This is a genomic window from Thalassoroseus sp., assembly GCF_984380535.1.
In genome coordinates this window covers 267912-325582 of sequence record NZ_CFHRBF010000005.1, presented here as the reverse complement: position 1 = coordinate 325582, position 57671 = coordinate 267912, and the positions used below count along the sequence as shown (strand labels likewise).

General features: G+C 54.2%; 46 protein-coding genes and 1 pseudogene (2 of these 47 cut by a window edge). 24 read left to right on the top strand and 23 right to left on the bottom strand.

The window, feature by feature from the left end:
* The 4 genes from cls to AC5DDB_RS08935 all read right to left on the bottom strand — a co-directional run.
* A protein-coding gene (cls, locus tag AC5DDB_RS08950; protein WP_491739368.1) for a cardiolipin synthase crosses the window boundary here: on the bottom strand, positions 1-1381 show its 5' portion. 71 nt of this gene lie to the left of the window's left edge; only the first 1381 of its 1452 coding nucleotides appear in the window; it begins with the start codon at positions 1379-1381; the stop codon falls past the left edge of the window.
* 72 nt (positions 1382-1453) lie between these two features.
* Positions 1454-2023 carry an REP-associated tyrosine transposase gene (locus AC5DDB_RS08945; protein WP_491739367.1) on the bottom strand — a complete coding sequence of 190 codons (570 nt, stop codon included), beginning with the start codon at positions 2021-2023 and terminating at the stop codon, positions 1454-1456.
* 93 nt (positions 2024-2116) lie between these two features.
* Complete coding sequence (locus AC5DDB_RS08940) at positions 2117-3031, bottom strand: DUF6807 domain-containing protein (RefSeq protein ID WP_491739366.1); 915 nt, start codon at positions 3029-3031, stop codon at positions 2117-2119.
* A gap of 114 nt (positions 3032-3145) precedes the next feature.
* Positions 3146-4474: an MFS transporter gene (locus AC5DDB_RS08935; protein ID WP_491739365.1), complete on the bottom strand. Its 1329-nt coding sequence runs from the start codon at positions 4472-4474 to the stop codon at positions 3146-3148.
* A gap of 225 nt (positions 4475-4699) precedes the next feature.
* On the opposite strand from AC5DDB_RS08935, the gene AC5DDB_RS08930 reads away from it, so the two are divergent.
* From AC5DDB_RS08930 to AC5DDB_RS08920, 3 genes are all read left to right on the top strand, one after another.
* Positions 4700-4915 (top strand): DNA gyrase inhibitor YacG, encoded by a 216-nt coding sequence (locus AC5DDB_RS08930; protein WP_491739364.1) that lies wholly within the window; start codon positions 4700-4702, stop codon positions 4913-4915.
* Between the two features lie 85 nt (positions 4916-5000).
* Entirely contained in the window at positions 5001-6482 is a 1482-nt protein-coding gene (locus tag AC5DDB_RS08925; protein WP_491739363.1) for a DUF1570 domain-containing protein, read from the top strand.
* Positions 6483-6780: 298 nt separating this feature from the next.
* On the top strand, positions 6781-7284 hold the full coding sequence (locus tag AC5DDB_RS08920) for a hypothetical protein (RefSeq protein WP_491739362.1): 504 nt from the start codon (positions 6781-6783) through the stop codon (positions 7282-7284).
* Positions 7285-7291: 7 nt separating this feature from the next.
* On the opposite strand, the gene AC5DDB_RS08915 is transcribed toward AC5DDB_RS08920, so the two are convergent.
* Positions 7292-8239 (bottom strand): cation diffusion facilitator family transporter, encoded by a 948-nt coding sequence (locus tag AC5DDB_RS08915; protein ID WP_491739361.1) that lies wholly within the window; start codon positions 8237-8239, stop codon positions 7292-7294.
* A gap of 97 nt (positions 8240-8336) precedes the next feature.
* Here AC5DDB_RS08915 and AC5DDB_RS08910 point away from each other — a divergent pair, with 97 nt between their 5' ends.
* From AC5DDB_RS08910 to ribD, 3 genes are all read left to right on the top strand, one after another.
* Entirely contained in the window at positions 8337-8741 is a 405-nt protein-coding gene (locus tag AC5DDB_RS08910) for a hypothetical protein (protein ID WP_491739360.1), read from the top strand.
* Positions 8742-8933: 192 nt separating this feature from the next.
* Positions 8934-11084 carry an SEC-C domain-containing protein gene (locus AC5DDB_RS08905; RefSeq protein ID WP_491739359.1) on the top strand — a complete coding sequence of 717 codons (2151 nt, stop codon included), beginning with the start codon at positions 8934-8936 and terminating at the stop codon, positions 11082-11084.
* A gap of 226 nt (positions 11085-11310) precedes the next feature.
* A complete protein-coding gene (ribD, locus tag AC5DDB_RS08900) occupies positions 11311-12438 on the top strand; it encodes a bifunctional diaminohydroxyphosphoribosylaminopyrimidine deaminase/5-amino-6-(5-phosphoribosylamino)uracil reductase RibD (RefSeq protein WP_491739358.1) in 1128 nt (375 codons plus the stop codon).
* Positions 12439-12451: 13 nt separating this feature from the next.
* Here ribD and AC5DDB_RS08895 read toward each other — a convergent pair whose 3' ends face one another.
* Together AC5DDB_RS08895 and AC5DDB_RS08890 are read right to left on the bottom strand one after the other, a co-directional pair.
* Positions 12452-13450, bottom strand: coding sequence for a sialidase family protein (locus tag AC5DDB_RS08895; RefSeq protein ID WP_491739357.1), 999 nt, complete (start codon positions 13448-13450; stop codon positions 12452-12454).
* A 59-nt stretch (positions 13451-13509) separates the two neighbouring features.
* Entirely contained in the window at positions 13510-14601 is a 1092-nt protein-coding gene (locus AC5DDB_RS08890) for a glycoside hydrolase family 5 protein (RefSeq protein ID WP_491739356.1), read from the bottom strand.
* 132 nt (positions 14602-14733) lie between these two features.
* On the opposite strand from AC5DDB_RS08890, the gene AC5DDB_RS08885 reads away from it, so the two are divergent.
* The 6 genes from AC5DDB_RS08885 to AC5DDB_RS08860 all read left to right on the top strand — a co-directional run bounded on the left by AC5DDB_RS08885 (position 14734) and on the right by AC5DDB_RS08860 (position 28203).
* Positions 14734-15690, top strand: a complete 957-nt coding sequence (locus AC5DDB_RS08885) for an amidohydrolase family protein (RefSeq protein WP_491739355.1) — start codon at positions 14734-14736, stop codon at positions 15688-15690.
* Between the two features lie 344 nt (positions 15691-16034).
* Positions 16035-18551: a DUF1549 domain-containing protein gene (locus AC5DDB_RS08880; RefSeq protein WP_491739354.1), complete on the top strand. Its 2517-nt coding sequence runs from the start codon at positions 16035-16037 to the stop codon at positions 18549-18551.
* Positions 18552-18677: 126 nt separating this feature from the next.
* Entirely contained in the window at positions 18678-21911 is a 3234-nt protein-coding gene (locus tag AC5DDB_RS08875) for a hypothetical protein (RefSeq protein ID WP_491739353.1), read from the top strand.
* A 75-nt stretch (positions 21912-21986) separates the two neighbouring features.
* Complete coding sequence (locus tag AC5DDB_RS08870) at positions 21987-24878, top strand: WD40 domain-containing protein (RefSeq protein WP_491739352.1); 2892 nt, start codon at positions 21987-21989, stop codon at positions 24876-24878.
* A gap of 136 nt (positions 24879-25014) precedes the next feature.
* Positions 25015-26295 (top strand): glucuronate isomerase, encoded by a 1281-nt coding sequence (locus AC5DDB_RS08865; RefSeq protein WP_491739351.1) that lies wholly within the window; start codon positions 25015-25017, stop codon positions 26293-26295.
* 210 nt (positions 26296-26505) lie between these two features.
* A complete protein-coding gene (locus AC5DDB_RS08860) occupies positions 26506-28203 on the top strand; it encodes a SpoIIE family protein phosphatase (RefSeq protein WP_491739350.1) in 1698 nt (565 codons plus the stop codon).
* A 163-nt stretch (positions 28204-28366) separates the two neighbouring features.
* Here the strand turns inward: AC5DDB_RS08860 and AC5DDB_RS08855 are convergent, their stop codons facing one another.
* Positions 28367-28702, bottom strand: coding sequence for a hypothetical protein (locus AC5DDB_RS08855; RefSeq protein ID WP_491739349.1), 336 nt, complete (start codon positions 28700-28702; stop codon positions 28367-28369).
* A gap of 70 nt (positions 28703-28772) precedes the next feature.
* Here AC5DDB_RS08855 and AC5DDB_RS08850 point away from each other — a divergent pair, with 70 nt between their 5' ends.
* Positions 28773-29015 carry a hypothetical protein gene (locus AC5DDB_RS08850; RefSeq protein WP_491739348.1) on the top strand — a complete coding sequence of 81 codons (243 nt, stop codon included), beginning with the start codon at positions 28773-28775 and terminating at the stop codon, positions 29013-29015.
* On the opposite strand, the gene AC5DDB_RS08845 is transcribed toward AC5DDB_RS08850, so the two are convergent.
* Positions 29012-29221, bottom strand: a complete 210-nt coding sequence (locus tag AC5DDB_RS08845; protein ID WP_491739347.1) for a hypothetical protein — start codon at positions 29219-29221, stop codon at positions 29012-29014. The two genes, AC5DDB_RS08850 and AC5DDB_RS08845, sit on opposite strands and share 4 nt — an antisense overlap.
* A gap of 412 nt (positions 29222-29633) precedes the next feature.
* Here AC5DDB_RS08845 and AC5DDB_RS08840 point away from each other — a divergent pair, with 412 nt between their 5' ends.
* Positions 29634-30434, top strand: a complete 801-nt coding sequence (locus AC5DDB_RS08840) for an SDR family NAD(P)-dependent oxidoreductase (protein ID WP_491739346.1) — start codon at positions 29634-29636, stop codon at positions 30432-30434.
* Positions 30435-30511: 77 nt separating this feature from the next.
* Positions 30512-31114, top strand: a complete 603-nt coding sequence (locus AC5DDB_RS08835; protein WP_491739345.1) for a Uma2 family endonuclease — start codon at positions 30512-30514, stop codon at positions 31112-31114.
* Between the two features lie 8 nt (positions 31115-31122).
* Here AC5DDB_RS08835 and AC5DDB_RS08830 read toward each other — a convergent pair whose 3' ends face one another.
* The 8 genes from AC5DDB_RS08830 to rbp all read right to left on the bottom strand — a co-directional run bounded on the left by AC5DDB_RS08830 (position 31123) and on the right by rbp (position 39533).
* Positions 31123-32025 carry a hypothetical protein gene (locus tag AC5DDB_RS08830; protein WP_491739344.1) on the bottom strand — a complete coding sequence of 301 codons (903 nt, stop codon included), beginning with the start codon at positions 32023-32025 and terminating at the stop codon, positions 31123-31125.
* A 182-nt stretch (positions 32026-32207) separates the two neighbouring features.
* Complete coding sequence (locus AC5DDB_RS08825; protein ID WP_491739343.1) at positions 32208-32984, bottom strand: FliA/WhiG family RNA polymerase sigma factor; 777 nt, start codon at positions 32982-32984, stop codon at positions 32208-32210.
* A gap of 137 nt (positions 32985-33121) precedes the next feature.
* Positions 33122-33388 (bottom strand): hypothetical protein, encoded by a 267-nt coding sequence (locus AC5DDB_RS08820; RefSeq protein WP_491739342.1) that lies wholly within the window; start codon positions 33386-33388, stop codon positions 33122-33124.
* 388 nt (positions 33389-33776) lie between these two features.
* Positions 33777-34685 (bottom strand): P-loop NTPase, encoded by a 909-nt coding sequence (locus AC5DDB_RS08815; RefSeq protein WP_491739341.1) that lies wholly within the window; start codon positions 34683-34685, stop codon positions 33777-33779.
* 42 nt (positions 34686-34727) lie between these two features.
* A complete protein-coding gene (gene flhF, locus AC5DDB_RS08810; protein WP_491739340.1) occupies positions 34728-36092 on the bottom strand; it encodes a flagellar biosynthesis GTPase FlhF in 1365 nt (454 codons plus the stop codon).
* 64 nt (positions 36093-36156) lie between these two features.
* On the bottom strand, positions 36157-38268 hold the full coding sequence (flhA, locus tag AC5DDB_RS08805; protein WP_491739339.1) for a flagellar biosynthesis protein FlhA: 2112 nt from the start codon (positions 38266-38268) through the stop codon (positions 36157-36159).
* A gap of 471 nt (positions 38269-38739) precedes the next feature.
* Entirely contained in the window at positions 38740-38910 is a 171-nt protein-coding gene (locus AC5DDB_RS08800; RefSeq protein WP_491739338.1) for a DUF1328 domain-containing protein, read from the bottom strand.
* 350 nt (positions 38911-39260) lie between these two features.
* Positions 39261-39533 (bottom strand): RNA-binding regulator, encoded by a 273-nt coding sequence (gene rbp / locus AC5DDB_RS08795; RefSeq protein ID WP_491739337.1) that lies wholly within the window; start codon positions 39531-39533, stop codon positions 39261-39263.
* Positions 39534-40078: 545 nt separating this feature from the next.
* On the opposite strand from rbp, the gene AC5DDB_RS08790 reads away from it, so the two are divergent.
* The gene (locus AC5DDB_RS08790; RefSeq protein ID WP_491739336.1) at positions 40079-40945 is read left to right on the top strand and encodes a right-handed parallel beta-helix repeat-containing protein; all 867 of its coding nucleotides are present in this window, start codon (positions 40079-40081) and stop codon (positions 40943-40945) included.
* An 8-nt stretch (positions 40946-40953) separates the two neighbouring features.
* Here AC5DDB_RS08790 and AC5DDB_RS08785 read toward each other — a convergent pair whose 3' ends face one another.
* Complete coding sequence (locus AC5DDB_RS08785; RefSeq protein WP_491739335.1) at positions 40954-42918, bottom strand: P-loop NTPase family protein; 1965 nt, start codon at positions 42916-42918, stop codon at positions 40954-40956.
* Between the two features lie 329 nt (positions 42919-43247).
* Here AC5DDB_RS08785 and AC5DDB_RS08780 point away from each other — a divergent pair, with 329 nt between their 5' ends.
* The gene (locus AC5DDB_RS08780) at positions 43248-43484 is read left to right on the top strand and encodes a (2Fe-2S)-binding protein (protein ID WP_491739334.1); all 237 of its coding nucleotides are present in this window, start codon (positions 43248-43250) and stop codon (positions 43482-43484) included.
* Here the strand turns inward: AC5DDB_RS08780 and bfr are convergent.
* Positions 43448-43927 carry a bacterioferritin gene (gene bfr, locus AC5DDB_RS08775; RefSeq protein WP_491739333.1) on the bottom strand — a complete coding sequence of 160 codons (480 nt, stop codon included), beginning with the start codon at positions 43925-43927 and terminating at the stop codon, positions 43448-43450. The genes AC5DDB_RS08780 and bfr overlap by 37 nt on opposite strands.
* Before the next feature lie 331 nt (positions 43928-44258).
* On the opposite strand from bfr, the pseudogene AC5DDB_RS08770 reads away from it, so the two are divergent.
* The 3 genes and pseudogenes from AC5DDB_RS08770 to AC5DDB_RS08760 form a co-directional block, all read left to right on the top strand.
* Positions 44259-44972 (top strand): annotated as a pseudogene (locus tag AC5DDB_RS08770) (manganese catalase family protein); the annotation flags it as partial.
* 235 nt (positions 44973-45207) lie between these two features.
* Entirely contained in the window at positions 45208-46338 is a 1131-nt protein-coding gene (locus tag AC5DDB_RS08765; RefSeq protein ID WP_491739332.1) for a M20 family metallopeptidase, read from the top strand.
* Positions 46339-46442: 104 nt separating this feature from the next.
* The gene (locus AC5DDB_RS08760) at positions 46443-48998 is read left to right on the top strand and encodes a protein kinase domain-containing protein (RefSeq protein WP_491739331.1); all 2556 of its coding nucleotides are present in this window, start codon (positions 46443-46445) and stop codon (positions 48996-48998) included.
* 13 nt (positions 48999-49011) lie between these two features.
* On the opposite strand, the gene AC5DDB_RS08755 is transcribed toward AC5DDB_RS08760, so the two are convergent.
* Positions 49012-50496 (bottom strand): sulfatase, encoded by a 1485-nt coding sequence (locus AC5DDB_RS08755; protein ID WP_491739330.1) that lies wholly within the window; start codon positions 50494-50496, stop codon positions 49012-49014.
* A 324-nt stretch (positions 50497-50820) separates the two neighbouring features.
* On the opposite strand from AC5DDB_RS08755, the gene AC5DDB_RS08750 reads away from it, so the two are divergent.
* The 4 genes from AC5DDB_RS08750 (at position 50821) to AC5DDB_RS08735 (ending at position 54596) form a co-directional block, all read left to right on the top strand.
* The gene (locus tag AC5DDB_RS08750; protein WP_491739329.1) at positions 50821-52221 is read left to right on the top strand and encodes a sigma-54-dependent transcriptional regulator; all 1401 of its coding nucleotides are present in this window, start codon (positions 50821-50823) and stop codon (positions 52219-52221) included.
* Positions 52222-52520: 299 nt separating this feature from the next.
* Positions 52521-53546 carry a glutaminyl-peptide cyclotransferase gene (locus AC5DDB_RS08745; protein WP_491739328.1) on the top strand — a complete coding sequence of 342 codons (1026 nt, stop codon included), beginning with the start codon at positions 52521-52523 and terminating at the stop codon, positions 53544-53546.
* On the top strand, positions 53547-54005 hold the full coding sequence (locus tag AC5DDB_RS08740; protein WP_491739327.1) for a hypothetical protein: 459 nt from the start codon (positions 53547-53549) through the stop codon (positions 54003-54005). It begins immediately after the preceding gene.
* Positions 54006-54068: 63 nt separating this feature from the next.
* Positions 54069-54596: a GNAT family N-acetyltransferase gene (locus AC5DDB_RS08735; protein ID WP_491739326.1), complete on the top strand. Its 528-nt coding sequence runs from the start codon at positions 54069-54071 to the stop codon at positions 54594-54596.
* 9 nt (positions 54597-54605) lie between these two features.
* Here the strand turns inward: AC5DDB_RS08735 and AC5DDB_RS08730 are convergent, their stop codons facing one another.
* From AC5DDB_RS08730 to AC5DDB_RS08720, 3 genes are all read right to left on the bottom strand, one after another.
* A complete protein-coding gene (locus AC5DDB_RS08730) occupies positions 54606-56144 on the bottom strand; it encodes a glycosyltransferase family protein (protein ID WP_491739325.1) in 1539 nt (512 codons plus the stop codon).
* A gap of 11 nt (positions 56145-56155) precedes the next feature.
* Positions 56156-57148, bottom strand: coding sequence for a glucosyl-3-phosphoglycerate synthase (locus tag AC5DDB_RS08725; protein ID WP_491739324.1), 993 nt, complete (start codon positions 57146-57148; stop codon positions 56156-56158).
* Positions 57149-57247: 99 nt separating this feature from the next.
* Positions 57248-57671, bottom strand: the 3' end of a protein-coding gene (locus AC5DDB_RS08720) for a zinc-binding metallopeptidase family protein (RefSeq protein ID WP_491739323.1). Its footprint extends 752 nt past the window's final position; the window shows 424 of its 1176 coding nt (coding positions 753-1176); its start codon lies off the right edge, out of view — the gene reads right to left on this strand; the stop codon is at positions 57248-57250.

Here is a 57671-nt window from a genome sequence, read left to right as displayed (position 1 = left end):
CTTCGTATTCGAGTTTCCGGGCATCGTGCAGATCGCGTTCGAAATCTTCCTCGAGTTGCTGAGCCACCCGAGTGTCGTAAAACGCCAGACCGATCTCGAAGTTCAGCAGCAGACTACGTGCATCGAAATTCGGCGAACCGACAAGACTCCAATGACCGTCAATTGTCAGCGTTTTCGAATGCAGTAATCCTTTCTCGTATTCGTAGATTTCGACGCCCGCTCGCAGTAGCGAATCGTAATACGACTGAGCGGCGTACACGGTCGCCATGTGAGCGCTTTGGGCACACAACAGCAATCGCACTTTAACTCCCCGATACGCCGCCGACTCCAACGCCATCGCCAGCGCTGGTGTCGGAACGAAGTAGGAAGTCACCAAGGTCAGTCGATGTTCCGCCTCGTTGATCGCTGTAAACATCAACTGATGAAAGACTTCCGCTTCACCGGCCGGTTCACCTGCCAGCACTTGGGCCGCTGTATGTCCGACTTCCACGGGAGTCGGGTAGTAACGTGGCTCGGTCAATTCTTCGCCAGTCGCGTGGTACCAATCCTCTGCGAAGACCTGCTGCAATTGCAGGACCGAGGGGCCTTGAATCCGCATGTGCGTGTCCCGCCAGTAACCCAGCTTGGGATCCAATCCCAGGTATTCATCACCGATGTTCATGCCTCCGGTGAATCCGGTTTTTCCGTCGACCACGACAATCTTACGGTGCGACCGCAAGTTGATCAGCAGTCGGTTTCGCCAGTGTTGTCCCGTGAGAAACGTCGCGAACTGAATGCCCGCGTCTTTCATGGGTTGAACAAACCGGTGATTTCGCCGCATGGCCCACGAGCCGATTCCGTCGACCAACACCCGCACTTCCACGCCGGACCGCGCCCGTTCCACGAGCCAGTCCCGGAGCTTCAACCCCGTGGAATCGGGTTGCCAAATATAGTATTCGAGGTGAATCGATTGCTTCGCGTCACGGATGGCTTGTTCAATCAGCCCGAACGTCCGATTTGTGTCGGCGACGATTTCGACCTTGTTGTTCTTTGTCGGAACCGTCTCTGCGACCCGCGTGGCTAAACGCATGAGTCGCTGTTGGTGAACCGTGAAGCTGTCGCTGGGGATGAGCTGATACTGGGTGAGTTCCGGAAGGTTGCGGGTGATGGCTCGACTGGCAACCGCTCGCCGGGCTGCTTTGCGTTCGACCCGGTTAATGCCGAACACAATAAACAGCAGGCCGCCGACAATCGGCACCGTCACCAGTAACATGAGCCAAGCCACAGTGGACTCGGGATGTTTCTTCTTATTTAGCAACAGCATCGGTAGCAGGCACAACTGCATGAGAAACCCGATGGCTGTCGCGAGTGCCGTCCAATGCCAACTCAGTAGCCAATCCATGAGATTCCCATTAACGCGACCTGATGAAACAAAACCTAGGGTGCCACTGGCTTTGCCAGTGCCGATGCGTGGTCAATCGAAGAAACCTGGTGGAGGGCCGTGGATCAACGGTCGGTCGGAATCTGTCGTCTCACTCAGGTAATCTTGAGCCGAGGACCACTTCCACTCAATCGCCCGTTGGCAGAGCCCCCGACGTGCAGGATTCTCGTGAATGTAGTCGATCGAATGCAAGATCGCTTCACTGGAAAACAAATTACGATCGTAACTAGCTCCCTCTTGCCTAAAGCGGAAACACGACTGACCGGGACGCTCACGTACCGTCAATCGTTTGAGAAGTCCGGAACGCTGCGTGTGCAAAATGGCCTTAACTTGTTTTGAGAAAGGTTGTTTGATTCGAGCGAGGTACTTTCCAAACTCCGGGTTTTGACGAAGTGGATACGTCAGAAGATGTACGTGTTCCGGCATAAAGACAAACGCCACAAGTCGAAACTGAAATTCTTCGTTCGCCGCATCCAACGAACGAGCTAACATCCGACACCAATCGTCGTTGGTCAGAAGTGGCTTTCGCTGATAAGTTGAGAACGTGAATTCATGCCAATGTCCCGGCTCGTGATAATGTCGAATTGTCTTCCGGTGGGACATGGCCAGTCCTGAGAATACGCTTCGAAAATTTTATCTGGCCGCCAGCCGGAAACCACTGGCAAAGCCAGTGGCACCCAGCGGTTTGGTCTGCCCTTACCAGGTAGTTTTGAGCCAGTTTTCGTAGGTGTCTGCAACTTTGGCGGACTTTGTGTCTCCGGCGTGGATGTACATGGCGTAACGGAGCATCAGTGAAGCTCCTTTTTCGAGTTCCGTCGGGGGAACTTCCTGTCCTGCGTAGGCTTTTTCGCCGAACGGGTTGATCGAGAACAGTCCGTAGTTTCGCACATGATACCGCGAGGGGCGGAAGTTCTTCGGGTGATCGAAAATCGTCACACCGTAGGTTTCCCCTTCGACTTCGCCGTAGTAATCGATCCACTTCGCGGGTTTGCCCCAGGCGTCTTTCGTCCCTTTCACGCCTTCGGAGGTCACCACATGGCCGCCTTCGTTTTCTCGCATCGAATCCACCATGCGGAACCCGAACAAACCTTCTTTGGTGTCCTCGAAAGACACCGGGCCGTGCTCGGCGACAAACGTGATTGCATACTCGACGACATAATTCGAGAAGATGCGAACGGTCGATTTCTCGGTCACGACCGGTTTGCCCGCTTGGTTGAGCCAGTGGTTCGTCACGGTCATCACCGCGGGATCGCCTTTGGCTTTGTCGATCTTGACGGACACATTTTTGATTTGCCCGTCTTCCTTCCAGAACTTCACTTTATTGACTTCATCGACTGCAACCCAAATGCCTTTGTGGTGCGGGTGATCGGGGCCTTTTTCGCCCGGTTCAACGATCTCCCGAGTCAACACGGTACCGTCCGGTCCGCGAACCGGCGAGAAGAACGGCTTCGGCAGATCCGAACCGTAATTGAATGTTGCGAATGGCTTGCCGCCGACAGTCACGTCGATGGTTTTGCCGTCGCCTTTGGTCAGTTGAACCGCGTCGGCCGCCAGCAACGATGATCCGCCCAGCAACATCGCGGACAGACAGCACGCACGTAGAAAACTCATCCTCGATCCCCTCGGTTGGAAAGTGTTGTTCACCACCCGAAGAATTGCCGATCGACGGGTGGATTCTGGCTTTCCATCGTATCGACGAAAACTCACACGTCGAGTCTGGACCGTTTATCCATTCCGATCCGCTGGGGGCTTCACCCAGTTCGCGGCGATGACGAGCGGAATCGGCAAAACGGCGAACAACCACAAGGCCGGGTCGAATGAGCCCAACAAATCGCGAGCACCGCCGGCAATGAACGGACCTAAACTAGAACTCGCCACTGTGCCGGTCGTGACCACACCGCGAATTCGCCCGAGGTGTCGTCGACCGAAATACCGAGCCCACAGCGGATGCGTGCTGCCAAAGAATGTTCCCTGCGATGCACCGAGCAGAATCCCGACGGCCACACACATCGCCGTGCTGTTCACGTTGATCAGCAAGACTGAGGACAACGCCAGACCACCCAACCCCGCCGCACACAACCAGCGTGCCGGTAAGAAGTCGGACAATGTGCCACCGCTGAATTGGAAGGTCGCCCAGAAAATCGCGAAGAACGACATCGTCAGTTCGTAGTCGTCGACAGTCAGTCCACGGTCTTGCAGAATCGGAATGAAGTGAAAGACGATGGCCGTCAGAATCATCGAAAACATTCCCACACCCGACGACACCACCCAGAACGCAGGTGTGCGAACCGCTTCGGAGAGCGTGAGGTCCGAAACAATCCGACGGGCATGCGGATGCGAATCGGGCAGACCTTTGCCGTTGTCGATTTGTTGACCAATGTCTTCCGGCCGGTTCCGTACGATCAAAAAGAACGCGGGAAACAACACACCGAAGATCACGCCACCTTGAATCAGATAGGCCGTCCGCCACCCGCAAGCGTCGATCAACCAGGAATTGACTCTCGGCATGATTGCCATCGCGGAAGCAATGGACAATGTGCGGATACCTTCGACGAGTCCGAGTCGACGTTCAAACCAGAATGGCAACGTATTGCCACTGAGGAACGCCATCGCACCGGGACCGACAAGTCGCAACATCGCAAATGCGAGCAAGAGTGCAAACCAGTTCCCTGCCATCGCCAACGTCACACATGCGGTGAGTAACACGGTGAGGATGACAAGCAACGTGCGACGCAAACCATGTCGGTCCATGAACATCCCGACATACGTCAAAGGCATCGCGCCCAAAATCGTACCCAGCATGTAGGCCATTGCCAATTGACTGTGAGACAGTCCAAGGCTGGTACGGATCGGTTCGTTGTAGACGGAAATCCCGAACGTTTGCCCGGGTGAACTCGCGAACGCCGTGACCATCGCCACGCCGAGCATCACCCACCCGTAATAAAACGGTGCGGATGTCGGGACTGGTTCCAGGGAGACAGGTTGCGAAACACTCGGGGATGAGGACACGGACAGCGAATTCGGCGAGACGGTTTCCGTCGATTGCAAAGTCACGGAATAACCAACTTTCAGGCGGGAAGACAAGGCGGGAACGCGCCGGAATTTTCGCCTCGTGCCCTGGTTCTGTCAATCCCCTCCGTCAAACGCGACACGCTATTCATCAATCTTTCGCACACCACTGACTTCCCAAGAAACGATGATTGTCGGACACGCCGAATTAGTTAGGATAACACCGGAAGCCTACAAAAGCTGATCCTGTTCCATATCTCCGAGATGCCCATGATTCGTTCGCAGACTTGTCCGATATGTGATGCGGAACTTCCGCCGGAACTGACGGCCGATTCTCCGTATTTTCCGTTTTGCAGCAAGCGGTGTCAGTTGATCGATCTCGGCCGCTGGGCGGACGGACGGTATGCAATCGTCGACGAAATGACTCCCGAACAGATGGCCGAGGAATTCGACAAACAGAACGAAAGCGGATACTTCGAGGGCTGAGAGCTTTTTGCAATTTTGATGGCCGACTGATAGGCTGATTGCATCACAGTTACATTTGTCGACTCTCGAACCCGGACGTGTTTGCATGCGTGGTTTGTCAGTTTACTCTTGCCTCACCGGGGTCATGTTCGCGACGACATTGATGTCGGTCCAGGCGGACGAGATTACCTACATCCAAGACGATGGGCAGCAAGTCACCGTCGAGGCCCAGATCTACGGATCAGACCGTGGCGCGGTGGCGCTCGAGTTGGCAGACGGTTCGCTGGAAGTCATTCCGGAAGCCCGCATCGTCAAACGAGAACCGACGGACGGACCGGAACCGCTCGACGAAGACGCAATGATCGCGCAGCTTACCAGACGGTTCGGAGCAGAGAAATTCCGTGCGACCTCGAAACGGCCGTTCGTTGTGGGTTTGGTGTTGGCCAACCCATTGAGCACACGAATTGAAGAAACGCGAGCCCAATCGTTCCTGCGGGAAGCGGTCGGGTTTATGAAGCGAGTGGAAAACGAGTTTAAAAACTACGCCCGCCAAGCACGGATTTCGATCGACAACCCGAAGCACACCCTTGTGGCGTTGATCTTCGAGACCGACGACGACTTCGAAGCCTATGTGGAAGAATCACGTGGCGGCGGTCAAAGTCTGTCGGCCGGGAACATCGCGGGGTTTTACTCGGGGATGTCGAATTTTCTCGTGTTACGGCTTGGTGAGTGTTACGACTTTGCCACCCCACTTCACGAAGCGATGCATCAGCAGGTTTACAATCGCGGTGTGTTTCGGCGACTGGCCCCGCTACCGGTGTGGTTCAACGAAGGAATTGCAACATCGTTCGAAGGCAATGGCGATCGGATTCGCAATGGTCCGAATCGGCTCAATTCCCAATACGCTCGCAAAGCCCTCGCAGGTGGCGGGTTATCTTGGACCGAAACCGTCCAGCACAACGCTGCATTCCGAGGCGACATTTTCGCCGGCGATGCCTACCGCAACGCCTGGAGCATGCATTGGTTCTTGCTCAACAATTACCCCGACGGTTACAAAAACTACGTCGAGCGACTTGGTGAGAAGGACTCGCTCGCGGAAATGAGTCCGGAACAACAACTTGCCGAATTCGAGGAAATCTTCGGCAAACCGCCCGCGGAATTGGAAACGGAGTTTCGTCGGAAGTTGCCGATCGAGATGCAACGTCAACGACTCTCCGCAACGGAGCGACGTCAAGCGGGCATTAGCGAAACGCAGTCTCATTTGGGCGAAGTCGTGTTGACCGCGGTTCGTCAGCCGAACGGTTTTTTACAGGTGCAAGGACAACTCACGAACATCTCGCCACTGCGGGATATGGCGTATTACGTGACCGTTGTCACAGGCACCGGCGAATTCGCGGACTGGTTCATCCCGGATCTGAAAATTCGCAAGTCGCAACGATTGCCATTGCAATTTGTGCAAAAACGAATCGTGGGTGTGAACCTGGGACCGGCTGGCACATTTCGCGTGAAAATCCAGTCCGCCATCGCCAACGGCGACACCGCCAACGCCTGGAAGCAAGGCCAACTCCCCTCCCCACTGGGCGAGTGATGCGACTGCAGGTGATTACAGAACAACTTGCGGTCAAGATCGGCGTCGCTATCACTCTCCTATTGGGAGGGTCGAGCGCAGCGAGGGGAGGGCGAGCACAGTTAAGCCCAACCACAATTGCCCCTCCCCGGACGCTTTCGCGTCCGATCTCCCAAAGGGAGAGTAAAGTCGAACCCTGTTCTCTCCGCAGGCGTGGTAAAAACTTGAGGATTTTTTTGAAGTCGCGGGGGAAAACTGCCGATTGAGGGAAAGACGTCGACACAATCCGTCTTTTCATTTCAGTTTGCGGGGCCAACCCATGCGAATCCTCTTAGGCATGATGCTGATCTTCAGCGGTTGTGCGTCGGCTCGGTACGTCACGAAGGGCGAGATGGAAGGCGTTGTGGCGATGCCGTCCGACACCGCGCGAAATCGGGAGAAAGCTGAGGAACTGATGGCTCAGCATTTCCCGGAAGGTTATGAAATCGTCTTCGAGGAAGAAGCCGCCATCGGCAGTGTGACGCACGTTCACAAGAACAGCCACGGTGACGACATTCAATTAGCCGGCGGACTGCAAAACTTCGACAACGAAGATTTCGGCCGGGTCACGCCGCGATTACCGGGGCTGACGCATCGGACGTCTCACAGCGACATCACGATGACGACCCAAGACAAAACCGAATGGCGAATCCGCTACCGCAAGAAACGCCCCAATTTGCTCACGCCACCTGGAACACTGCCTAGCGAATCCTTGCAACAGCACTTTGACGTGTTGGATGCCGCGGAGACTGCACCAGTTCTGACCGAAACGGCAGCGAACTGAATCGCGGTTACTGCGGCCCCGATTTGCCGCGACGCTCTTTGCCGGACGAGATGGAATCAGCTTCCAGGTAAATGTGTTTGATCTGCGGATGCCGACCGCGAATCGTTTCTTCGAGTCGATCGACAGCCACTTCGACGTCGTCGGCTGAGAGTTCGTCCCGGAACTGGACGTCGAGCGCCAGCAGGACTGTGTCGGGGCCGAAGTGTAACGTCATCGGTCTGCGAACTCGTTGAACAGCCGGGTCCGTGGTAGCGATCTCACGAACGCTGAGCACGGTTTCCGGGTCTGCACTTTCGCCGATGAGCAGTCCACGCGTCTCCCGAATGAGCAGCAACGCGACACCCATCAGGATCAACCCGATGACAATCGACGCCACACCGTCGAGCACTGGCATTTCCAACAAATGCCCAAAATAGATTCCGAGGAAAGCCACCACCAAACCGAGCATCGCCGCGGAGTCTTCGAACAAGACGGCAAACGTGGTCGGGTCTTTACTGTGACGAATCGCCTGCCAAACGCCTTGGTCTTCGTGCTTGGATTGCAGGAACCCCTTCAATGCCAACCACCAGGCGGCACCTTCGAAAATGATCGCCAAACCCAATACGATGTAGTTCGCCGTTGGGTCTTGAAGTTCCCCCGGATGTTGAACGTGCCGTACGCCTTCATAGAAGGAAACGCCGCCCCCGATGCCGAAAATCAGCACCGCGACGATCAACGTCCAGAAGTACAGATCGAGACCGTAGCCAAACGGGTGCTCCTCGTCGGCGGGACGTTGAGACAGACGAATCCCCAGCAGCAATAACGCTCCGTTCCCGGTATCGACGACCGAGTGAATCCCTTCGGAGAGCATTGCCGAACTGCCGGTGATCGCGGCCGCAATGAACTTCGTCACCGAGATGGCAAAGTTCCCGGCGATTGCTCCATAAATTGCGATTTTCGATCCACTCGCTGCCACGATACAATTCCTTCCCGGTCAACGATTTAGTCCACTACCTAGATCTCTGAGCGAATTGTACTTGATCCCTCGTGGATCGCAATCGGTGGGTGTATCCATGGGTCGAATACAGCGGGAGACCAATGTCCGCTTTGTTCCCAGTGCGGTTGGCGTGGGATGGGATAATGTCACCGAAATCGTGGTGCGGCCGGATCGGTTAATCCTACACGCGGGGAGTGAAGTTTCTACGATTCAATTCGTGGAGATCGCCCGCTGGTATCGGCATGGGTGGATTTATCGCTCGCTTGCGAGACTCGGCGGACCCGTGTGGGGAGCGGCATTCGTGGCAGACCGGGATTGGTTTCACGCTCCGTCCGGTCGGTTTTTCCGTTTTTACACCGATCCGCCACTGAAGGTCTTTATGCCCGATGAACCCGTCGGCACCCCCTATCACGAATCTCTGTTTCTTCAAATCCAGCAAGTAATTGCAGCCGGAGGCTTTGCTACACTGGATTTGGGGTAAACTGAACCTTGTGAAAATTCGTCGACTGCCCCGTCAATCCCACTGAGTACGCTGTGAATTGGCGACGGATTTGCTACCATCGTGAGTTCCGTAGTTTACCACCTGCGGCGAACAGCTTATTAAGCGGCACCGACCTGCCTCAATTACGTTGCGGTAGCGTCACGGAGGCCCATCGGACGACAGGATGACCCCATGGCTTATGATGCTTACGACCCATGCCCGTGTGGCAGCGGGAAGAAGTTTAAATTTTGTTGCCTTCCCGTAGCGGAAGAAATGGACAAAGTTGCCGGTCTGCAAGAGAACCACCAAACGCAGGCAACTTTGCAAGTTCTCGATCGCCTTCAAAAAACCAAGCCCGAAATTCCGTGGATTTACGTCACCCGCGCTGGCGTGCTTTTGAATGAAGGCCGTGCTGCGGAAGCTCAGCAAACGTTGACGGCGTTGCTCGATCAACAACCCGAGCACCCGTTTGGGCTCGCGTTGCTGGCGACGGCTTCGGTCGGTGCGGTCGGATTCGAAGACGCAAAATCGACGGTCTACAAAGCTTTCCGACATTGCGCCCAGCACTTCCCGGATGTCGTCGGTTCGCTCGCGATGGGTATTGCCGGCTTGATGTACGGCGAACGAAAGTACCTGGCGGTCCGTCAACACTTGGCACTCGCTATGCGATTGGTGCCGGAAGAAGACAAGCAACAAGTCTTCCTGCGATTGATCGACTTCGACGGTGACGAACGACTGCCCTACCCGCTGCGTGGACCGCATCCGTTGCGTCCGGTCGAAATGACCGACGATGGCGAGAACGCCGAAGACCGGGCGAAATGGCTCAAACGGGCCGAGCGTTCCGTCGTGATGGGTTGTTACGAGACCGCTGCGAACTTGTACGAACGATTGGCCGAGGATGACGCGGAGAATCCCGTCCTGTGGTCGAATGCGGGATTGTGTTGGGCATGGGACGGTGACGAAGAAGAAGCCGCCGAAGCGCTCCATCGCGCCGCACGGTTGGAATCTGATTTCGAAACCGCCGTCGAGTACGAGACACTCGCTCAATTGCTCGACCAAAACGCGCCGGATGCCCAAGCGGATGTGCTCGCCGTGGGTTATCGTGTGAAGTCGGTCAGCAAGTTGTTGTCGATGATCGACGATCATCCGCAACTCGAACGTCTCCCAGACACCCCCGATGAAGACGGCCGGAAACAACCGCCGGTGGTCAACATTCTCGATCGTGAACCGATTTCCGAAGACGAGGAAATCTCGCGGGAGAATGTCTCGCGTGTCGTCGGACGCTTGATCTTCGCCGAGGCGGTCGTCGAAGACGCTCCGCAAGTTTGGCTCACACGGTTGGCCACCGAATACAGCGAATCCGCTCGCGAGATTTTCGAATCCATCGCCGAGGCGGAAATCGAAGACACCCAAGAAGACCCAGATGGCGGCATGCGAGCGTTTACGCCGCGGGAGTATTTGCCGCTGCAGTTCCAATGGCATTTTCCGAAATCAGTGCCAGCCGTTCGGCAACTGGAACTCGAAAAAGAGCAATGGCAAGAGCACGTCGACGAGACATGGCTCAATCTCTCGCAAGCGGCTCTCGGTGATCGCACACCGCTCGACGTCGTTGGCGATGAATCCGCTCGTGTCGCGTTAGCCGCTTCGGTTTATGTGTTCGATGCCTTCTGCGATCGCAACGCATTCATTCTCAATCTGCCGGCGCTGCTCGAAAAGTTGGAACTGCCCACGCCGGAACCGATCGAAGTCACCGACGACTTGCCTTTGGGTTCGTTCTCGGTCATGAAAATGCATCGCTTGCCGATCGAGAAACTCGACGACACGCAACTCAACTACGTGCTCAATCGGGCGTTGTTATTGCGTCATAACGAGTTCCTCGAAAGGACACTCCGAGAGGCGTTGTCGCGGGAGAGTTGTCGGTCGTCCTTGGACTTGGATCGGGCCTTGTACACGCTGTGCGAATTGGCCCGCGATCGCAACGACCGCGAAGCCGCTTTCGATTGGATTCGTCAGGGCAAAGAACACGCCGCCACCACAGACGACGCGTTCGCGCAGACGGTGCGGTGGGAAATTCGTGAGTTGTCGCTGCGAGTCGAAGACCCGACGGACGCGGAACTCATGCCGTTCGCACGAAAGCTGCTCGATCGGTACGCGAAGAAGATTCCCCAGTTGGCTGAACACGTTCAAATGGTCTTTGAAGCTTACGGCCTCCAGGTTCCCGAGCGAGTGGAAGTTGGTGGCGTGAGCGGTCAGGTTTCCAGCGGCGGTTTATGGACCCCGGACTCCGCAGGGGGATCCACCGAAAACGCCACTCAGAAACTCTGGGTTCCCGGCGAAGACTAACACAGGAATTTCGTCAACTTGACGATCAACACGTCTCATGATTCGACACTCACATCACTTCGATTTTGACGGTTGAAGATGGAGGATCGAGGATGGCCAAGTTCGCCTGCAATGGTACGCTGTCCTCGATTCTCGATCCGCTTAAGAACACTAACACTGTTCTTGAAGCATTAGATGACATACGACATCCCTTCTCAATGACGCCTCTGCACATCACGGTTCAGTAATGGTCGCACGGTTGGACACGCACGAAGACGCAATGCGCTGGGCTTTGGAGCTGGCTGTTCGTGGCTTTGGTATGGTCGAGCCGAACCCGGCCGTTGGTGCGGTGCTGGTCAATGCGGATGGTGATGTCGTCGGCGAAGGTTGGCACGAGCAATTCGGGCATGCTCACGCTGAAGTCAATGCGATCGAACACGCCGGTGCGAAAGCCAACGGCACAACGCTGTACGTCACACTCGAACCGTGCAATCATCAAGGAAAAACTCCCCCCTGCACGTCAGCCGTGATCAAAGCGGGTATTCGGCGAGTTTTCATCGGCACCCGCGACCCGGCTTCGCATACTGCGGGGAACGGGATCGAAGCCCTCGAAGCGGCGGGCATCGAAGTGACCGTTGGGTTATTGGAAAACGACGCCAAAGCCCTGATTGCTCCGTTCACCAAATTGATGACCACAAGTTTGCCGTGGGTCCATGCCAAGTGGGCGATGACGCTCGATGGCAAAATCGCCTCACGAACCGGGAAGTCGCAATGGATTTCGAACGAACTTTCTCGGCGAACCGTGCATCATCTGCGGGGCCGAATGGATGCAATCATGGTCGGCATCGGCACTGCGATCGCGGATGATCCCCTACTCACGGCTCGCCCTTCGGGACCACGATCGGCGATCCGCATTGTCGTCGATGCGCTCGCACGTTTGCCGCTGGAAAGCCAACTCGTGCAAACCGCCGGCGAGCATCCGGTGTTAGTTGCCACTTCGGAACAGGCCCCGAAAGAGAATATCACGAAACTCGAAGCCGCGGGTGTCGAAGTGTTGGTTCTGCCGACCACGTCAGATACCGAGGACGGTTCCGCGAAGATCTCTCTGCCCGACTTGTTCAGCGAACTCGGTCGAAGGCGGATGACGAACGTGCTGGTCGAAGGCGGTGGAGAGTTACTCGGACAGTGTTTCGATGACGATATGATTGACGAATGCCATGTGTTCGTCGCCCCGAAACTTCTCGGCGGAACCGACGCTATCACACCACTCGCCGGTTTGGGATTGGACACCGTCTCCCAAACGCCACAACTCGAAGACTCCATCATCCGCCCGCTTGGTAGTGACGTCTACATTCGCGGACGGGTGATGCACTGAGTCGTTGGTTGTGTTACTTGGGATCGACTTCGACCTTCGCCAGATAAATCGCGGTCTTGCCTTCGTGGGATGAATAGTAACTGACCCACAATTGATCGTCGTGCCATACCAAGCCCGCGTAGCTCGTGTCTCCGCCGGAGGGTAGTTTCAGGGCTTCGGTGATTTTTGCATTCTCCGGGTCGAGCCAACATAGCGACGTCCGCACCTTCCCATCATACAAACGCACGGCGGCAATAAACCGACCGTCGGGCAGGCGAATCATGTGCGGCCCGCCAATTCGTCGGTCGAGTGGTTTCCAATCCCATTCAGTGTATGGGGGGTGTGACTTGCCGATGTAACCGACCTTCGGTTGGCCGTCTTGTCGCAATAAACAATAGCCGGTGCCATCCGGTGTGAACACGACAGATGTCTCGTTGGGGTACGTTCCTTCGACTGCCACTTTCGAAATGAGCGTATCGAATTCTTTGCCATCGGTGCTGCGGAAGAAACGAAGACCTTGTCGGTCCTTTCCCGTGTCGTAGCCGAAACCGTACGCCGCATCTTTCTGCCAAGTAACTCTCCACAGCCAGTTATTGCGGTCACCAACTTCGTAGCCTCGACTCCAATTCTTGCCGTCTTCGGAGAACCAAACCAACGATTGATGTTTGTAGCTTTTCGGATTGTTCATAGCTTCGGCACCGGAGAGCATCAACCGCCCGTCCGGTGTGACGACGATCTTGGCATCTCGCAGGTCCGAGTCTTCCGACGAAAGTAACGCCGCCGATGTCCACTTTTCGCCGTCTTCCGAGGTCAGCACTCGCAGCGAACCGTTGGCCGACACATGACCGTCGCCTTCACGAAACACGCAGTACCAACGGTCTTGGAAACGAATCAAATCGGTGAATGCCGAGTGTGGGGCCTTGTCCCAAATTCGTTGCGACTCGATCAGCCGCATTCCGCCCGCATCCTCGGCTTGCAAGCTCACTGCAAAAAGACAACTGAGAATGAGCGAAAGTGAAAACTGCTTGATCACGAACTGGTCTCCTATCTGAATAGAACTGTCATCGGTTTTTGAGTGCTAAGTTTGTGGGTTCATCGTTGCATGTCGGCAGCGTTCTTTTCGAAGAATTCCAGCCAACTGCGGGTGATAGCCGCCGCGAAGGTTTTGGTTTGTTCGAGTTCATCGGGTGTCGATCCCCAATAGAACCCGATCCAACCGGAGGCGTGTTTCTTCGAACGCTCGATGAACTCGGCGAAGTCGTCCATGTTGCATTTGAGCGGGAAGATTTCCTCGATAATCACCGGTTTGCCGACGGCTGCGAAACCGGCGAGTGTTTCCATCGCTTCGTCGACTTTGTCACTTTCGGGGTAGATGTGCATTGCGATGAAGTCGAGGTCGTCGGCGATCGCGCTCGGTACAAATCCGCTGGTGAGACCAGGGCGATCGAGACTCCAAGGCACCAACCCAACCGTGATGAGGTGATGCTCGTCGTGTTCTCGGATGGCTTTGACGAGCGTTTTCACCCATTGCTTGGCGATGTCGGGGCGTGACCGGCCGGCTTGATCGAGCGTGATGAACTGCACGAAATGTTTGCCGCCAAAACCGGGACCGAGCCAATCCCGATCGTTGCGTTTTCCCCCTGGGACAACGGGTTCGTTCATCAAGTCGTAAAAGAAGACTGCCGGGCTGTCGGCACACGTTTTTGCCACCGCCGACCAAAACACAGCTTGCGTTTCCCAGCGTTTCTGTTCGCTCAGTTCATCGTACCACGCGGGCACGTCTTGTTTGTGGTAACAACCGAGCCCAGTGATATCGAGATACAACCCCGTGCGTTCCGCAAGTTTCAGAAGCTGCGACAGACGATCGAGCGCGGCTGGCTTCGGTTCCGTCGGGCTTTTGAGAAATGCTTCGACTTGCAAGTGAATCCGCACGACGTTCGCGCCGAGTTTCTTCATCTCCGCGAAATCACTTTCGACGTCGGCCCACTGCTCTTCCCAGTATTCCTCGAGCAGTCGGCCGTCACGGTCGTGATCGTAATTGAACCCCCAAGGCACGAACGGTTTACCGGACTCTGCCAAGACGAACCCCTTTTGGTCGTCGGAGACACGGATGCGTTCCATGTCGGTCGCCAACACTGGGGAACCCGTCATCACCACCAACATGAGTAGAGCGCTCGTTCGCATTGCGTGTTCCCTTCTGGTTATCTCGTTGACGATCCGGAACTTCTCCCGGTATCGTATGAGAGAATGTTGAAATGAGCGAGTCTCAGCCTCCGACTCGCACCTGGCCGAAGATCACCAACAAAGGATTCCCCTGTGAATCAACTGACTTTGTCTCGTCGTGGAATGTTGCAAACATCAGCCGCAGTTGCCGCCGGAGTTATGACGGGGTCCCTTTTGAACGCCACCGAAAAAACGTCCTCACCGCAGAGCGGTTGGATCGACGCACACTCGCACATTTGGACTCGGGACGTCAAACGGTTTCCATTGGCCGAGGGGCAAACCGTAGCGGATTTGGCTCCGCCGAGCTTCACCGCCGAGGAATTGCTGGAAGTCGCCGGGAAAGAGAACGTCACGCGGGTCGTGTTGATTCAACACCATATTTATCACGGCTGGGACAACTCGTATCTCATCTGGGCCGCGAAGGAATACCCGGAGAAATTCCGCGTCGTGGGAATGGTCGACGACACGCAGCCGCATCCTGATCTCAAGATGAAAGAATTGTTGCCGCAGCGGGTGACGGCGTTTCGGATCACATCGGGAATTCGCGGTGCCAAAGATTGGCTGAGCGGTCCCGGTATGGACGCGATGTGGAAGTGTGCCGCCGAAACCGGGCAAGCGATGTGCTGCCTGATCAATCCTGAAGACCTGCCCGCTGTCAACGCGATGTGCAAAAAACACCCCGACACACCGGTGGTCATCGATCACTTTGCCCGTGTCGGGATCGACGGCAAAATGCGGGATCGCGACTTGAAGCAACTCTGTGCGTTGGCGAAGTACCCGAAGACGTCGCTCAAAATCTCCGCGTATTACGCTCTCGGCAAGAAGAAGCCGCCGCACAGGGAATTGGTGCCGATGATCCGTCGTGTGCTGGATGCCTTCGGCACCGAACGATGCATGTGGGCCAGTGATAGTCCGTATCAAATCGTGGCCCCGAACACTTACCACGATTCCATCGCGCTCATCCGCGATCGTATCGACTTCCTCTCCGACACCGATCGCGAGAACCTGCTACGGAAGACGGCCGAGCGTGTGTACTTCTACGATACATGAGGTGTTTTCGTCAGGATGATGAAAAAAGGCAATTCGCCCGTAACCTCGGTCTCGGGAACGCTCAATCTTTCTATACGAGACGGATCTCGTTACGTCGGAAGGTTGACACGACAGTATTCGTTGATATGTTAGAGGATGCTGAATACCAACCTCCAGGGGATGGCTAACTGATTGCGGAAGACCCAGGACGGGGATCCACAGTTGACTTCGCCTCCCTCCACAATACCGACGGCCCCGACAATGCGAGCGTCACGCTGACGACTGCGTCAATGTGATCAGTTGCGGTTCGTTGCAGTCCGAAACCTCCAAATCCGTTTTGTGTTGCTCACAAATAGGAGTTCTCGATGAGCCGATTGACACGTTTCTGGCTGGCGAGTATTGCCATTCTGTCGATGTGGGTTTCGACCACAACGGCTGCCGATTCTCAGCCGAAACCAACCGGTCTGGGTGACCCGGGAACCCTGCAAAAGGTCGAAATTGGACCGGCGATCGGCGAGAATTCGGTCACAATCCGCGGACGTGACGCCCGTCAACAACTTTTCGTGACCGGTGTGTACTCTAGCGGGCAAATGCACGACCTGACCCACTCAGTGACTTTCACCACTCAACCCGAAGGTGTCGTCGCGGTGGATGAAACCGGGTTGGTGACACCGCTCAAAGACGGCCAAGCCACAGTCACCGCGAAAACCGAAAACGGTCCGGCCGGTCAATTGGCTTTGACTGTGACCGGGGTTGCCAATCAACACCCGATCAACTTCAAAAACCAAATCACGCCGATCTTCACCAAACTCGGCTGCAACAGTGGCGGATGTCACGGGAAAGCCAGTGGGCAAAACGGCTTCAAACTGTCGCTGTTGGGTTTCTATCCGGAAGACGATTACGAGTTCCTCGTCAAAGAGGCTCGGGGACGCCGAATTTTCCCCGGTTCGCCAGGTGAAAGCCTGCTGCTGCAGAAAGCCATCGGGCGGATGCCACACGGTGGTGGGAAGCGGATGGATGTCGATAGCTACGAATACCGCATGGTCTACCGTTGGATCGAGCAAGGCATGCCCTATGGCAAACCCAATGATCCATATGTGACCAAGATCGCCTGTTTGCCAGAAGGTCGCGTGATGGATCGCGGTGCCGATCAGCAAATCACCGTGATGGCCACCTATAGCGATGGCAGCACCGAAGACGTCACTCAAATGGCCCTCTTCGAAGCCAACGACACCGAAATGGCCGAGTCTACGAAAACCGGTCTGGTCAAAACACTCGATTTGGCCGGTGAAGTCGCGATCATGGCTCGTTATCAAGGTCAAGTCGCCACGTTCCGAGCGACGATCCCGCTGGGTGTCGATGTCAAAACCGAAGACTTGCCGCCGGCGTCCAACTTCATCGACGATGCCGTGCTCGCGAAACTGAAACTCCTGGGCATTCCACCGTCCCCGCTGACCGATGACGGCACATTCCTGCGTCGGGTCTATGTGGACATCACCGGCACCCTGCCCACCGCCGAGGAAACGTCCGCGTTCCTGGATGATCCATCACCCGACAAACGCGATCAGGTGATCGACAAACTGCTCGATTCCCCCGAGTACGCCGACTACTTCGCGAACAAGTGGAACCTTGTTCTACGAAACAAAAAACGTCGTAACGAAGACATCGCCGGGACGTTCGCGTTCCACCGGTGGATTTGGGAAAGTCTCTACGAGAACAAGCCTTACGACGAGTTCGTGCGACAAATCGTCGCTGCCTCGGGGGATCAAAATATCAACCCGGCGGTGATCTGGTATCGGGAAGTCGATGAAGTCAACGAGCAGGTTGAAGACACCGCTCAACTCTTCCTCGGTTTGCGAATTCAGTGTGCCCGGTGTCACCACCACCCGTTCGAAAAGTGGAGCCAAAACGATTACTACAGTTTCGCTGCATTCTTCAGCCGCGTCGGGAAGAAGAACTTGGCGTTCGTGCCGAATCGACAAATGCGGGAACGACGTATCTTCCACAACGAAGGATCGGCGTCGGCTCGGAATCCACGCAACGGACAGAACCTGAAACCGGCCGGTTTGGGCAGCGAACCGCTGGAACTCGATCCGCAAGAAGACCCGCGTCAGTACCTCGTCGATTGGATGGCCGCTCCGGACAATCCGTTCTTCGCGAAGGCGTTGGTCAATCGGTATTGGAAGCACTTCTTCAGTCGCGGCATCGTCGAACCCGAAGACGACATGCGGGCGACCAATCCACCATCGAACCCCGAATTGCTCGACGCGTTGGCGAAGCACTTCATCGACAGCGGCTTTGACCTGAAGGAATTGATTCGCACGATCTGCAAATCGAAAACCTATCAGTTCACATCTCTGCCGAACGAGTACAACCTCAAAGACAAACAGAACTTCTCGCGGTATTACCCGAAACGGTTAACCGCCGAAGTCCTCTACGATGCGTTCCATCAAGTCACCGGCACCACACAAGGCTACAGCGGACAACCGGCTGGCACGCGGGCCACGCAACTGCCGGACCCCACCATTGGACCGTACTTCCTCAAAGTCTTCGGCCAACCGCAAGGCGATACCGCGTGTGAGTGCGAACGGTCCCAAGAAGCAAACTTGGCTCAAAGTCTGCACTTGCTCAACAGCCAAGAAGTCCAAAGCAAGATCGGCAGCGGCAGCGGTCGAGCCGTGCTTTTCGCTCGGGACAAAGAACGTGAACACGAGGACAAAGTTCGTGAACTCTACCGTTGGGTGTACTCGCGAGAACCCGAGGCTGACGAACTTCAAGTGGCGCTTAACCACATCGCCAAGCACAAAGAGAATGTGCAACCGGCATACGAAGACATCGTGTGGGCTCTGATCAACACCAAAGAGTTTTTGTTCAACCATTGATCGGGTGGAAACTGACCGACCAATCACGCCCAGGAGCTTCGGTTCCTGGGCGTTGTCGAATATCCTGTTTGCAACGAAGCCGTCGAGCCAAACTCCACGGCACGGATTTTGATCCAAGGGAATGTCATGTCGCTTAAGACGGCTGCTGACTCTCGGCGTTTGTTTGCTGTGACCGTCTGCATCGGTTTGGTTGTTGGGTGTGTCTTCTCGACGACTGCTTCGGCTCAGTTGCCGCAATGTCGCTTGCATGCCGTCTTCCCGCCGGGTGCCCAAGCCGGAACGGAGGTCGACGTCACCGTGACCGCCGGCCAAGACCTCGACGACTTGACCACGCTTCAGTTCAATCATCCGGGTCTAACCGCCGTCCAGAAGACAAAAGACGTCGCCGGGCAAACGAAACCCATCAACACAGCGTTTACCGTCAAAGTCGCCCCTGACGTTCCCGCCGGCTATTACGAAGTTCGCGCGTTGGGCCTGTACGGACTGAGCAATCCCCGCACGTTCGTGGTCAGCAACCATCCCGAACAACTGGAAACCGATCCAAATAACGACTTCGATTCCGCCCAAGAAATCGAACTCAACCAAGTCATCAATGCGAAATCGGAACGAGCAACCGATGTGGACTACTACAAGTTCACCGCGAAGAAAGGCCAACGTTTACTCGCCATTTGCAACTCCGCTCGCATCGATTCCAAGTTGGATGGCAGCGTCGAAATTTACGATGCGAGTGAACGGCGAATCGCTTTTGCCAGTCGGTCTCGCATCTGGATGCACGGTGACCCGGTCGCGGATTTCGTCGCACCGGCTGATGGTGTGTATTATGCGAAAGTCGCCGACTTCACCTATCAGGGCGGCAATGAGTATTTCTATCGGTTCACAGTGACGACAGCTCCGTGGATCGATTTTGTCTTACCGCCAGCCGGTCTGCCCGGTTCGAAGTCCAAGTACACGCTTTACGGTCGGAATCTTCCGGGTGGCAAACCTTCCGATGTCGTCGCCGGTGGCAAACCTCTCGAACAGCTCGAGATGGAAATCGCGTTGCCGAATGAACCGACAAAGCTCGACGTCGAAACCAGCCTCGATCCGGTCCAAGCCGGCATTGACGGTATTCAGTACGTGTTGCCTTCACCAAATGGTCGTTCGAATGCCGTCTTCATCGGATTCGCGACCGCACCACTCACGGCCGAAACTGAACCGAACAACCAAGCCGGCGAACTGCAAAAAGTGAGTGTGCCGGCGGAGGTCTACGGGCAATTTCAAGAACGCCGCGACGTCGATGGTATCGAGTTTGAAGCCAAAGCGGGAACGGTTTACTACGTCGAAGTCTTCGCCCAGCGAACCGGGACAACGGCCGATCCGTATTTCTGGGTCGATCAAGTGACCAAGAAAGACGACGGCACCGAAACGATCAAACGTATCACCAGCCAAGACGATAACGCCACAAACCTGGCTCAGTACGCATTCGACACCAACACCGACGACCCGGTATGGAAGTTCCAAGTGCCCGCTGACGGTACATACCGCGTGTACGTGAAGGATCGTTACGCCGGCAATCGCCGAGATCCGCGTTTGGTCTACCGGTTAGCGGTGCGACCGGAGAATCCCGATTTCCGCCTCGTCGCCGTTCCGCAGCGATCGCTGAACAACACCTACACAAACTCGCCCATCGCGGTTCGCAAAGGCGATAACGTTTTTGTGCCCGTCTTTGCATTCCGACAAGACGGCTACGACGGCCCGATCAATATCACGGCGAATGGTCTGCCTGAAGGTGTAACGTGTCCGCCGGTTGTCATCAGTTCCGAGCAAACGACAACAGAACTCATCTTTAGCGCCGCCGCCGATGCCAAGCCGTGGGCGGGTCGGGTGACGATCTCGGGCAAAGCCGTCATCGATGACCCTGCGAAAACGCAGGCATTGACTGCGGCAGAGGCGGCCATCAAACCGGCGCGGGATGCTGTCGAAAATTTAAAAAAACCGGTCGAACAAGCCGAGGCACAGTTTCAACCCGCGGAGAAGAAACTCGCCGAATTGAAAGAGCAACTCTCGAAGAAGCCCGATGATGAGGGCCTCAAGAAACAAGTCGAGGCCGCTCAGAAAGACTTCGACACCAAAAAACAAGCCGTCGATAACGCGAAGAAGCAACTCGCCGACGCCGAACAGAAAATGCAGAATGCGTTGACTGCCGTCGACACTGCGAAGAAAGAGAAAGCCGCCGCTGCCAAAGAAGTTGAGCGAATCGCCCGTACGGGAACAATTCTGTGGGATGGCACGAACAACAACGCGGCCGACTCCCGTGTTTCCCGGTCGCTGGGGTTGTCAGTCATCGACGAAGCGGCAGCATTTCAAGTCACGACAACGCCGCAAGATGTCACTGCTAACCAAAGTCGGCAAATCCTGGTGCCGCTCAAACTCGACAAGCGAAACGGCTTCGATGCGGACGTCAAACTTGCTGTTGCCGGTGTTCCGAAGAACGCGAATATCGATGTTCCCGCAGTCACGATTAAGAAGGGTGAAGCGGAATCGTTGTTGCGAGTCTTCGTGAAAGACAACGCGAAGGTCGGCGACTATACCGTGTATCTGAATGGGCAAGCTCAGGTCAGCTATGCCCGTAATCCTGAAGCCGTCACGCGGGCCAAGGAAGATCAGGCCCATATCGATGGCAAGATCAAAGAAGCCCAGGCGAAGGTGGACCAAGCCAAGGAAGCGGTCAAGAAAGCCACCGAAAGCGAAAAGACCAATCAAGATCTTGTCAAACAAGCCAAGCAAGCGCTTGCTGAGGCTAAGAAACAAACGCAGCCCGAAGAGGCCATCCAGAAGGCTGAGCAAGCGGTGAAAGATGCTGAAGCAGCACTTCAAGCCGCCACTAATGACAAGAACACCTCGACTGCAGCAGTGAAAACGGCTGAAGATGAGGTGAAGAACCTGCAGAACATCAAGAAGCAAATTGACGCCGATCTCAAAAAGGTCGAAGCGGATGCGAAGCCGAAGAATATCAATGTGACGAATCCGTCCACGCCAATCATCATTCGGGTTCGCCCAAGTCCCGTGAAACTGAAAGCGGACGTCCCTGGCGGCGGTGCATTGAAACGCGGCTCGAAAATCGACATCAAAGTGACGGTCACTCGGCAGAATGAATTCCAAGGACCGGTAAAATTGTCACTGCCATTGCCGCCGAATGTCACCGGGCTGTCGGCCCCAGAAGTCACAATTCCGGCCGATCAAAACGAAGGCGTGTTGGTTGTGCAAGCGGACGGCAACGCAACTGAAGGTGACCTCGCAAATCTCGTCATTCGGGCAGCCATGGACTTCGACGGACAAGCAGCCGTCGACGCCCCGGTCACAATCAAAGTCTCCAAGTAATCAACGAGCGCACGGTCAAGCTTGAAAACCCGTCAAATCCGAACGGCTGGGCCACAAGCGATGAGGACAAATCGAATGCGGAACATTTTTAGAATTTCGGCGATCGTTGTCGGCCTGAGCATGACAACATTCGCGTTTGCAGCCGACGAGAAAAAAGACGCCGAAACGGGGCCGATCAAACCGGCTGCCGTCAACTTGGGACGCCCGGTCGATTACGAACGCGACGTGTACCCGGTGCTCGAAGCGAACTGCATCGCGTGTCATAACGTGGCCATCGACGAGGGCAAACTCAATCTCGAAGAAGTCGAGTTGATGCTCAAAGGCGGCAAGACGGGAGCCGCGTTAGTGCCGAAAGAGCCAGACAAAAGTTTAATCTACAAACTTGCCGCTCGCGGACAAAAACCGGCCATGCCCCCATTGCCGAACGAGATGGACGCCCACGCCCTGACGCCAAACGAACTCGGGATTCTCCGTCAATGGATTATCGAAGGAGCCGCTGGCGGGGCGGGAAGCGACGTGAAAATGGTCAACTGGCAGCCGCTGCCCTCGGAAGTGCAGTCGATTTATGCCATCGCACTTTCCCCCTGGGCACGATTCACCGCCGCCGGACGTGCGAATCAAATCACCATGTACGACATGGGCACCGGGCGGGAAGTCGCTTCCCTCAAGGATCCCCACCTCCAGTCTCTACAGTTTAACGGTCAGCCGATGTACCCGAGCGGCGCCGCTCATCGAGACTTCGTGCATTCCTTGGCGTTCAGTCCGGATGGTCGCACGCTGGCTTCAGGCGGTTACCGAGTCGTCAAACTTTGGCAGCGTCCGGAAGACTTGACGATTTCAAAGATCGAAGGTTTGGGTTCAATTGTGGCGACTGCTGTCACTTCGAATGGCCAACTAGCGGCTGTTGCGAGTGCGGATAATTCCGTGAAACTTGTGAACCTGGCTGACGGAAAAACCACGCACACTTTGACCGGTGCGACGGCTCCCGTGACCGGTTTGAGCTTTTCAACCGACGGCTCACTGTTGGTGGGTGGTTCGCAAGACAAAATCGTGCGAGCTTGGAAAACCGCCGACGGTTCCTTGGCTTGGCAACGCGAGACACCCGCAGCGATTCACGACGTTTTGCTGACTGCCGATGGCGGGCAAGTCCTCACTGCTCATGCGGATAACCTAGTTCGTCTCTGGCCTGCGGGACCGGTCGCGACCGGCGATGACGTGAAACCGGAAGAAGCCAACAAACCCGTCCGGGAATTCCCCGGACATGGCAAACCTGTCACATCATTGGCTTGGGTGCCGAATGCCACTCAGTTTGTGTCCGGCAGCGAAGACAACACGTTCCGCCAATGGGATCTCAACAACGGACGCCAAATTCGTTCGTTCAATCATGGCTCGCCCGTGCGAGATGTCGCCGTACGACCCGACGGCAAATTCTTCGCAGCGGTCGGCCAGAATAGCCAAGCGAAACTGTACGATGCGAACGGCAAAGCCATCGCAACGATGGAAGGCAACGTGTTGGCACAGCGGGCCGTCACCGAAGCCACCGAAGCGAAAGCCGTCATCGACAGCCAAGTCAAATTCGCAGATGCCGCGTTGAAAGCTGCGGAGAAAAATCTGACCGATCGGGAAGCCGCCGTCAAATCTGCTAAAGAAGCCCAGACGAAGGCGGTCGAGGCGATCAAAGACCCACAGAAGAAATTCACGGATGCCGAGACGAAGTTGAAAGCGGCCAAAGACGAGTTGGCTAAGAAGACCGACGATGCAGGTTTGCAGAAGAAAGTCGCAGACGCTCAGAAAGAATTCGACAAACAAGAAGCGGAATTGAAAAAAGCGAACGACGCCAAAACGGCGGCCGATCGTTCCGTCGAACTGGCGGAAAAAGCGATTCCGAAGGCGACCGAACGCGTTGCCGCTGAAAAAGCGGAACTGGAAGCCAAGAAGCAACAGCAAACGGCCGCTACAACGGCAGAAGCAGAGGCAAAGAAAGCCGAGCAAGAATCTCGCAAACCGTTCCAAAGCGTCGCGTTTTCCGCCGACGGCAAGTTACTCGCCACCGCGGGGGAAGACCAAGCGATTCATCTGTGGAACGCCGAGACCGGGCAAGCATTGGAACGTCTCTCCGGTCACTCGGGGGCAGTTGCTTCGTTGGTCTTCCTAGATGCAGATCGATTGCTGTCGGTCTCCGCCGACCAGACCGCACGAGTTTGGGATACCACTCCCGATTGGAAACTCATCGGCACACTTGGTAGCAACGCGGACGACCCAGCCGATGTCACGATGTCGCCACTTTCCGATCGCGTATTGAGCTTGGATTTCAGCCGCGACGGCAAGAAACTGGCGGCCGGTTCCGGTGAGCCGTCCCGAAGTGGTGAACTCGTGATCTTCGATATCGAAAAACAGAGCGTCGCGAAAACAATTGAGGATGCCCATAGCGACACGATTCTTGGGGTGGAATTCAATCGCGATGGTAGCCAAATCGTTTCCGGTGGAGCCGACAAATTCGTGAAGGTCTTCAAAGTCGAGAGCGGCGAATTCGTGCGGTCGTTCGAAGGCCATACGCATCATGTGATGGACGTGAGTTGGCGAGCCGACGGTCAACGATTGGCCTCCGCCGGTGCAGATAACGTCATCAAAGTTTGGAACGTGGAAACCGGCGAGCAAGTCACCACAATCACCGGGCACGGTAAGCAAGTCACCTCGTTGCAGTTCATCGGGACGAGTGACGATGTCATTACCGGTGGCGGCGACAAAACCGTACGGCAATACACCGCCTCGAACCGACGTCAAGTTCGCACGTTTGGCGGCGCGACCGATTACGTGTATTCGGTGGCAGCCTCTCGGGATGGGAAACTCTTTGTCGCCGGTGGTGAAGATGGTGTGCTACGGGTTTGGAATGACAAAGGTCAGGCTGTATTCACGTTTGCAGCGCCGGAACCGGTTGCGGATCCGAACACGCAAGCTGCGAAGTAGCTGTTCCGCCATCGCCTGCTAGTCGACGCTTGATGTTCCGTCGGTCGGTCGCCAAACTGCACGTTTGGTGGTCGACCGGTTTTGTTTTTCCCGGTTCGCCATTCCGAGAACTTTCAACCTTCGGATACGGTCTTTCATGTCGGTTCAGCCTGCCCAAAACATCCTGACGGAACTCGAATCTCTCGTTCTGATTGATCCGCACACGCATATCAACCCTCATTCGCCCGCGTCGGAAACGTTGGCGGATATCATGGGGTACCACTATTACACCGAGCTTGCCCACTCCGCCGGTTTGCCGAAGTCGCAAATCGAAGAACCCGGCATCTCCCCGAAGGAAAAAGTGGGCCGGTTGGTCGAGAAACTTGCCGACTTGGACAACACCATCCAAGTGAGTTGGCTCATCGAAATCTGCCAAGAGTTTTTCGGCTTCGAAGCCGACCGGATCACGCCGGACAACTGGGAAAAACTCTACGATAACGCCCTGGCGAAGATGGGGCAGTCCGATTGGGAAGACCAAGTTCTCAAGCACAGCAAGTTGGAGCAGGTCTATCTCACCAACGAGTTTGACGACCCACTTGAAGGGTTCGATTCGAACCGTTATGTGCCCTGCTTGCGGACAGACGACTTGGTGTTTCACCTGGCGAAACCTAGCGTTCGCGAACGACTTACTAAGGCGAGCGGTGTCGAACTTAGTGACTGCGGTGCATTGGTGAAGGCCATTGGTCAGCTGTTCGAGCACTTCACCTCGCGTGGTGCCCGAGCATGTGCGATTTCGATTCCGCCGACCTTCTCACCTGCGAACGTCGATTCCGCCACCATGGAACCGATTCTGCAAGCCATGCAAGCTGGTCGTGAACTGACAGCCGACGAACAAGCGATCTCCAGCCAATTCGTGTTCTGGACGCTCGCTCAATTTTGCTCGGAACACAAACTGCCGTTCGATTTGATGATTGGTGTGAATCGCCGGGTCTACGAAGACGGCGTGTTCCAAGGACAAGACTTGTACGATTCCCGCGTTTCGCTGATTCAATATCGCGAGTTGTTCAACGCCTTCCCCGATGTGACCTTCCCGATTTCGGTGTTGGCCCCGACGAGCAATCAGGAACTCGTCAGCTATGCCTGGATTTTCCCGAATGTCGTAACGAACGGGCATTGGTGGTACTCGAACATTCCGGTTCACATCGAGCAAGACACGAAAGCCCGATTGCAAGCGGTTCCGCAGACCAAGCAAATCGGCTACTACAGCGATATGTACAAACTCGAATTTGCGTTGCCGAAATTTGCGATGTACCGGCGAGTTTTGGCAAAGGTGTTGGCGGATGATTTTGTCATCGCTCGAGGTTGGAGTGAAGAGAGAGCGGTTGCCCTCGGGAAACTCGTTTTGCGAGGAAACCCGGAACGGATTTTCGCTCGCTAGTCGGTCTTGATATAATCAGCACTCCAAACGCAAACTCGCGATTTGATTCCGATTGTGGTTCACATCTCGACTCACAATCTGACAGAACCGATAATGCAGTTGATTTTTGATCAGAGCGGTTTCTGTCCCGTGGCGGCCGAAACAGCAGAGGTTCCTCCGCATCCACCATGGACATAGGCGTTCGTTAGACGTAATCGATGAGGGCTGACAATGGCAACTCTGGTCGTTCTTCAAAGTGGAGAGGCCAAGCCGTACCGCTTGTTGGACGGTGAGACAACACTCGGCCGTTTGCCGACGTGTACGATTCAATTGCAGTCCAATATGGTCTCTCGGCTGCATGCGAAAGTCTCGTTGGCCGATGGGAAAGCGTATATTGAAGACAACGGCAGCGGCAATGGCACGTTTCTCAACGGTCAACGAGTGGAAGCCCGCACCGAGCTGAAACACGATGACCGTATTAAACTCGGGCCGATTCTCGTCCGTTACGAAGCCGAAGTGTCTGCGGGCTCTGATTGGAAGAAACCGGGAAGTCCGGGAGAACGACCGCTCGCCCGGACTCCCGAATTCTCCGACGACTTTCTGACCGAAGACGATGATCCGACCAACACAAACATTGTCGATTCTGTCGTAACGGGTAGCGGCTTCGGTGTGCTCAATGTGCAACCGGAGAAAAAACTCAAAGGCGTTATCGACATTACGCTGAGTTTGGCGGGTACGGTCGATCCGAAGCAGATGCTGCCGAAGATGGTCGATACGCTTTTCGAGATATTTCCTCACGCCGACCGGGCCAGTATCCTCGTCAAAAACCCCCACAACGGGAAAATGTTGCCGGCCCATCAGCGACACCGTCGCGAAGGTGAAGACTCGACAGTCAAACTGAGCCGAACAATTCTGAACAAGGTGATCGAAGAAAAATCTGGTGTGCTGTCCGCCGATGCGGCCAGTGACGATCAGTTCCAAGCTAGCGAGTCGATCGCCAATTTGAGCATTCGTTCGCTGATGTGCGTTCCGATGCTGGACCTCAATCAAGAGGTCCTCGGCGTGATCAACATCGATACGCTCAATCCTTTTCAGAAATTCACACGAGACGACCTCGACTTGCTCCAGGCAGTTGCCGGTCAGGCGGCGATCACGTTCGAGAACGCCCGGCTGTTGCAGTCGTATCTTGAAAAAATGAAGCAAGACAGCGAGATGGAAATCGCTCGCAAAGTGCAACGGGCACTCTTGCCGGAGTTCTTGCCGGCCGTCGATGGTTGGCAATTTTTCGCCTCGTACGATTCGGCTCAAGCAGTCGGCGGCGACTACTACGACGCATTCATGCTTGGCGAAGACAAGATTTGCCTATCGTTTGGCGACGTGGCCGGGAAAGGTGTGCCGGGCGCGTTGATCATGTCACGAATCGCAAGTTGCGTGCAGAACATCGTGCCGTTCTTGAACGATGCCGGTGATGCCATCCATGCGATCAACAAGCATATGTGCTCGAACATGGTGGAAGGTCGGTTCGTCACTTACGTGCTGGTCATCATCGACCTGACGACGAACGAAATGACACTCGCGAATGCAGGGCATATGTCGCCGATCATCCGTCATGCCGACGGTAAAACCGAAGAGTTCCCCGATGAAACCATCGGGATTCCGATCGGAATTATGGAAGACTACCCCTACGATGTCGTCTCGCATTCAATCAAACCCGGAGACACAGTCGTTATTGTGACCGATGGCGTCGATGAAGCCATGAACCCCAACGGTGATCTCTACGGCAAAGATCGCGTGGTGAAATTCGTCAGCGAGGGCAGCCCCGATGCGAGAGAACTCGGCGAGGCGTTACTTGCGGATGTGCGACTGCACGCCGACGGACGGCCGCAAAACGACGATATCACGATCATGACCTTCGGCCGCGATGCTTAGGCCGTATCACGGTCTTTCGTGTCCGCATTTCACGAGATGAAACCCGCCCCGAGAACACGGAAACTATTCGAGATCCCACCTGTTCTCAACGCAAAAAAACCGCCACGGCAAATGGCGGTTTTCTTGTGAAGTTTGGTCGATGACGAGCGGCAAATTCGTCGACTTATGATTTGGAATCCGGCAAGATTTCCGTCGGTTCGGCAACCTTACGATAGCCGACGCTTCGCAAGACTTCGAGAACTTCGCTCCAAGTCGGGAATTGTCGACCACTTTTCCGTTTGTATTCGTCCATGGCTCGCATGAACTCGATTTCGTCGTCGGAGTAGTCCCGTTCGCAGGTCGTGGGATCGATCTGGCGACGACGTTCCACTTTTTGACGACGTTCCGTTGGCGGTGCGGAAGCGTCTTGTTTGAGTCGAGAGACGCGGTCTTTCGATCGGCGATCTTGGCCGGCTCGCCGGTCGACGACAAGTTCGGTGGCCTGAAAATCATCTGGCATGAGAGCTACAACCTTTCCAGTGGGTCGGCTCGAATCTAACTCGGGCAGTCCGTGCTTGGAAAGCTCCCTTGTGACGGTTGGGGAAAACCGACAGGGTAATTTGCCATCATTTCAGCGGTTGGGCAAACTCGAACGCTTCGTTCAAAACTTGAAACACGAAGTTTCGGCCAACCTTTCCGATTACAACGATCATGCCGTCAATCGAGACCTTGGTCTTCCACGTCTTGTGAAGGTCGCGAAAAAGCGTTTGCTTTCCGGCCTTCACAAGACGGAAACCGCTACATTCCAAAGCGGAAGTTTGCCCACGCGTTAAGAGGCAGGTCGTGGCGATCGGGTGGTTGGAAGTTGACTGCGAGCAGTCTTATAGGGTTGGCGTGTTCTCTGGTGATGTAAGAACCGCAACTGGCCCGAGGGGCGTTTCAGGAATCGGCTGAACCCGGAAAACGCAGCTTCGCCTGTCGTTTCGAACGCGGGTTGCCAATCGGATTTCCACAGCGTTAGCCAGTGCGTCAGTTTCATACGCCTTTACTCCTCGTTCCAAATTTTTGAGTGTTCCTCAAGTTACGTTTGGCCCGCGAGTCCAGGTTTTAAGAGTCAACATACAACTCCGACCGGACTCTTCTGAACAGTTCTATTAGAACCGCGATACTCGTGGTGTCAAAATTTTTTGACCCTCGCGAACCTCACGCCCTACCCTTCCGATCAAAAATGGGCCAAGATGGTTCGCGGAAAAATCAATCAAGAGGCGGGAAGCAGAAGTCAGCGATCGGGAGTTTGGACGGAAAAGTGAAACCTGATAGAGCTGGCGAATTGTCGAGTTCCGTTCGGAAATCTCGCGTTGATCTCTGAGACCAGACCGACGAGTGTGCTAATCTCGAACCCCTAATCTCTAACCCCCGTCTCCTGTCCCCAATTTCGTGGAAAGCCATTCATGTCCGATTCATTGTTTTCAGTCTCCGATCGCGTGGTTTTGGTCTCCGGCGGGAGTCGTGGAATCGGGTTTGCGTTGGCGGAAGGGTTCGCCCAACGGGGCGCGAAAGTCATCATCACCGGACGAAACGCCGAGACGTTGGAATCGGCTACCCAGGCGATGTCGACTTCAGAACACCCGGTCCGCGCGATCGCTTGTGACGTGTCCAATTCCACGCAAATCGCGGAACTCGTTGCCACAACACTCAGCGACTTCGGACAAATCGATGTGCTGGTCAACGTCGCAGGAGTCAATCAACGCAAACGGGTCGAGAGTTTCTCCGAAGCGGAGTACGATTTCATTCTCGACATCAATCTCAAGGGAGCTTTTCTCCTCTCGCAAGCGGTCGGGAAAGCAATGTTGAACCATGGCCAAGGCGTGCAAATCAACATCGATTCCCTCAACACCTACGCACCCCTCAAGGGGGTTGCTCCGTATGCAATGAGTAAAGCCGGGTTGTCGATGATGACCCGCTCGTTGGCGTTGGAATGGGGACCGCGGGGCGTTCGTGTGAACGGGTTGGCTCCCGGTTTCATCCTCACCGACCTGACGAATAAACTCTGGTCCGACGAAACCATTCGAGGATGGGGTGAACGCAATACCCCACTTGGACGATTGGGTGAGGTGGAAGATCTCGTCGGAGCGACGATTTTCTTGGCGTCGGATGCGTCCCGGTTCATGACCGGACAAACGATTTACGTCGATGGCGGAATGTCCGCCGGGATCAACTGGCCGATTCCCGAGGAAAGCCTGGGCAGTTGAAGTCCAATCGGGAGACTGGCGTCAGTCGAGTCGGTATAATGTCTTAGCAATTCGCGACTGTCGAGGAGATTAGGCCGATGCCTCAAACAACGATGACCGCTGAAGAATTTGCCGCCAACCGGTTCGATCTTCCCGATGGTGGCCGCTGGATCGAACTCATCGCTGGCGACACCGTCCGCTTGGAACCGCCGGACGATCGTCATGGAACCACGGTGCTGAACCTGTCAAAAGCCTTCGCGAAGGCCAGTCAACAGGCGGATGGACCGCATGGGTATGCCTGTTTCGATCATCTGATCGTTGTTCAACGTCGCCCGGACACCGTACTCAGCCCTGCAGTGAGTTACTTCCGCGGGGGCACTTGGTTCAGCGAACTCGACGAATTGATCTCCGAAACCGTCCCGGTCTTAGTGGTCGAAATCGCTTCCACCAACGATCGCCGAGTAGCGATGGGAGCCCGCGTCAAACGGTATCTCAAGCGTGGTGTCGAACAAATCTGGGTGATTGATACCGAAGAATCCCAAGTCCATCGCTACTACCAGAACCGCCCCTCGAAGCGACTTCGCGATCACGAAATATTGTTTGGCGACTCTGTGGTTCCGTCGTTTCAGATTCCTGTTGCGAACTTGTTCAAAGAACCGGAATGGTGGAGCCACCGTCGTGATCGTACACAGCCCGAGTGAGACGAGCGTCAATTGGTTTTGCGTTGACCGGCGTACTGCATGCCGACAGCGGCGATAGCAGCTATCGTGAGAATGATGGCCACGATCTGGATGAAGCTCAATCCACCACCGGCAGCGGCGTAACTCACTACAGCGCCGGCAGCGGCCCCTTCTGCTTGGCCGAAGGCCGTCACATTGTTGGAGGGGGGCACGTAAAACGGTCGCTGGGAGGCCACCGACGCCATCGCTTTCCGTCGTGATTGTTCTCGAGCCGTTCGATTCGAAGCTTGGTCGGTCGATGCCGCATTGACTGGGGTTGAATTCCCGTCATTGTTGGTGTTCTCGGGACGCGAGTTCCCATCGTCGGTTGGTTCAGTATTCGAGGGACTAAAGAAATCGGTCGAGCTTGGCTTGTTCTCGTTCTCGGGTTCTTTGGGAGGTTCGGTACTCTCTGGTTCCGGCGTTGTGCTTCCACTTCCAAGACTAGGAACACCACTGGCAGCCGGGTCTCGAAGAACCCGTTCGGCATACTCGACATCAGAGCGACTGAGTTTCGACTTCTCGACCGCCTGCACGTTTCCGTTCGCTAAAATGTAGATGTAGCTTTGGTCGGCCCCGGCAAATCGACCAGCGAACGTGTCTCCGTTGTTCTGGGTCCAGTTGCGTTCTTCGCCAGCCTTTGGCAACGAATCCAAGTCGTCCTTCCGCCGAAGTTGTTCTCGGATGAAGGCTTGGTTCTGCGACGACTGAAGGAAGTAAGAGAGTTTCTGCTGCTCACCCTGAGAATTCACGATGATCACACTGATGCCATCAACACCGATATACTGCCCACGTACGGAGCCATCGCCGCTTTTCCACTCACGGATTTGGGCGGAAGCGGAGGCGGTGAAACTCAACAGGACAAGAAGAAGCAACGAAATTTGGCGAAACATCGAGCACGATCCTTTGTAGGAACAGTCTTTTCTCACGCTCCATTCTATCAGATCGACAACCGACCGCTACCGGGATTGCGACGCCAGCGCAAAAAGAAAACCCCGCTTGAAAGCGGGGTTAATAGACAACCACGGGAGATCACTGGTAGTAGCCTGACATTCGGCGAGCGAAACCGAACCGCTCAACCGAATTCGGGACGCCGACGACCTAACTGATCTTTCAATCGGGCCACGATGCTCGAGTGCATCTGACTGACGCGGCTTTCGGACAACCCCAAGGTTGTACCGATTTCCTTCATGGTCAGTTCTTCATAGTAGTACAGAATGATGATGAGCCGTTCGTTGCGGTTCAGGCCCTTCGTTACCAGCTTCATCAGATCGCGTTTTTGCAGACCGAGCGTCGGATCCTCGCCTTTTTGATCTTCGAGAATATCAATTTCCCGAACATCTTTGTACGAGTCGGTCTCATACCATTTCTTGTTGAGACTGACGAGGTTGACCGCACTCGCCTCGCTTTTGAGCTTCTCAAACTCAGGGAGTGGAAGCTGCATCTTGGTAGCGATCTCTTGATCTGTCGGCGGGCGACCGGCTTCAGCTTCGGCCTCTTTCCGAGCCGCTTCAAGTTTGCTCGCCTTGCTTCGCACAAGTCGCGGAACCCAGTCCATCGTGCGAAGCTCGTCGAGCATTGCCCCACGAATACGCGGAACGCAGTACGTTTCAAACTTGACACCGCGATCCATGTCGAATGCATCGATCGCGTCCATCAAGCCGAAGACCCCTGCAGACATCAGGTCGTTGAGATCGACACCTTCAGGGAGCTTTGACCAAACCTTCTCCGCATTATAGCGGACCAACGGCAGATACCGTTCGATCAAACGGTTCCGCAACGCTTTATCGGTCTGATCGGCTTTGTAAGAGTGCCAAACTTCCGTGACGTCCTCGGTGACCTTGGTCGCCATTCTCGCCTCCGTGGTGATCAATTTATCGACAATCCGACAACTGAGGATTGCGATGAGCTTAGGCATCTTGCCCAAGCCTTCGGTTAAGTAAGCCGAGTGGTTAAGCTCGGTGATAGATCTAACGCGAGCAATCACGTTCAGGATTCAGATTCGCTCGTCTGTCCCTGAACCTGGGAAAGCTCACTCAAGTGATTCGATTTCCATGCTTCAAACTCCGTTTGAACTTGTTCTTCGACGATTCGACGAGCAAGCTCGCCAGTGATCAATCCCAACCCGCCGAATGCGACGCCGGTAATCAATGCGGAAGTCAACGATCCTTCAAGATCCGCTCGATTCACAACAGCTTTCAACGTGACTGTCGCAAACGCGATCAACGCCAATTGAAAAGCAAAATGTAAACTCAATCGTTGAACCTCCAACGAATTCGCAGCATGGCAGAACCAGTCGATCAATCGATTTTTTGACCTTATCTATGATCGGCAAGACTGCAGCTGCATATTCATCATTTCCCGAATAATCGGAAAACTTTTCGCAGCTACACCATTTCCACAGGCAAGCCTATTTCGTGGTGCGTAACTTGAGCGCCATCATCTTCGTGACGAAGACAACTGACATCGGTAACTAGGGATTTGATAAGAAAAATGAGTGAGAGAGAGACGTTCCGTGGCTTCTAACTAAACTCTTGGCATCATCACTTCCAAGGGATCACGGAACCACAATCCGTTGGTCATGATGATGAAACCGACTGATCCAAGCTCGCAACAAGGACCGGCCGTCACAGTTGTATTCTAACTAACTTGGTAGCAACACCGATTGCTCCGACTGCTCATGCAGATAACTGCGGAGTTTCCCACGGGATTGCATACCCTCTTGCATTCGTCGTAGTCGACGAACGATTCGTCCCACCGCTAACGATGCCGGACTCTGAGGACTCGACAATGAAAACGGTTCTTGGTCGATCGTCGCTGTCACGACGTCATCATCCTTCGGCACCGAACCAGCCATGTTCAGGTTGGATCGGAGGAATGTTTTCACAGTTCGTCGCAAGCGATCGGAGATCTCCTCCGCTTGTGACAGACTTTCCACTTGATTCAAAATGACTTCAATTTCCGGAGCATGCTCGACAGCCGCCAGCGACTTAATCGTTGCATAGGCATCTGCTAGGCTAGTTGGCTCCGGTGTGGTGACGACTAAAGCAAGATCCGTCTGCGAAGCAATTCTTCGCACGGCCCGGCTGAGTCCCGAGCCCATATCGAAAATCCAAAAGTCGTCGGTTTGTTCTAAGGGACTCAGTTGAGCGGATAGACTATCGAACGCGGACCGTGGAAACTCGTCGGCTTCATACAGGCACCCGCATCCGGGCGCGATCTGAACCCCACAAGGACCGTCCACCATGATTTCCTGAAGCGACCGAGCTCCCATCAACACATGCCGAAGATTCCAATAGGCGTTCAACCCACACAGTAGTTCCGGACTCCCATGACCGAAGTTTGCATCGAACAACCGAACCGTCGAGCCGGTTCGAGCCAATTGAATGGCTAAGTTCAATGCAAGATGACTCTTTCCGACACCGCCCTTTCCACTCGTAATCGCAACACTTGTCGCGGCTCGAGAGGCTTCGGTTGGCGTATCGGCCCAACGGTCGTGAGTCGACTGACGTCGCTCCATCAAACCGCGTAGTGCCATTGCTTGATCACTCATCGAGATTTCCACAGAGACGAAAAAGAGAGAACCGCCGGCACCCTATTGTTCCACTGTTTCCACTTGCCGTCGCATCCTAGGCGCTCTGGCAACTTCATCGCGACCCAGAATTAAACGAGCCACACGTTCCGCCCGAGCTGGTTCGATGTCGTCCGGCACATCCTGCCCTGTTGTTAGATAACTAATCGGCAAGTCGACTTCTTGTGCCAGTGACAACAAGGAACCAAGTTGGCTCGCTTCATCAAGTTTACTAAGAATAATCGAAGTGGCATTCGCTGCTTGGAACTGTTTTGCCGTCGCTAGCAGACTGCGAGAACTCGCCGTCGCGCTGAGCACAAGCTGAACTTCATCACAATTCGCTGCAGCTAGCAATCTTTTGAGTTCCTGAATTTGCATTTCATCACGCGGGCTACGACCAGCGGTATCGATCAACACAAGATCAAGCCCGGCAAGTTCGTCTAACGCCCGTCGCATTTCGAGCGGATTCGTGACGACTTTCATGGGCAGATCGAGAATTTCTGCATAGGTATGAAGTTGTTCGACCGCTGCAATTCGATAGGTATCTACCGTGACTAGACCCATGCGAATTCCGTCTCGCAGACGAAAATCGGCCGCTAGTTTTGCAATAGTTGTTGTTTTCCCAACGCCCGTCGCACCGACAAGAGCCACCACTTTGCGTTTACCAGGTTGTACCGCGATCGGCGAACCAATCTTCAGCCGTCGTTCGACATGAGCCGTCAACAATGCAGTGGCAGCAGATGAATCCTTCAAGATATTCGGAGTTGCTTCCTGTTCGAGTTCGTTCAACAAATCCTCTGCGATCTCGGCATCAACGTCTTCGGCCATTAGTCGTTGAGACAGCATCTGCAGAACTTCAGGTCGCTCCTCGTTCGACTTGGTTTGACTGCTAGGCTGACCAATACCCAAGTCTTTCAACATCTTTTGAATCACTTTGAGCTGTTCTTCGATCGCATCGTATCGCTTGGCATCCGGCTGAACTTCCGGCAACTTGCTAGACACTTCGAGCCGACCAGAAACGAGAGTGTGTCGGCTTTTCTCGATCGTAGTTGTCTGTAAGCCGATAGCAGAGCTATTGCTTTCTGGCTTCTTAGTCTTCGGTTGATCGATCGGAGCGTTCGTCGTTTGTGGAGTCTTCGGCAAACTTTCCGGCGATCGCTGTACGGATTTTACGGGCGTTGGGCGTGGACGATAGGCGTTAGCCGGTCGAACATTAACATTCCGACCAGCGGTGATTTCCACTTCTTCCTGCGGACGACTCCACGGCAAACGTCGTTTTGTTTCGACTTGTCGAGTATGGAGAATGACAGCATCGGCTCCCATCTCGTCACGGACGATCTGCAACGCTTCTCGCATTGTTGCTGCCCGGAAAGTGCGAACATCGGCCATCGTTTCAAAATCCTCTTGAATGCACAGGTTCTCAAGTTCAGTCGTTCGATGTCAGAGCAGTTTACTAAGTCGCAGCAACACCTTGCAGACTTTCCAAGGAGACTTGTCCCAGGGCTTCAATATCAAGATCCGGCATAATTTCATTCGTACTTAAGACTGCGAGACTTGGGAGATCAGGCTCCGTCAGTTTCTTGATTCCGGCACGAATCGCAGGTCCGCAAACTAGCACCGGATGGCTTCCACGAATTTCAAAGGGCTGAAGCTGATCAGCAAGAGCCCGGATGAACGCCTCTGCAATCTGTGGTGCGACATCGAGTCGCAATCCTTGATCACCCGACTTCAAAGCCGCAGCGAAAATGTTTTCGACACCAGGTTCGAGAGTGACAACTCGCAACACACCGTCGTTCGGGTCACGATACTTCTGCGAGATGCTTCGGGCTAATGCAAGCCGTGTGTACTCTGTGAGGACATCGAGATTGTCAGTCTTAGAAACATAGTCTCCAAGAGCGGTTAGAATTGTTTCCAAGTCGCGGATGGCGATTCGTTCGCGTAACAAGTTCCGTAGGACTTGATGCAAGGACGGCACCGACAGCGGTTGTGGAATTAAGTCTTCAACGAGCTTTGGAGATTGTTCTTTGAGGTGTTCCAATAGTTCATAGACGAGTGGTCGAGTCAATAGTTCGCTACTATGTTTCCGAACGACTTCAAGCAGGTGGGTCGTTAGCACGAGTGAAGGTTCGGCGACATGGTAACCAAAGAGTTCTGCACGATCTTTGAAGGCCGGTTCAATCCATTTTGCGTCGCGGCCAAACGCTGGATCGATCGTATCAATCCCTGGGACCGGTGCAGTGACCCCGCCGGTATCGACCGCAAGATAACCTTCGACTTGCAAGTCCGCTTGAGCAATTGGAACATCTCGGAGTTTGATACGATATGAGTTTGGATTCAGTAAGACATTGTCGCGAATTCGAACGTTTGGCATCAGGATGCCGAGTTCTTGGGCGAGCATCTGTCGAACACGTTTGATTCGTTCTGTGAGATCATGTTCTGAATTCGGGTCTGCAAGTGGCACCAAGCCCACACCAAGTTCAACAGCAAGTGGCGGGACTGCCAGTTCGTCTTCGAGTTTCGGTTCTTGCGGTGCTTCTTCGGGTTGCTCTTCCGTGTTTTCTTGGGTTGCTTCCGGTGCATTTTTGTCCTGCAAGACTTGGCGACCCAAAAGACCACACGCAATACTGAGACATATTAGCGGGATAAAAGGTAACCCAGTTGTCGAGAGGATCGCGAGAAAGACTGCCGAGAGAATCAAAGATTCCGCGTGACCGAAAACTTGAGACAAAACATCATAGGATAGATTCGAAGTACTAGACGTTCTCGTCACAATTAAGGCGGCTGCTAGTGAAACTAGGAAAGCCGGAACTTGTGAAACGAGACCGTCACCAATCGTCAAGGTCGTAAAGACTTCGACAGCTTGACCGAAGTCCATATCGAGCTGAATCATGCCGACATACAAACCGCCGGCGATGTTGATCACTGTAATAATGATACCTGCAACGGCATCACCGCGAACGAACTTGCTAGCACCGTCCATCGCCCCATAGAAGTCTGCTTGTTCGGCAACTTCATCACGTCGTTTGCGGGCTTGTTCGGAGTTTATTAACCCGGCATTGAGATCCGCATCGATCGCCATTTGTTTGCCCGGCATTCCGTCTAGGGCAAAGCGAGCGGTCACTTCACTAATACGAGTTGCACCTTTCGTGATCACGACAAATTGAATCACGACAATAATCACGAAGATGATCACCCCGACGACTACATTGTCACCTGAGACGAATTTCCCGAATGCTTCAATCACCTGACCGGCTGCTGCCGTTCCTCGAGATTCCGCACCGGAAAGAATTAGTCGGGTCGAGGCTACGTTTAATACAAGTCGTGCTAAGGTTGTCCCAAGCAGAATCGTCGGAAACACTGAGAAGTCGAGTGGCTTGCCGACGTAGATCGTTGTTAACAAGATCAGAACAGAGAGCGTGACGTTACAGGCTAGCAGGAGGTCCATCATGATCGGCGGCAACGGTGCGAAAAGAATTAGCACGGCCGAGATGATGAAAATCGGAACAAGATATCCCCGTTGCTGGGCTGCAAATCCTCGCCAGCTTAGGGGTGTATCCGATGACATGAAAGTCTCCTACATTCAGGTCGCCAAGACGCAACTTGATCGTCGACCGATTGGCTCTCAAGCCAGCGGCTTCGGATTTGTACGAATGACAAACTGAAATTTTTGCCGAAATGAAAGTAATCGACAAATTGCGTGTTGAGTTGGTTGACTGATCTGAGAGAGAGTTGGCCCGAATGGGCGAGACGCTATTTAGACAATCTTTTCGAAGACGTCCAGATTGGTTTCAGTAGAATCTTTGAAAAACCGACAGCTTGGCTTGTCATCTCTACAACTGTGTCAAATCTGCAAAAAGATAGGTGGGTTGTAGAATCCACAGACGCAAAACAGCCCCGGTTGGAATGGCTACCAACCGGGGCTGTGATCTATGAAGAATCAGGCTCTTAAGACCGGCCTGGTGTGGTCATGGAGTTGTGTCTGCATTCGGCCCAGTCGGGCACGAGGCTCGTTCGAATTCTTCCGATACTTACAACGCTACACAGTCGGGGTACGACCACGACCGAAGATCAAGCTGACGACGAACAGGACCAAGAAGACGAAGAACAAAATCTTGGCAATACCGGTCGCTGCGGAGTAAACCCCACCGAATCCAAAGACGGCTGCGATCAAAGCGATGACGAGAAACGTTAATGCCCAACCTAACATGTGATCACCTCTGAAGCTGTTTGGTAAGGTTGTCGTTTATGGATGCAACAACCAGTTTGTGTTAAGAGCAACATTACTGTTCGCAGTCAGTTGCTCGCCTGTTGAAAGAACGTAGAGCAGCCAGCGTGCCAAAGCCTCTCCGCAACACAAAGATTTCTGTTTTCGCCAGGGGAAACCGCATGTTTTTTTTTCAACAGGGACAAAGCCTGAGATGATGAGGGCTGTTTTCGATCGATGAAAGAACAAGGTGGTTCGGAAACGGCCAAGAGAATGAAGTCAGCGCAACAAAAAACCTTGGCCGGTCGGGACGGCCAAGGTTTTTAAGTTTTCGCTATTCCGAATCGGGTAGCTTAGTAGCGGCGTTGGCCACCGCCACGTGGACGGTTTTCTCGCGGTTGAGCTTCGTTGACTTTCAGTGGGCGACCACCCAAGTCGGCTTCGTTCAAAGCGTCGATCGCTTCTTGTCCGCCAGATGCCATCTCGACAAAACCAAAGCCACGGCTGCGGCCGGTTTCGCGATCATTAATCACTTGTGCGCGAGTCACTTCTCCGTAAGGAGCAAACGTGTCACGCAAATCTTCGTCCGTGGTGGAGTAGGGCAGGTTCCCTACAAACAAATTCATGCTCATTCTCATCCTCTGTGGGCTTGTGCAGCCCCAAACAAAACTAAACGGTCGTTGAGATCGACATCCAACCGCCCCGGTCCACCACGAACCGATCCGACTGATTGGCAACACTCCCGACGTGCTGACAATCCAATCCAAAAGTCGCTGACCATACTGTATCGGACCCAATGACGAACTCGGTTCTCAACGGGAAGAATTCCCGCCGATAATTTGCCTGTCGCATACTGCCGAACGAGTTGGACTGATTAGAAGTCATCTCAATTCGCTGCCAACCCATGTTGGCAGCATGGACACTACTATAAGTCTTCTGACAGAGTACGCACAGACCATTTGTTCCGTTTTTTGCAATTTTATAGGTTATGTTCACTTGTGCGAATGTTTGACTTGCATGAGCTAAGCGGTTCGCATGGAGTGTCTCTTGCGTCTCAGCTTCTTTTGCGGACCAGCCAGGGAATCGGAACTAATCGGTCGCGAGTTCGTGCCGATGCTGATTGATAGGCCCGATATCGACAATCTTCGAACGTCTTTCCTGAGTGCCCCACGTGAAATCACTGTCTCGAACCGTTGCCGTTTCCTTCTGCCTATTGGCGATTGCGTCTGTTTCCGCATCGGCGGCTGAAGTCTTCGTGAACAATCGGCAAGGTAACGACGCATTCGACGGGCACGCTGGCGAAATTATTAGTGCGACGCGGGGGCCGGTGCGTTCGATCTCACGAGGACTTTCCCTGTGTCAACCTGGTGACATCCTCCATTTGGCGAACACGGGGGTTCCATATCGCGAACCGATTTCGCTCTCTGGGGATCAATTCCGTGGGATCGGTCCGCTGCGGTTCGTATTGCGGGGTCATGGTGCAGTTCTAGACGGCTCCCAAGCTATTCCGCTGGGTCGATGGCGAAGAATCAACCCGTCGCTGTGGCAATTCGCACCCAACCGCAAAGGGTATTACTTGCTGATGGCGGGTGGCGACACGCAGTTGGAGCGGATCGAAACGCCATACGGTGAGCAACCGAAACCCCAGCCGAATCAATGGACCGTCAGCAATGGTTCCATTTTCCTAGGCACGGATCGGCTCATCGAACCCGCAATGTTGGACTTGCGAATTGCCGGACGAACCACGGGGTTGACGCTACACGATGTGGACAGCGTGGTCATTGAAGACCTTACCATTCGTCACTGGCGTGTTGACGGAATCAGCCTGCACGACCTCAGTCGGAACGTCACGCTTCAGAATGTGACTTGCGAAGAGAACGGCCGAGCAGGGATTTTCGTCGGCGGTTCGTCTTCGGCGAGTCTGCAAAACGTTACCGCGAACAAGAACGGCAAGTACTCCATTCTTGTTCGCGAACGTGGCGTCATTCGTATCGACAACGAAGACAATATTTCTCCACAACCCGTCGTGGAAGAATAGACGTCTGGTCACGCGGCCTTACGAATTGTTTCGGATTCCGCAGGAGCCGTGGCTTCGGAGAGCTGATCCAATGGCAAAATGGATCGCAGCGATTTCAGCCGCGTGAGTGGCCGTTCGGCTTTCAGCCATTCTGCATAACCAGGATCGTCCTGGTGCGTTTGTTCGAAGACTCGCATGGCTTGCATGGCACGCCAATCCGAATCCTCCACCACGATTTGGCGACCGCCCGCATCGAGAATCTGCCCGATTTGCTTGGCGATTTTCGTGCGTGGATTATCAGGAAATTCGGTTGAGCGGACCAAGATCGGCAAGGCATCGCCGGCGAGTTTTTGAACCGTACCCACTTGGCGACTGAGTGCCCCGCCCTGCGGCGATTTGTTGCACAGACCGATCAATAGCGGCGGAATGTCCGTGTTCTCGACCCGCAACAACCAGCCATCCACTGTCGAGTGGAACTGGGTTGGCACCGGAAGTTCCGCACCGCATCGCTCGACCGCTTCGGCCAACTGCAATGCGAGTCGGTCGTCGTCATCGGTCGTCGGTTCGTTGTGAGCCGCTAATGCGTCGTTCCAAAGTTGCGTCAGTCCGACGATGGATGTTTCTAAATCGGATGTCGACACCGCAGGCTCGGTCGGTTGCGAGGGAGTCGCTGAAAACTCGACCAAAGCCGGATGAAACTCCTCGCCAGCTTGAATCTCTCCCGAGAAGACCGCCCGACGATAATCGCGACACCAATCGAGAATATCACGAGTCCGCGTGTTCACAAGGGTATCGAATTGATGGACCGGGATCGGATCAGTCGGCGACTCTTCGTCAAATGCCACGCCTGCACAGGAATAGAGATGGGCAAGTCGTTTGCTAACCAATCCAAGGATTTCTTCGCCCGAACGGCGACTTTCGAGCCGAATCGGTTCGGGGTCGTGCTCGATACGATCGACGTAGGACCGTGTCAAACTTTGCTGTAGCGGCGGATACAAATCTTCTAAACAAGAAATGACGAACACCGACGAAGGCACACGCTCGGCAAGTGCACACACGGTCGTCATTGCTCGGCGGAATCGTTCGGCATCACGGTCCAAGTTGGCCATATCTTCGAGTTGATCGACGCAAACCACTAGCGACATTTGTTGCAACGACCACATAAGTTGCCCGACCGCTTCGATGGTGCGGTCCACATCGGTCCGTGGAACCATTCCGCCGAGAACTTCGCGATCGTAATCCGACAACGCTTCACAACGCAGGTAACTCAGCACCCGACTTTTGATGCGGGGTTCCTCTCGTTGCAGGTACAACAAGGCCTGAATGAGATGCACGTCACACCGGGCGTAGCGTTCGTCCTCGATGATCAAGTCAGCGATTTGACGGATGAATTTCGCCAACTCCCGGTCGCTGTAACGATCTTCCCGAAGACTGTCGCGTTCGCGACGTAATACCGACGACGGGATTTCAACGAGCGCATTGGACAACGACATCAACCCGGAAAGGGCAGACTCGGTCTCAAAATACGGTTGATCCAGCGAGTCGATAATGTTGCTGAGTACGTAACGGCTGTAGTCGTCCGTGGCGGACGTCATTTGTAAATAGCCGCAGTAACCAGACTTAGAAGAATGCACATGGTTGCGAAATACACGCATCAGGTGCGTCTTCCCGGCACCGGATTCCCCGAGAATCAACAGGATTCGACCGGCACCGGTTGAAGTTCGAGTCGATGAATTGCTGATCAGTCGCTCGAATTCATTTCGAGCCGATCCATGAATCGTGGCGACATCAAACGGATCATCACGCCAAATTTCATGACGATGACATACGGATCGAAAGATTTCCGGCGTATCACGGTCGGCAAAAACTTCGCGTCGGGCGAGCACCGGGTCAGCGGATCGCGTTGGGTTCAACGCGGCGGTGAAATCAAGTGTTTCGGGACTTTCATCAAGACTCATACTGTACGGGCGGGCGACGTCCTTGCCGCTGGTCATGGGAAATCCTTCCACTGGAATGACTTACGTTCTTGCGCTACGGATGCTGCACTGGCCGAGGGCCGGGATTCTCTCACGACGACTGAAAATGGTCAACGCGGATTTCCAGGTCGGCTTTGTTCTTAGAATTCGCAAGAGTCGGGCAGATCCAGATTTCTTCCAACTTTGCATTGACGATGGTCGATGAACTACTAGAATAATTATTCCTGAGACTGAATCTCAGTAACAAACCTTCCTGACCAAGCCGGTTCCGCGGGAAACTTGGAACCACTTGCCACGAAAAAAGCCATCCGCGAACTCGCGAATGGCCTTTCCGATAGGATCGGAATATGTCTCATCACTCCGACAAACTCATTTGTCATTGCTTAGGTGTGACGGAATCCGAAGTTCGCGGAGCCATCTCCACAGGAATGGTTCGGACTGTCGGGTGCGTAATGAATTCTACCGGAGCTGGAACTGGCTGCATGGGATGCAAACGCCGGATTAGTGCCCTGCTAGCGACCTCCCAGGCTCATGCCGCTACCGCGTCTCACTCGGCAGGTCCACCAGTTTGTGTGCTGAGGTAAAGCTGAATTCCGACTTCCGAGATTACGTGTTGCTGGGTTTCGGTCCAGTCGACGCTTTCTTCGCTTTCGACGAGAATCCGCTCCATAATCTCTTTGCTACCGGCGTCTTTTTTGTCGGCCGCCAGCTTAACGCCATCGTTGTAAGTCGAGACGGCTTTCAACTCGAGTTCCAACGCGTTAGCTAACTGCTTTTCGACAGTGTCGCCAACCCGAATCACGTCGTACCGCGCGATTTCCGGAACCCCTTCCAGAAACAAGATGCGATCGATCAGGTATTCCGCGTGCTTCATTTCTTCGATGGATTCTTCGTAGAAATGCTTCGCCAACGCGTTGTAACCCCAATCGCGACACATCTTCGAGTGGATGAAGTACAAGTTGATCGCGGTCAATTCGATCGTCAGCCCAGCATTAAGGGCATCGATGATTTCAGAATCGCCTTTCACGGTTTCTCTCCTAGGCACGGAATTTCCAATAAGTTTCGTCGAATTGTAGACCAACTGCGGTTTCTTGAACTAGCGTGTTCCGACGGGAAACACCGCATTTTTCCCGATTGAAACAATGTCTCTAGTTCCGTCGAACACAAACTGAGAACGCATCCCAATTTGGTTCGGTGGGCCCTTACGCACCAGCTTGGCCGCATCGATACCAAGAATCAGTTCAATTTTCCGCTTTTGAACACCAACCGGGGCATGGCATGTAACTTGCCTAGAGATCCAAGGATGGCGTCGTGCGGCGATGTCCGACAAATCTTTGAAGTTCTTAACGGAGAGATACATGTATCATCATGTCAAAAAGTTGATGTATACCGTGAATGTGGGCGAACCGGACCCACGCTTTGGAAAGATGCTGTTAGAGCAATTCGGCGGAGCCAACGGCGAATTGGCGGCGGCGTTGCAGTACAGCGTGCAGGGCATGAACTGTGAAGATCCCGCCCGCAAAGACTTGCTGATGGATATCGGCACGGAAGAGTTGAGCCACCTGGAAGTCATTGGGCAGTTGGCTCGAATGCACCTGAAACCGTTGCGTGAAGAAGCAGAATGCGCGGAACAGGACCCATTGATCTGTATCGTCGGCGGCGGCGGTATTTCGCTGAACAACTCACAGGGAAATCCGTGGACCGCGGACTACCTCAAAGTGAGTGGTCAACTGGAAGTCGATTTGCGTGCCAACATTGCGGCGGAAGCCCGTGCCAAAATCACGTACGAACGACTCATCAACCAAACCGATGATGCCGGTTCGAAAGATGCCTTGATGTTCCTGATGACCCGGGAAATCACGCATATGAAGGCATTCGGCAAAGCTTTGGAAAGCATGTCAAAAGGCCCGTTGGAAATCGGCGAAATGCCGGTGGACGATGAATACGTGGACAAATACTACAACGACTCGACGGGCTCTGGCGATCTTGGGGAAGATCACACGGGTCCATGGAATTCCGGTGACGAATGGGACGTGGTCGAGAATCCGGCCTTCGCAAACTTGAAAAACGGTAAGTAATGGCTTCGACTATCTCGATAACTAAAACGCGTCAGGACTCGAATTCTGACGCGTTTTTTCCGTCTGGGATTTTGTCAACGCTCGTCAGTCGATTCTCAAGCGTCTTTTGAGATGCCAAGGTCAGGACCCTCTGGCGGTTGCATCTGGAATCGCGGCTGAGGAGAATTGGCGACGTCCGGTTGCGGACGTTACCAGACGGAGTTGATTCCCAATCGAGATCGAGCGAACCATGGATGCGCTACATATCACGAAAGACCTCATTGCGTTCGAATCACCCAGTGCAATATCGAACGTGGCGGTGAGTGACTACGTCGAAGACCTGCTACTCAAACTGGAGTTCATGACCGAACGAGTCGAATACGAAGACGCCAACGGCGTGCTGAAATGTAACATCATCGCTAAGAAAGGAGAGGGCGACGGTGGCCTGGGGTTCTTTGCCCACACCGATGTCGTGCCCGTCACCGATTGGCATAGCGAAACGCACGGACCATTCGACCCACACGTTCAAGATGAGAAATTGTACGGTCGCGGAAGTTGCGACATGAAAGGCTCGCTTGCCTGCATGTTGGAGGCAGCGTCCCGATTCTCCGGCAAAGACTTGAAGCACCCAGTATACATTACCGCAACCGCAGACGAGGAAGTGGGTTATCACGGGGCCCGAAGGGTCGTTCGGCATTCCGAACTCTATCAGGAAATGGCCGACAACTGCATCAACGGCATCATCGGCGAACCCACACGACTAAAAGTCGTGCATGCTCATAAGGGAAGTTGCGGATTCCGGGCGATCTCTCGCGGCGTCGCGGCTCACTCCAGCACGAACAAAGGACGCAACGCAAACTGGGCCATGATTCCGTTCCTCCTCGAGATGAAAGCGATGCACGAGGAAACCGAGACTGATCCGAAATGGAAGAACGACGAATTCGATCCGCCGACAGTTTCGATGAACCTCGGAATCAACGATCACACCCACGCGGTCAACATCACCCCACCGCAAAGCATTTGCACCGTTTACATGCGACCAATGCCGGGACAAGACTCAAGCGAATGGTTAAGTCGTGCCCGTGCGGTTGCTGAGAAAAACGGATTAGAGTTCGATGTTCGCGTGAACGGTTCGGCGTTCTACACATCACCCGATTCCGAATTTGTCCGCGAACTTTGCGACTTGGCCGACTGCGAGACGTCCAGCACGGTTTCTTACGGAACCGACGGGTCAGTGCTCGGAGAGAAACTCGAAAACCTTGTCGTGTGGGGTCCCGGTGACATCGCTCAAGCCCATACGAGAGACGAGTGGATCGCCCTCGATCAACTCAAACGCGGTGCCAACCAATTCGCGCAAGCCATTCGCAAATGGTGCTGCTGACGAACTTTTCCTCGCTTCTCCGTCCGTTGATTCTCCGAAAAGTCGTTGAATTCTGGATGAGAACCGAATAGACGGCCTCTCGTCTCGCTAGAATATGTACGGGAATGTCGCGAACCGTACTGTTCGGTATGGCTTGGATTGTTGACATGACGGAAAACGAGGCGACCAAATCACGCGGTCCGTCAACGGCCAAACAGTTTTGGGAAGTTGTCACTCAGAATCAATTGCTCCCTGAGGCCGAAATTGACGCCTGGGCGGAGCGGGTCGACACATTCACATGTATGGAGGAATTGGCCGAGGCGTTGATTCAATCCAAAACGCTTACCCTGTTTCAAAGCCGGATGATCTTGCGGGGCAAGGCGAAATCTCTGTGGATTGGTCGCTATGTCGTTCAAGATAAAATCGGCGCTGGGGGAATGGGGCAGGTCTACAAAGCATATCATCATCGAATGAATCGCGAGGCGGCGATCAAACTGCTTCCTCCGGAGATGGTTTCCGACCAAAGCGCCATTCAACGATTTCACCGGGAAGCGCAAGCGGCGGCCAGGCTCTCACATCCGAATATCGTGATGACCTACGATGCCGGTGAAATGCGTGGCGTGCACTATCTCGTCATGGAATTCATTGACGGTGTGGACTTCTCGAAGTTGGTGAAAACTCGCGGCCCAATGCCTGTGAGCAAAGCTATCACCTACATCCTGCAAGCTGCGGAGGGGCTCCAATATGCCCACGAAAAAGGGATTATTCATCGAGATATTAAACCACACAACATACTCTTGGGGCTGCGCGGGACGGTGAAAATTCTGGATATGGGGTTGGCCCGCTTCGATGAAACTGCTGGGGAAGATTCCCTGACGGAAACCGGCACGATCATGGGTACGCTGGATTACATGTCTCCCGAGCAAGCACTCGACACTCGCGATGTCGATGCGCGAACCGATATCTACAGCTTGGGTTGCACGTTGTTTTTCCTGCTCGGAGGACGACCGCCGTTCCATGCGGATACGGCAATGAAGAAGCTCCTCGCCCACCGCGAAAGCCCGATTCCCTCTCTTCGTGATGCAAACAAGACGGTCTCCGCGGCATTGGATTCGGTCTTCCAGATCATGATGGCCAAGAGACCCGACGACCGATTTTCTTCAATGGAAGACGTCATCACTGGCCTGAGGAATTGCCATCCCGATTCGTCGAGTGCAACCATCCCGGCTCCAACGCAAGACCCCAAGCTGAGTCAGTTTTTGCAGGGCTTGTCTTCGGAAGAATCGACGAAGCCCTCCAAGTCGGACACGCAACGCACTTCAAGTGACGCGGCTGCGGATGAGACAATTCCACTCTCTCAGCCGCTGCACCCCGTTCTTCCGGCAGCGACGGTCAGCCTCACTCAGCCGTTGGAGACGCCTCCGGAAAGCGGGCGTGTGCAACCTCCGGAGCCTACCCAAAAGCCCATAAAAAAACGACCGTGGGTGGGAATTTCACTCAGTGTTCTGGCGGTTCTATTCGTTGCGACGATCTTCTTCATCTTCCGGTACTCGTCCAAAGCCCCAATCAAGGAGAACGAACCCGAAACCGAGTCCGTCGCAGCAGTTCCTCAGTTGAAAAAGACCGTTCCCGACGAATCTCCCCAACCCATCGAACGCGAAGTCGCGGAGTGGACATTGCGACGCAACGCTCAGATTAGTCTGGTGATGGCCAAGTCCGGCGAACTTGTGTTTCCAAAATCTGTCGACGAATTACCCAAAGATGACTTCTTTGTGAATACCATCGATTTTCGAACCGCCCCGCGTTTAGCGGATGTCGACATGACGCAACTTGTCGGTTTAAAACGGATTCGAGTTCTGAACTTGAAATCAGACATTCACACATTGCATGGACCAATTTCCGATGTGGGAATTCGGTCCGTTGGTCATCTCACGACGCTTCGAGAATTGGACCTCTATGGTTCCGACATCACGGCGGACGGTTTGAAAGCGATTGCCAAACTCACCCAACTCACAGTACTGCTTCTCAATAATTGCGATATCCATGATGACGATCTGCGGCACTTAGCCCCGTTAACGAATTTGCAGCACCTAAATTTGACAGGGACATTCATTCATGGAAAGGGCTTGAAGCATTTGTCCGGCGCCTCGAAGTTATCGGTTTTGTCACTAACAGGCTATTTAGTCGACGATGAAATCGCGGAACCACTCGGACAATTCCCACGTTTGGTGCATTTAGACGTTGTTGATACACGGATCGGTCCGAAAACAATCTCCGCAATCTCCAAGTTGAAACATCTCGAGCGTCTTTCACTACCTACAACATCGAGAGTTCGACGCGAACAGTGGAAGCCCTTAGCGAATCTCTCCGCTTACAAACTGCGGATTGTCGATCTTGGGGAATCGGAGATCGGTGATGATGCGTTGGGTTGGCTGGCCACAGCGAGAAAACTCGAAACGTTGCATCTCTACAACACGCAGGTAACGGCATCAATTCTACCGACCCTCACCCAGATGAAAAATCTGAGGATTTTGGGTCTTAAATCTCCGCATATTAACCAGCAAGACATCGAACAGCTGAGTGAAGCCGATCCCACGCGGATCATCTATTCCGAATTTGGCGAATATGGCCCGTTTCGAAAAGAGACCGAGCGGGATCCTTCGGCAACACCGACCGAGTAGAAACGAAAAGAATTCAATTCAGCTTCGGTGCCCACGGTTCCGGGCCGTTCTTTTTGGCTCGCAGGAACTTCGCGTCTACTTCGCCATACCACTTGTGCAACCGTCGTCGCATGTCTCGCACGCGGTCTTTGTGCTCTTCGGCCACATCGGTTTGTTCGCCGATGTCGTCTTTCAGGTTATAGAGGTGAAGCCGGCCGTCTTCGTAACGCTCGATGAGTTTCCAATCGCCCATGCGAATCGCACCGCCGGGGAAGCCGCCTTGATTGGGGTAATGCGGGTAATGCCAGAAGATGGCTTCGCGATCGAGGTGCTTCTCCCCTTTCAACAGCGGCACCAAACTGACACCATCGAGATGACGTTTCGGTTGGAGCGGTAAGCCGAGCATGTCCAGAATTGTCGGATAGAAATCGGTACTCACAACCGGTTCATCGCATACACTGCCCGGCTTCGCGACGCCCGGCCAACGAATGATAAATGGTTCGCGGATGCCGCCTTCGTACACCCACCCCTTCCCGCCTCGCAACGGCAAGTTCGAAGTCGGTGAACCTTCCGACGTGCTCAAGCCGCCATTGTCCGACATGAAACACACTGCCGTCGAGTCGGTCAAACCTTGCTCGTCGAGTTCTTTCAACACTTTACCGACGGCCGCATCCATAGCTTCCACCATCGCCGCATACACAGCGTGTGCTTGTAACGTGCGGACTTTCCGTGGTTGCTTGGTCGGCCAAACTTGTTCCTCGGGAGCGAACGCTTCCTGATCGGTCAGCCCAAGCCGTTCAGCTTTCTTCTTGTACTTCTCGACCAAATCCGGTCGACCGATGAGCGGCGTGTGCACCGAGTAAAACGCCAAATAAGTGAGGAATGGTTCGTCCTTGTGCTCGCGGATAAACGCCGCCGTCTCGCTGGCCAGTCGGTCCGGCAAGTGCTCACCTTTCGGTCCGTCTTCAAGTCGTGGGTTGCCATAAGGCACGAAGTACTTGCCCGGCCCATACGGACCGCCACGTGAGAAACCACCTTTGTTGACGTCAAACCCCTGCTTCGTCGGCCAATACTCTTCGGTCGGCCCGAGGTGCCATTTCCCGGCGAAGAAGGTGTGATAGTCGTGCTCCTTCAGCGTCTCAGCAATCGTGACTTCATCGAGATCCATCTGGTCGTGCAGCGGAGCTGGTTCGAAGCGAGCGGCACGTTTACCAGAGAAGTAATTCGTGGCATCCACACGCGTCGGGTACTTCCCCGTCATGATGCTATACCGCGTCGGACTACACACCGGATTCGCGGCATAGCCATTCGTGAACCGCATGCCGCTGGCTGCTAAGCGGTCGATGTTCGGCGTTTCATAGAACGAATCAGGATTGTTCGCCCCGATGTCCATGTAACCGAGATCGTCGACCAGGAAGAACACCACGTTCCGCGTCTCCCCGGCAAACATGGGAGAAGAAGTTGCCACCAAACAGAGAGCAACAATCAGACACCAACTAATTCGAGCGCGCATGAGCATAATTCCAATCCGTTTCTAAAAAGACTCGCTCCACGATACACAAACCGGCATGTGGTTCCAAATCAACGCATTGCCTGCCAGTTTCGGCAACTTGTTGGCGAAATCCAACGCGCGCAAAGACAAACTTGTTGACGACCTGCAACCTGTGGCCTAGGTTTGTGCACCCTCTCGAACAGCAACCAGCAAAGATTGACACCACGGACGATACACCGGCGGACAGACCGCCTGGCTCGGATGTCGCACATACTCACGATTGACACCCCATGACTTGACTTGCCCGGTCGGACTGCCGACGGCAAGGCGACACCTTTTGAGAGATACAACATGAAACACGCCCAAGGTTCGCTGTTGGTCGTTGACGACGACCGTCATATTGTCGAAGCGATGGCTGATTATTTGCGGAGTCTCGGTCACCGCACTGAAACCGCCACCACCTGCGAAGACGCGATCAACCGCATGCGGGACTTCCGCTTCGAAGCCGTCATTTGCGACGTCAACCTGCCCGATGCCGACGGTTTCCACCTGCTCGAATGGGCCGTCAAAGAGCAACCGCAAACCGCGATTATTCTGCTCACCGGGTACGGCACCATCGAAAGTGCGGTCGAAGCCATCCGCCTCGGGGCATTCGATTACCTCACGAAACCCGTCATCGACGAGGAACTTCAACTCGCGATTCAACGGGCGATCGGTCAACGACGAATCGTCGAAGAAAACAAATCGCTGAAAGCTCAACTCGATCAGCGGTTCGGCATGAAGAACATCGTCGGGCACGATTACAAAATGCTCAAGATGTTCGACCTCATCGAAAGTGTGGCCGACACGAGAACAACGGTCTTGATCCTCGGCGAAAGCGGCACCGGCAAAACGATGACCGCCCGCGCAATCCATCAACAATCCGACCGTCGCGACAAACCCTTCGTGGAAGTTGCCTGCGGAGCGTTGCCGGAGAATCTTCTCGAAAGCGAACTCTTCGGCCACGTGCAAGGCGCATTTACCGGAGCCACACAGAACAAAGAGGGGAAATTCCTCGCGGCCGATGGGGGCACGCTGTTCCTCGACGAAATCGCCACGGCCCCGCCCAGCTTGCAGGTTAAACTTCTGCGGGTGCTGCAAGACAAAGAATTCGAACCAGTCGGCGGCAACAAGACACACAAAGTCGACGTGCGACTAGTCCTCGCGACCAACGGCGACCTGGAAGAAATGGTCAAAGCCGGCAAGTTCCGCGAAGACCTATACTACCGCATCAACGTGATTTCGATGGTCCAACCACCGCTGCGGGAACGAATCGGCGACATCCCCCTGCTCGCGGATTTCTACCTCAAACAATTCAACGAGCAAAACGGCAAACACGTACACGGGTTCGACCCCGCTGCCATTCGGCTCATGCAACAATATGACTGGCCCGGCAACGTCCGCGAGTTGGTCAATGTTGTCGAACGGGCGGTTGTACTGTCCAAGTCCGACGAAATCTCGATGAACGATTTGCCGGAGTCGATTCGCGGTCACCGCACGATCGAGCAAAACTTCGAACTGCCCAGCAATGGCAGCAGTCTCAAACGAGCAATGGCCGAACCGGAACGGCAACTTATCGTCGAAGCCCTGGAAGCAAACGGCTGGAATCGCCAGAACACCGCCCGCACCCTCGGCATCAACCGCACCACGCTCTACAAGAAAATGAAGAAGTACCAAATCGAATACGAACGCGAAAAACAACTGATTCAGTAACCGCATCGCTTTCGATGAACCCCACAGACCGCCGACCACAATCGGCGGTTTTTCTTTGCGCCGACTGACAACTCACGAGCTAACAAGCGGAACCGCCATTGATCCGTTGATATTCATGAGCTTATTATCAGGGCGTTCTCGACAATCCGTTGACGTCTGTCACTGCAGGAAATTGCATCGATTTAGCGTCGTGGGTGGCATACCCACGGTTTTACGTGGGCAAGATTAAACATTCAAACATCGCTGGCCCATGCCCACCCCAAACGGTGGGCATGCCACCCAAGTATGAACCGCATTGAATGTTACGTAATATTGTCTTTAATACATGCAACTTCCTGCACTGGCGTTTCGCCCGTGCGAACAACCCGACAGTTTTCGAGATCAAGCACGGCTTACATAGCCGTGGTATTCACGATCACGGACTGCTGATCCCGAGCGCCCCGCAAGGACTGGCCGGAACGCCCATGGAAAACGCGACCACTTCGTCGGAATTGACGACGCCCACCACACCGGAAGAACCCGGCAACAACAGCCGAAAGACCCGGCGACGATGGGTCTTACCAGCCATCTGTTTCGCGGTTATCGGTGGTGGAATCCTCACCGCCTGGGCGATGGGAATCGGCAGCGGAACGGCACCGGTCGTCGGCTACCGCGTCGTCAACGAATTCCCACACGATGCCAACGCCTTCACTCAAGGGTTAGTCATCACCGATGGAGTGCTCCTCGAGGGCACCGGACAATACGGCGAATCGACTCTGCGAGAAGTCGAACTCAAATCCGGCCGCGTGATCCGTCAACAACTGCTCTCGCCCCGCGTGTTCGGCGAAGGCATCACCGTGATGGGCGACCGTATCTACCAACTCACCTGGAAGAGCGGCATCTGTTTCGTCTACGACCGTACAACGATGACCCCCATCGATCGGTTTCGTTATCGCGGCCAAGGTTGGGGCATCACGCACGACGGCACACACCTTATCGTCAGCGATGGCGGAGACATTCTCGAATTCGTCGACCCGAAGTCCTTCAAAACCGTTCGCCGAATTCGCGTTGTCGATGGACGTCGACGCATCGACAATTTGAACGAACTCGAATACATCAACGGCGAAATCTGGGCCAACGTATGGCACTCCGACCACATCGCCCGCATCGACCCCGAAACCGGCACCGTGAAATCCTGGATCAACCTTACCGGCCTCTACCCCCGCCGCCCCCACCGCGAAGCCGTCCTCAACGGCATCGCCTGGGACGAACAATCCAAACGCCTATTCGTGACCGGAAAGAACTGGGGGAAGTTATTCGAGATCGAGGTCGGGACACCGCAATAAATGACGCCGCATATCGAATTCAAAAAAGTTTGGGAAGATAACGACGTCTACGAATTGGCAATGTCAGCTTGCGACGGGCGGTCGATATTTTGCACTAATCTCTATGCTGGCGTAATCGAACTACAAACGATCTCAAACGAACTCCGCCAATTTTCACCTGGGATATATGGTGGTCTATACGATCTGCGGATTGGTGAATTTGGCCCGGAATACGCATCTGGTGCGTTGATGGTTCGATTTGCTTTTGACCAAACTGGAAGTGGCAAGATATTCCTGACGGTATCTGTGGAATCTGAGTGGTTCGAAACACCACAGACTAAAGTCGCCTCGAACGCCAGACTCTACCTGAAGTCCGAAGCTATCCTCCTCGACCAATTTATCTCGGAATTTTCACAGCTTGCGAGTGGCAACGGGAAGATAGCTCAACTTGAAGGAATTTCGTACCCAGAGTTCTCATAGGAACATGTCGGCCGAATATTGCAGAATGAAGGGAGTGCTGGGACTTGTCTCAGCCAACATCAGATGATTGTCTCAACTACAGTCAGAATAATTCTACGGCAGTTCACGCATGAAGATGTCGATCCCATGATGGCCGTCTTTGGGGATGCGGAAGTCATGCGGTTTGGTTGTGGGCCACAGTCGGTCGAGTGGGTCCGTGCTCGGATCGAGCAACTGATCGATTACTACGCTCAACGAGGGTTCGGGCATTGGGCGGTTGAGTTGAAAGATTCCCATCAGGTCATCGGCTTTTGTGGTCTCGCGCGATTTGAGGACATCAACGGTGGTCCGGAGATTGAAGTCGGCTATCGACTAGCAAAAGCCTACTGGGGACTCGGGTATGCAACCGAAGCAGCTACCGCGGTTCGTGACCTTGCCTTCGGGCAACTAAACATCGAACGACTGATCGCATTGGTCGATCCACAGAATCATCGATCGATTCGCGTCGCAGAAAAACTCGGCATGACACATACCGATGATGTCACGCTCCCCGGTTACTCGCATGCCGATCGCGTTTACTCACTGACGCGTCAACAGTTCGGCGCTCAATAGTGACTAACATCACGTTCGAATGAGACGCAAGTTTCGATAGTCTAAGAACTGCTCTAAGACTCTTTCTGTATCCAGTTGATCGAGCATACTAGCACGCTCGGATGACATCACCGATTGATAGATGCTAAGCAAGTTCAGCCCCGATGCCCGAAGCCCGTACGCCGTTCGCACACGATCGGCGTTGATCTCAACAAGCGGGTTCACGCCTTTGATCTCAAAGCTTTCGATCAAAGCTGCATGACGATGCTGAAACTCGTCGCGGGCGGTATGGTTCTCACGCAGGTGGTCAATCACTTGCGATTGCAGGACTTCATCGAGATCGCCAAAGTCAATCCAACCGTCACGTACATGGGAATCCAGCGCAGTTTGAATTTCAGCCGGACTGGGAGTTTGTCGTTCATAGGCTGCGGCTAAGTCGGATACAGTCTCCTGAAACAGTCGTTCGTAACTCTTGAAATCAAACCAATCCACTTTAACATCGCAGCTTTCATAGAGTGACGGATATTCCAGACCTTGATCTTTGAAGTCTGCCGTCACCGCTGGCAAGTTTCGCCCAAGTAAAGACCGATCCACTAGCCAAGACTCTAAAAACACCATCCCGAACCCCTCAGCGACACTCGTTGTAAGAATCGCGTCGGCAGCAGCCATATTGTCGGCAAAGGTTAGTCCGTGGTCGTCACCCGCTCCGAACACGCAGGGCAACGCATGTTCTTGAGCATAGTTCCGCCAGGTGTCGTAGAACTTTTTCTCAGCAGGATTGAGTGGCGTCAGTGTAATGCCTAGTTTGATGGCATGCTCACGAAGTACTTCAGACCATAGTACAAACTCGCCGACATTCTTTCGCCGAATCCCGCGAACCGGATATAATACATAAGTTTCCGAACTATCAACGCCTAGTTTTTGCTGGAGTTGTTCACGAGCCGTCTGTCGATTACTAGTTGGAACATCATCGACTGGGTTGGGCAGAAAGTGCAGTTGCTCACTTGGCACGCCTGCCGTTTGCAAGATGGTACGGTCGCGTCGGTTCAATAGGGCATAGTGGACATGCCCTGCGATCGGGTAGGCCGATTGCTCAAAGACACTCCGGCCCAACGTGTGTACGAGGTGGCGATAGTTTGCCGAGCGAAAGTCTTCCGCAAAATCATGGGGCTGCAAAAGACAAGCAAAGCCCTCACGAATCAGCGAGCAAATCGCCGGCAACAACTCGGCATTTTTGCCCAGCGAATGATTGTGGATGTGCAGTAGCGTGTTGCTAGCATCAAACCCATAGTGACTAAGTCCTCTTTGAATCGAACTTAGTACCGATACCTTTGCTTGAGTGCGTTCGGCGTCGTATTCCAATGCTGGAATCACATGCAGATCTAAGTCAATGTGTTTGAGTCGGGTCGCTAGATCCCTGGGCCAACCGTCATCACGTCCGCCATGAAAGACAACAACACGCCAACGCTGTTGTCCATCGAGGATGGAATCCAAGGCTAGCAAGTGACTAGCAATCACTCGTGTCACGCCGCCGCGATTGAGATGATAGTGCAGAATCGCTAGATTCATTTTCGTTGCACTCACTCAGACTCGGCTTGGACCGACTGATGGAATTTTTCGAGGTATGCTGCAATCTCAACCATTGGTGGGCGTTCGAACTCTTCGATCTTGTATTCGGCCTGTTCAAACTTGCCTTGGTCGACTTTGGGCTGTCGCATGATGTCAGCCAACTCATAGGGGAATTGTGCCCGTTCCCGCGCGGTCAAACGATTGAAGAATGCCCGCAAAATACCAAATGCCATCCGCCCGAGTGCGACTGTTTCTTGATTACGATGCACACGGGTATCGAGGTCGGTTTGAGCAAACGCTGCAAGCCCGTGCTTCTCATAGATATCAATCAGCATCGCCGTTTCCACACCATAGCCGACGGGAAACGGGATCTGCTCTAAGATACTTCTTCGACCTGCATATTCGCCGGAGAGCGGTTGAATGATCGGTGTGAGTTCCGGGTAGAACAAACTAAACAGCGGCCGGACTAAGATCTCGGTCACGCGTCCGCCACCCGTCGGGCGAATGCCTTGAGAGAAGGCGAGCGGCCGATCATAGAATGCCTTGACGTACTGGACTTCGGGCTCTTTGATGAGCGGGCCGATCAAACCGTAAACGAACCGCGGGTGAATATTGTTAATGTCGGAATCGACATACACAATGATATCACCCTTGAGTAGATACAATGCCTTCCAAAGGTTTTCGCCTTTGCCGCGTCGATTGCCTAGTTCGGGAAGACAGTCCTCGGCGAGATACACATCGGCCCCGAAACTCGCAGCGATTTCGCGGGTGCCGTCGGTACTGCCAGAGTCGATGACGGCGATCTCATCAATGAGTGGATAGCGATCATACAGTTCGCTTTTGAGCAGAATGATCTCCTTGCCGACGGTTTTCGCTTCATTCAGCGTTGGCAGACACAATGAGATTGTAAGTCCCTGTCGTTGTTTCTCCTCGACAAGCCAACGCAAGTTCCAGAAGTTAGAGTGATGATAGGTGCGGTCTTGGAGCCATTGTTCAGGAGTCATGATTGGCTAGGGGCTGGGATTTAGGGAATAGGATTTAGAGGCTAGAAGCGCGGGGTTACGATTCTGATAGTTACAGACGAGCCGGTTTCCGATTGGTGGTCAAGCCGGTTCCTCGGTGATGCCACGATCGATAGCTAGCAGCACGCCGACTATCTGAGCGACGCCTCGAAGGATTGGCTCAATGTTCACATGGTCGGGTTTCTTACGGTTCTTTTCGCCGGTGGTGATGCCAAGGGTGACGGCGGGAATACCACGGGCGATGAACTCCGAAAGTTCCGACGGGCTATGACCTTGATCGGGCGAAATACCAAGCGCTTCCATCACTTCAATTGTGGATTTTACAAGCGGGTGCGAGAAGCCGATTCCCCCGGCACGACGTCGGAAGAAACTATCGAGTTTCGCGTCCACTGCGTTGCGGGCAGCGACTTCTGCAACGATTTCCTGAATCTGCGTTTCAATGCGATCGATGCGGGCGTCGTCGTGACTATTCACTTCGAAACCAAGCTCTGCATGATCGGGTTCC

Bases quoted from the DNA above. Each gene is read 5' to 3' on its own strand.
- AC5DDB_RS08945 (WP_491739367.1), bottom strand. From the start codon at position 2,023: ATGTCCCACCGGAAGACAATTCGACATTATCACGAGCCGGGACATTGG.
- AC5DDB_RS08940 (WP_491739366.1), bottom strand. From the start codon at position 3,031: ATGAGTTTTCTACGTGCGTGCTGTCTGTCCGCGATGTTGCTGGGCGGA.
- AC5DDB_RS08930 (WP_491739364.1), top strand. From the start codon at position 4,700: ATGATTCGTTCGCAGACTTGTCCGATATGTGATGCGGAACTTCCGCCG.
- AC5DDB_RS08925 (WP_491739363.1), top strand. From the start codon at position 5,001: ATGCGTGGTTTGTCAGTTTACTCTTGCCTCACCGGGGTCATGTTCGCG.
- AC5DDB_RS08920 (WP_491739362.1), top strand. From the start codon at position 6,781: ATGCGAATCCTCTTAGGCATGATGCTGATCTTCAGCGGTTGTGCGTCG.
- AC5DDB_RS08910 (WP_491739360.1), top strand. From the start codon at position 8,337: ATGGGTCGAATACAGCGGGAGACCAATGTCCGCTTTGTTCCCAGTGCG.
- AC5DDB_RS08905 (WP_491739359.1), top strand. From the start codon at position 8,934: ATGGCTTATGATGCTTACGACCCATGCCCGTGTGGCAGCGGGAAGAAG.
- ribD (WP_491739358.1), top strand. From the start codon at position 11,311: ATGGTCGCACGGTTGGACACGCACGAAGACGCAATGCGCTGGGCTTTG.
- AC5DDB_RS08890 (WP_491739356.1), bottom strand. From the start codon at position 14,601: ATGCGAACGAGCGCTCTACTCATGTTGGTGGTGATGACGGGTTCCCCA.
- AC5DDB_RS08880 (WP_491739354.1), top strand. From the start codon at position 16,035: ATGAGCCGATTGACACGTTTCTGGCTGGCGAGTATTGCCATTCTGTCG.
- AC5DDB_RS08875 (WP_491739353.1), top strand. From the start codon at position 18,678: ATGTCGCTTAAGACGGCTGCTGACTCTCGGCGTTTGTTTGCTGTGACC.
- AC5DDB_RS08870 (WP_491739352.1), top strand. From the start codon at position 21,987: ATGCGGAACATTTTTAGAATTTCGGCGATCGTTGTCGGCCTGAGCATG.
- AC5DDB_RS08865 (WP_491739351.1), top strand. From the start codon at position 25,015: ATGTCGGTTCAGCCTGCCCAAAACATCCTGACGGAACTCGAATCTCTC.
- AC5DDB_RS08860 (WP_491739350.1), top strand. From the start codon at position 26,506: ATGGCAACTCTGGTCGTTCTTCAAAGTGGAGAGGCCAAGCCGTACCGC.
- AC5DDB_RS08855 (WP_491739349.1), bottom strand. From the start codon at position 28,702: ATGCCAGATGATTTTCAGGCCACCGAACTTGTCGTCGACCGGCGAGCC.
- AC5DDB_RS08845 (WP_491739347.1), bottom strand. From the start codon at position 29,221: ATGAAACTGACGCACTGGCTAACGCTGTGGAAATCCGATTGGCAACCC.
- AC5DDB_RS08840 (WP_491739346.1), top strand. From the start codon at position 29,634: ATGTCCGATTCATTGTTTTCAGTCTCCGATCGCGTGGTTTTGGTCTCC.
- AC5DDB_RS08835 (WP_491739345.1), top strand. From the start codon at position 30,512: ATGCCTCAAACAACGATGACCGCTGAAGAATTTGCCGCCAACCGGTTC.
- AC5DDB_RS08830 (WP_491739344.1), bottom strand. From the start codon at position 32,025: ATGTTTCGCCAAATTTCGTTGCTTCTTCTTGTCCTGTTGAGTTTCACC.
- AC5DDB_RS08825 (WP_491739343.1), bottom strand. From the start codon at position 32,984: ATGGCGACCAAGGTCACCGAGGACGTCACGGAAGTTTGGCACTCTTAC.
- AC5DDB_RS08815 (WP_491739341.1), bottom strand. From the start codon at position 34,685: ATGAGTGATCAAGCAATGGCACTACGCGGTTTGATGGAGCGACGTCAG.
- flhF (WP_491739340.1), bottom strand. From the start codon at position 36,092: ATGGCCGATGTTCGCACTTTCCGGGCAGCAACAATGCGAGAAGCGTTG.
- flhA (WP_491739339.1), bottom strand. From the start codon at position 38,268: ATGTCATCGGATACACCCCTAAGCTGGCGAGGATTTGCAGCCCAGCAA.
- AC5DDB_RS08800 (WP_491739338.1), bottom strand. From the start codon at position 38,910: ATGTTAGGTTGGGCATTAACGTTTCTCGTCATCGCTTTGATCGCAGCC.
- rbp (WP_491739337.1), bottom strand. From the start codon at position 39,533: ATGAATTTGTTTGTAGGGAACCTGCCCTACTCCACCACGGACGAAGAT.
- AC5DDB_RS08785 (WP_491739335.1), bottom strand. From the start codon at position 42,918: ATGACCAGCGGCAAGGACGTCGCCCGCCCGTACAGTATGAGTCTTGAT.
- AC5DDB_RS08780 (WP_491739334.1), top strand. From the start codon at position 43,248: ATGTCTCATCACTCCGACAAACTCATTTGTCATTGCTTAGGTGTGACG.
- AC5DDB_RS08765 (WP_491739332.1), top strand. From the start codon at position 45,208: ATGGATGCGCTACATATCACGAAAGACCTCATTGCGTTCGAATCACCC.
- AC5DDB_RS08760 (WP_491739331.1), top strand. From the start codon at position 46,443: ATGTCGCGAACCGTACTGTTCGGTATGGCTTGGATTGTTGACATGACG.
- AC5DDB_RS08755 (WP_491739330.1), bottom strand. From the start codon at position 50,496: ATGCTCATGCGCGCTCGAATTAGTTGGTGTCTGATTGTTGCTCTCTGT.
- AC5DDB_RS08750 (WP_491739329.1), top strand. From the start codon at position 50,821: ATGAAACACGCCCAAGGTTCGCTGTTGGTCGTTGACGACGACCGTCAT.
- AC5DDB_RS08745 (WP_491739328.1), top strand. From the start codon at position 52,521: ATGTTACGTAATATTGTCTTTAATACATGCAACTTCCTGCACTGGCGT.
- AC5DDB_RS08740 (WP_491739327.1), top strand. From the start codon at position 53,547: ATGACGCCGCATATCGAATTCAAAAAAGTTTGGGAAGATAACGACGTC.
- AC5DDB_RS08735 (WP_491739326.1), top strand. From the start codon at position 54,069: ATGATTGTCTCAACTACAGTCAGAATAATTCTACGGCAGTTCACGCAT.
- AC5DDB_RS08730 (WP_491739325.1), bottom strand. From the start codon at position 56,144: ATGAATCTAGCGATTCTGCACTATCATCTCAATCGCGGCGGCGTGACA.
- AC5DDB_RS08725 (WP_491739324.1), bottom strand. From the start codon at position 57,148: ATGACTCCTGAACAATGGCTCCAAGACCGCACCTATCATCACTCTAAC.